Raw genomic sequence first — 55,497 nt, forward strand, 5'->3', positions numbered from 1 at the left:
GTACGAGGGCTTCCGGGCGGCACGCCGAGAGCACGCACCGAACGCCGCGCGGCCGCCCTCCGGGCGACGAGGCCACTTTCACAACAGGCCCTAGGTGTCCTGATCACGAGCATTGTCGACACCGGCCGGACCCGTCGCGCCCCCGCGGCGCACCGGACGGGCCAGCAGCGCGCCGAGGAAGCCCGCGACCAGCCCCCACAGGGCCGCGAGGCCGACCGCGGTCCACACCTCGGGCTTCAGCAGGAGTTCGCCGTTCAGGTCGCCGCCGAGGTCGCCGATGCCGAGGACCGACAGGCCGTAGTGGGCGGAGATCCGGCCGAGGAGGCAGATCATCAGGACGGTCAGCGCCAGGGCGACCGCCAGATGCAGGGCGTGCTGCCAGGCGCGCACACCCGCCGGGGAGCGTGCCGCCATCACGAACGCGGCGGTCAGCAGCAGGACCGCGTCCACGGCGACCAGCCACCACACCCGGCCGTCGTACTCGGCCAGCGTGCGCAGGTTCAGGGTGGCGGTGTCCGAGCCGCGCAGCACCTCGTCCAGGACGTGCGGCATCGGCAGCCCGAACGGCCCCTCCACCCGGCCCTTCCAGGTGGCGCCCAGACCGAGCGTCAGCGCCAGCCACGCCAGGTTGGGCAGGCCGAGCAGGATCACCGCGAGCGTCTCGACCGCGTGCCCGCGCGTGAGGGCCACGACGAGTCCGATGACGACCCCGAGGACCACGTAGGCCAGCAGCAGGACCACCATCGCGTACGCCGCCGGCCGGACCGTCGCCTGGAAGCGCAGCAGCCGGGCCGGCAGCGGTGCGCCGCGCGAGACGAGCAGGGCCAGCACCAGGACACCCGCCAGCCACAGCAGACCGAGGCACAGTGTCTGCGGGACGTCCGTCTCGAAGCCGACCTTCGGTGAGACGCCGAACAGATCGCCGAGGTCGGAGAGCGTGTCGTCGCCGACCGAGAGCGGGAAGGTCTGCCGGGCGCCGAAGGCCAGTGCGAGCAGCGCGAGCAGCCACAGCGCGGCGACCCGGGCGGCCCAGCCGGCCAGTTCCCCGACACGCGCGACGGCCCGGTGCCGCAGGGGCCGCAGGAAGCCCGCGGCGATCACCAGGGCCCCGACGAGCGTGACCGACAGCGGGATCACGGTGAGGCCCGCCTCGGTGCCCGCGAGCCCGCCGGCGTCCCCGGAGAGCTCGATGGTGCCGCCGACCGCGGTCACCACGGTCGCCGCCACGACCCGGGGGAAGGCCCCGTCGGGCAGGTCGGTGGCGCCCGCCGCCCACAGTCCCAGAGCGGCGGTCACGCCCATGGCGAGCAGCCCGGACAGGACCGTGAGGAGGGCCTGCACCCAGCCGTGCGGGGCAATGGCCTGGTCGGAGCGGGTTTTCGGGCTCACCCTGCCACGCTAAGCAGCCCCCGGCCGCCCCGCCCGCCGAGAGGGCCGTCCGCGTCGGCTTGCGAGCGGCACCCGACCGGAGCACACAATGGGAATGTCGTGGATAAAAGCGGCGTAAACGCATCAAAGCCGCGGAAGTCCCACGTCGGGAAGAAGGGCTCGTGAGCGTCGAACCTCCGTCCTCCGGCCGGCCCACCGGACCGCCCTCCGGTCCGCTGTCGGGACCCTCCCAGCCGCCCTCCGGGCCGCCGTCGCAGCCCCCGGGCAGCAGCGGGGGAGCCCCGCCCCCGCCGGAGCCGCACCGCCCCTGGTGGCGGTCCGTGCCGCGGGTCGCCGTGCTGGCCACCGTGGTCGTGGCCGCGGTCGTCCTGGCCCTCGTCCTCAGCCGCTCCGACGGCGGCGGTGGCGGTTCGGCCAAGGGCGGCGAGGTCTTTCTCCAGGCCGCGGGCAAGAGCGGCCCGGACCCCTTCACCCCGTCCTCGGCGACGGACAGCTCCGCCGCGCCCGCCTCCACCGCCCCGGCCGACGAGTCGGCCTCCGCCAACGCGGTGCGCGGCGTCGACGGCGGCGCCCCCGGCCTCTACGGCGGCACCCGCAACGTCGCCAGCTGCGACGTGGAGCGCCAGATCACGTCCCTGCGGTCGGACCCGCCGGTCAACCAGGCCTTCGCCTCCGTCGCCGGCGTCCAGCCCGACGCCGTCCCCGCCTACCTGCGCTCGCTCACCCCGGTCCAGCTGCGCATGGACACCCGCGTGACCAACCACGGCTACCGGGACGGACGGGCCACCAGCTACCAGGCCGTCCTCCAGGCAGGCACCGCCGTCCTCGTCGACAGCCGCGGTGTGCCCCGGGTGCGCTGCGCCTGCGGCAACCCGCTGACCCCGCCCGTGGCGCAGCAGAGCACACCGAGGCCGACCGGCGACTCCTGGTCCTCCTACCGGCCCACGAACGTCGTCGTGGTCGCCCCCTCGGTCACGGTCGTGAACATCTTCGTGATCTACGACCCCGACTCCGACGACTGGATCGCCCGCCACCGCGGCGACACGGGCGGCAAGGACAAGCCGACCAAGCCGCCGGTGAACCCGGCCTCCCCGTCCCCGAGTGAGATCACGCCGACGCCGCCCACGTCACCGTCCAGCGTGCCGCCCGCCCCGGTACCGTGTCTGACCACCGTCACCGGCAGCCCCAGCGGACCGGTCACGGGCTCGCCGGCCGGCTCGGCGACACCGTGCCCGCCCACGTCGAGCGCGCCGTCCTCGACGACGCCGAGCTCCGAACCTCCCACGTCCGACTCCGGGACGACCGAGGACGAGCAGTCCGAGCCCGAGAGCTCGGCACCACTGGCCCCACCGGATTCCGGCACGACGTCGGGGTCCGCGTCCACCGACAGTGCGCCGGGGTCCGTGGTGACGTCACCGGCCATGTGACCGACACGACCCGTTCGGGAGACTGTGAGACCCCTCTCGGGGTACGAGCACTGGTGTAGCAGGCGTCCGGCCAGTCCGGCTTCTTCCGAGAGAGAACGCATGATCGAGCACCTGGACGGGGCAGTGATGCCGACTGGTTTCGACGTGCCCGTGGACCCGCTGCGGCGGGCGGCCCACTACACCGGTGAACCGGGGTGCATCGCCGAGGCCCGTCGTTTCGCGGCGAACTTCCTGGACCAGCTCAGGAACGAGTGGTGCGCCGAGATCGACGGCCCGGCCGGCGAGGAGGTGCTCCTGGTGGTCAGCGAGCTGGTCACCAATGCCGACCGGCACAGCAACGGGCCGTACATACTCGATCTGGAGGGCACGGACGCGGTGGTCACCGTGTCCGTCTACGACAGCAGCGCGGCGCTGCCCCTGCGCTTTCCCAGGGACCCCGAGCGCATCGGGCGGCATGGTCTGGAGATCGTGCACGCGCTCGCGGACGAGGTCAGCGCGGAGCGGGTGCCGGTCGGCAAGCGCGTGAGCGCGGTGCTCAGGCTCGCCAAAGGGTGACCGTCCTCGACCAGCGCGGTCCTCGGGCTCGACAAAGGGTGACCGTCGGAGTCGGCTCCGACGGTCACCCTTTGTCTCACTCAGTCTCTGTGCCTCATGCGGCCTGTGTGTGTCAGGCGCAGCCCAGCTCGCCCAGCATCCCCGTGCGCAGCCGCGTGATGATCCGCTTGATCAGCCGGGACACGTGCATCTGGGAGCAGCCCAGCCGTTCACCGATCTCCGCCTGGGTCGCCTCCTCGACGAACCGCAGGTGGATGATCTCCCGGTCGCGCTCGCTCAGCTCGGCCATCAGCGGGGCCAGGGACTGGAAGTCCTCGACCAGCCGCAGTCCGTCCTCCTCCACGCCGATGAAGTCGGCCAGCACGGACTCGCCGTTCTCGGGCCCGTCGCCCGTGAGCGCGGCGTCGAGCGAGGAGGAGTTGTAGCCGTTGGCGGCGATCTGGGCCTCGACGACCTCCTTCTCGGAGATGTTCATCAAGGTGGCCAGTTCGGCCACGGTGGGCTCCCGGTCCAGTCGACTGGCCAGCTCCTCGCGGGCCTTGGCCAGCTCCACCCGCAGCTCCTGGAGCCTGCGCGGCACGTGCACCGCCCAGGTGGTGTCACGGAAGAAGCGCTTGATCTCGCCGACGATGTACGGCAGCGCGAAGGACGTGAACTCCACCTCCCGCGAGAGGTCGAACCGGTCGATGGCCTTGATCAGGCCGATCATGCCGGTCTGGACGATGTCCTCCATGTCGTCGCCGCGGCCGCGGAACCGGCCGGCGGCGAACCGCACGAGCGACATGTTCATCTCAATGAGGGTGTTGCGCGCGTACTGGTACTCGTGCGTGCCCTCTTCGAGCTCGGTGAGACGCCTGAAGAACTGGCGGGACAGCTCCCGCGCGTCGCGCGGAGCGACGCTCCGCGGGTCCACGATTCCCGGCAGTGTCGCGTCACCCGTGCTGCTGGTCCCGGCGGTTGTCTCCACGACCTGTGCCTCCGACCGGATCACGGCGGTGTCCATTACCTCTCCCACGCAAGTCACGGCTTGACGCCCTGCCTTTTCAGCCTCGGTTGTTCCCGGAAACTGCTCTTAGCGCTCTCCGGGTACCCCGATCGGGACGACGTATGCGTACGTCATCCTCCGGCCGGCGTGTCACCCGCGGGTCCTGTCCTGTCGCGTACCCACCGGACGGCGGCGTATGCCCTTGGCGCGCAAGGGTTGTGCGGGGGAGGGAGGGGAGGTCGCGGGGCATGCGGCAGGCCCTCGGCGGTATGACCGAGGTCACATTTTCAGAGGGCGCGGGTGGCGGTGACCACCTCGTGGAGGTAACGCTTGGTGACCGTGCCGTCGTACTGCGTGTCGAGCAGCTCGCGGAGACAGGCGAGCAACCCGTGCCGGAGATCCTCCCCGAGGGCGCGGTGGTTCGAGTAGGTGAGCAGGACGTCGAGGTACTCCGCGGTCGTGTACGTGACGTCCTGGACGTACCGGTGCGCCTGGACGTTCTCCAGGCGCGGGCAGCGGGCGAGCTCCTCGGTCTGGGCGGGGATCTCGTCCGCCCGCCTGAGCAGGAGCCCGGGCGGCGTCTGCGGGTCCCAGCGCCGGTAGCACTCCTGGGCCCGGTGGAAGAACTCCGTGGTACCGCCCGCGACGTGGTGGGTGACCACGATCGCCAGCCGGCCCCCGGGTGTCAGCGCCTGAACGGCCCTGTCCACGCGCGTGGCGGGATCGAGCCAGTGCCAGGCGGTCGCGCACACCACGAGGTCGAACGGGTCAGGCGGCAGAGGCCACTTGTCGAAATCGGCCACCTCGACGTCGACGCGCGGGAACCCGCCGAGCCGGCGCCGCGCCACCGCTGCCATGGCGGGCCCCAGCTCCACGGCCGTGATGTGACAGCCGAACCCGGCCAGCGCGACGGTGAGTTGGCCGGTCCCCGGCGCCACCTCCAGCACCCGGCGCCCCGGCCCGAGGTCCGCCGACCGCCCCAACTCCTCGACCAGCGCCTGCGGATACCGCGGCCGCGCCCGGTCGTACAGCTCGGAGTCCTCGTCGAACGTCTCCCTCAAGGCCACGGTCCGTGCCTTTCGCCTCGGCGATTCCACCCAGGGCAGAATGCTGATCCCTTCCCTCGGCGTCCAACGCTTTTAGGCTGGGAAGGTGAGTGACGAAGCGACGAAACAAGCCCGCGTGATCCCCCTGCGCCCCGGGACCGCCCGCCCTGCCGCCGCGCCTGCTCCCAAGGAGCCGCTGCTGCGCGACCTGGTCGGCGACGTCCTGCGCCAGGAACGCCTCGACCAGGAGCGCACGCTGAAGGACGTGGCCGACGCGGCGCGAATCTCCATGCCGTACCTCTCGGAGGTGGAGCGGGGCCGCAAGGAGGCCTCCTCGGAGGTCCTCGCGGCCGCCGCCCACGCCCTCGGACTGGGCCTCGGCGACCTGCTGGAACGGGCCCAGGGCGAACTCCTGCGGATCACCAGCCGCCGGCCCGTCGCCGGCCGCAGGCCGTCGACCTCGTCGTACGACGGACTCTGCCTGGCCGCCTGAGCCGAGGCCGGCGCCTCAGACCGTCACCAGGCGCCGGCTGAGCACCTCGTCGGCGAGCCCGTAGGCGACGGCCTCCTCGGCGGTGAACACCTTGTCGCGGTCCATGTCCGCGCGCAGCGTCGCGGGGTCGTGGTGGGTGTGCCGGGCCAGCACCTCCTCGACCTGCGCGCGGATCCGGACCATCTCCTTGGCCTGGAGGGTGAGGTCGGAGATCGTGCCCTGGCTGCCGCCGCTGGCCGGCTGCCCGAGCAGCACGCGCGCGTGCTCCAGGACGATCCGCCGCCCGGGGTCTCCGCCGGCCAGCAGCACCGCCGCCGTGGAGGCCGCCTGGCCGACGCAGATCGTCGAGATGGGCGCCTGGACGTAGGTCATGGTGTCGTAGATCGCCATCAGCGAGGTGAACGAGCCGCCCGGGGAGTTGATGTAGATCGCGATCTCGTGCTCCGGCGCCGAGGACTCCAGATGGAGCAGTTGCGCGATGACGACATTGGCGACGCCGTCGTCGATCTCGGTGCCGAGGAAGATGATCCGCTCCGACAGCAGCCGGCTGAACACGTCGGAGGAGCGCTCGCCGTGCGCGGTCCGCTCGACGACGTACGGAATCGTGTAGTTCCCCATGTCACAGCCCCATCCGTCGCTTGGAGGCGGCCGGGCGGACGTCCGCGAGGGACTCCAGGACCCGGTCCACCATGCCGTACTCCCTGGCCTCCTCCGCCGTGAACCAGCGGTCGCGGTCGCCGTCGCGGGAGATGGCCTCCTCGCTCTGCCCGGTGTGCTCGGCGATGAGCCGCTCCATGGTCCGCTTGGTGTGCTCCAGGTTCTCCGCCTGGATCTCGATGTCGGCGGTGGTGCCGCCGATGCCCGCGGACGGCTGGTGCATCATGATCCGCGCGTTCGGCAGCGCGTAGCGCTTGCCCGCCGTGCCGACGCTGAGCAGGAACTGGCCCATGCTGGCCGCGAAGCCCATGGCGAGCGTCGAGACGTCGTTGGGGATCAGCCGCATGGTGTCGTAGATGGCGAGGCCCGCGTGGACGGAGCCGCCGGGGCTGTTGATGTACAGGCTGATGTCGGTGCGCGGGTCCTCCGCGGACAGGATCAGCAACTGGGCGCAGACCCGGTTCGCGGAGACCTCGTCGACCTGCGTGCCCAGCAGCACGATGCGCTGCCCCAGGAGCTGGGTGGCCAGGTGGTCGTCGAAGCGGCTGGGCGCGGTGTCGCCCTCCTCGGCCCGCGGCGCGAGCGTGGACAGTGGAGTCATCGGTTCTCCTCGTGGTGGCGGGGATGCCGTCGACTCCACCCTTGCCCCCGGGTGGCGCCCGCCGGTGACTTCTCTGCCCGCGGCAGATTCGCCCAGGGCAGAGCGGCCGCCTCAGCCCTTCTCGCGCAGAAGGCGGAAGAACGCCTGTACGTCCTCCACCAGCAGCTCCGGCTCCTCCATCGCCGCGAAGTGGCCGCCGCGGTCCATCTCGGCCCAGCGCACGATGTTGTCGGTGCGCTCCGCCTTGTGGCGCAGCGGGATCTGCGGGTCGCCGGGGAAGGCGGCCACCGCGGTCGGGACGGTGGACGGCTCGTGCGGGGCGGCGATCCGGTCGCCGGTGGCGTGGGCCCGCTCGTAGTAGACCCGGGCGGACGAACCCGCCGTGCCGGTCAGCCAGTACACCATCACGTTGGTGAGCATCTGGTCCCGGTCGACGGCCTCCTCGGGCAGCTCCCCGCAGTCCGTCCACTCCTGGAACTTCTCGACGATCCAGGCGAGTTGACCGACCGGCGAGTCCGTGAGCGCGTACGCGAGGGTCTGCGGCCGGGTGGACTGCTGGTGGAAGTAGCCCGTGCCGTCCCGGAACCACGCGGCCCACCTGCGCCAGGAGTGCAGGGTCCGCTCCCGCTCCTTCGGACCGAGCGCCGCCAGCTCCTCCTCGGTCGGCTCGGTGGCCGCCTGCGCGCCGGGCAGCAGGTTGAGGTGGACGCCGATGACCCGGTCGGGGTGGACGCGGCCCAGCTCGCGGCTGATGGCCGCGCCCCAGTCGCCGCCCTGGGCGCCGAACCGCTCGTAGCCCAGGCGGGTCATCAGCTCGGCCCACGCGTCGGCGATCCGGCGCGCCTCCCAGCCGGTCTCCCGGGTGGGTCCGGAGAAGGCGAAGCCGGGGATGCTGGGCAGGACGAGGTGGAAGGCGTCGGCGGGGTCGCCGCCGTGTGCGGCCGGATCGGTCAACGGCCCCACGATGTCCAGGAACTCGACGATCGACCCGGGCCAGCCGTGGGTGACGACCAGCGGCGTCGCGTCGGGCTCGGGGGAGCGGATGTGCGCGAAGTGCACGTGGGCGCCGTCGATCTCGGTGGTGAACTGCGGCCACTCGTTCAGCCGGGCCTCCGCCGCCCGCCAGTCGTACTCGTGCCGCCAGTAGCGCACCAGCTCCCGCAGATACCCCGTCGGCACCCCGTACGCCCACCCCACCCCGGGCAGCTCGTCGGGCCAGCGCGTCCTGTCGAGGCGCTCGCCGAGATCGTCCAGGTCGGCCTGCGGGATGTCGATGCGGAACGGATGGATGCCGCTGTCTGCGGGCGAAGACGTCATGGGCGCGATGCTAGTTCGCAATGATGTAGGGGCCACCGGGATTTCCGGACGCGCGAGCGATGAGTTCCGGCGCGAGGATCGGTCGACACAGCTGACAGCGTTCCGCGCACCCAGGAGGTCCCCATGGCAACCGACGGTTTCACCACGTGTCTCTGGTTCGACGGCCAGGCCGAGGACGCCGCCCATTTCTACGTCTCGGTCTTCAAGAACTCCAGCATCGGCGAGGTGGCGCGCTACCCGGAGGGCGCGCGCCAGCCCGCGGGCAGTGTCATGACGGTCGAGTTCACCGCCAACGGCCAGAGGTTCCTCGGGCTCAACGGCGGACCCCAGTTCACGTTCACCGAAGCGGTCTCCTTCATGATCTTCTGCGAGGACCAGGAGGAGATCGACTACTACTGGGCCAAGCTCACCGAGGGCGGCGGCGAGCCGGGTCCCTGCGGCTGGCTCAAGGACCGCTTCGGCGTCTCCTGGCAGGTCGTCCCCCAGAGCCTCCAGAAGATGATCACCGACCCCGACCCGGCGAAGGCGGCACGGGTGACCGAGGCCTTCATGGCGATGAGCAAGTTCGACCTGGCCGCGCTGGAGAGGGCCTTCGCGGGCGAGTGAACGTCAGTCGGCGGCCCGGCCGATCACCCGGGTGATCTCGCGGGCGACCCGCAGGATGCCGGGGGAGCGGACCGGGCAGGGCTTCGGCGTGGCCGTCGTGGGCGCCAGGCAGAAGTGCAGGTAGTCCTTGTCCCGGTGCAGGGCGGTCCGGTCGCGGCCCGGCTGGGTGCAGTACGCGGTGTGCTCGCGCTCGTAGGCGGTGCACGGCAGGTACTGGACCCAGGAGTAGCGGGCCCCGGCCGCGCTCACCTCGGCCCCCGCGTCGGCGACCAGGTCACCGGAGGCGGCGGCCTGCTCGGCGTAGAGCGCGTTCACGCGCCGGACGCGGTCGGGGGTGATCGGGTCCGGGCCCTGCGCCACCCACACGATCCGCGGCCGCTCGCTCCCGCCGGCCCGGGTGATCTGCGCGGTCAGCCGGGCCATGTCGGCCTGGTACCGCTTGAAGTACGTGGTCGGCCGCTCGGCGTGGGTGATGCCGTCCATGCACCAGGTGTAGCCCCACGCGTTGCCCCAGAACTGGAGCACCACGAAGTCCGGCCGCAGCGAGCGCACCAGGGCCGCCGCCTTGTCCCGGTCCGGCACGAGCGACTTCGCGCCGGTGCCCTCCAGGTAGTCGCAGACCGTCGTCCCCGAGTACGGCCTGCTCGTGTACGCGGCGCGCAGGTCCCGGCGCAGCTCCTGCCCGACCACGTTCTGGGCCTCCATCGCCAGGGAGTCCCCGAGATACAGCACCGTCGGCGGCTCGGCCGGGGCGCTGGGGGCGGGGCTGCCGGCGGCGCGCTGGTGCGTCGTATCGGCCGACGCGGGGGGCGTGAGGGAGCGCGGTGGCTCCGCGGGGGCCGAGGCGGGGTCGGTGCACGCGCCGAGCAGCACCACGGCCAGCAGCATTCCCACGATCCACGGCTTGCGCATGCGGCAACTCCCGCCCCGGACACCGAAAACGGTTCCCCAGGCAAGCACAGCCGGGCTCGAGGCGGAAGACGTGTGCCGGTCACTGCTCCCCGAGGCGCTCCAGGCCCTCGGTCCGGCCCGAACGGTCCGAACCGCTCGGCGCGCGGGCCGACGCGAGGGTGGCTAGCGTGTGACAAGGGGACGAACCGCCGAATCGGAGAGGGCCGGGGTCATGGCCGTACAACCTGAGGGAACCCCCTGTTGGGCCGACGCGATGTTCAGCGACGTCGAGGGAGCCAAGAGCTTCTACGGCGAGGTGCTGGGCTGGACCTTCGGCGAGGCGTCGTCGGAGTACGGCAACTACATCCAGGCCTACGCGCACGGCAAGGCCGTCGCCGCGGTCGTGCCGCCCATGCCCGGCCAGGAGGGCCACTCGCAGTGGTGCGTGTACTTCGCGAGCCCGGACGCGGCGGCCACCGCGGGCAGGATCCGCGAGAACGGCGGCGAGGTGCTGATGGAGCCCATGGGGGTCGGCGACTTCGGCACCATGTGCCTGGGCCGCGACCCGAGCGGTGCCGTCTTCGGCGTCTGGCAGGCCGGGACCCACGAGGGGTTCGAGGCGATCGGCGAGCCGGGCGCGTACGCCTGGGCGGAGGTCTTCACCCGCGAGCCGGAGAAGACCGACGCCTTCCTCACGGCCGTCTTCCCGTACCGCGTGAAGCAGATGCAGGACGAGGCGATCGACTTCCGGATCTTCGACGTCGGCGAGAACACCGTCCTCGGCCGGATGCGGATGACCGACGAGTTCCCGCCCGAGATCCCCTCGTACGTCAACGTCTACTTCGCCGTGGCCGACTGCGACGCAGCCGTCGCCAGGGCCACCGGGCTCGGCGGCGTCCTGCGCTTCGGGCCGATGGACAGCCCCTTCGGCCGGTTCGCGGCGCTCAGCGACCCGCAGGGCGCGAGCTTCTCGGTGATCGACCTGAGCACCACCGAGGGCGAGATGCCGCAGATCACGGAGGTCTGAGGACCGGTGGCCGGGCGGTCGGCCGGTCCGTGGCATGATCGGGCTCATGCGTGAACGTGTGGTGGCCGCGTGCGACGGCGCTTCGAAGGGAAACCCCGGACCGGCCGGCTGGGCCTGGGTCGTCGCCGACGAGAGCGAGACCCCGGACCGCTGGGAGGCGGGCCCGCTCGGCAAGGCCACCAACAACGTCGCCGAACTCACGGCGCTGGAACGCCTGTTGTCGGCCATCGACCCCGACGTGCCGCTGGAGATCCGGATGGACTCCCAGTACGCGATGAAGGCCGTCACCACGTGGCTGCCCGGCTGGAAGCGCAACGGCTGGAAGACCGCCGCGGGCAAGCCGGTCGCCAACCAGGACCTGGTGGTGCGCATCGACGAGCTGCTCGACGGCCGCGAGGTCGAGTTCCGCTACGTCCCCGCCCACCAGGTCGACGGCGACCGCCTGAACGACTTCGCGGACCGCGCCGCCAGCCAGGCCGCCATCGTCCAGGAGCCCGCGGGCAGCGGTCTCGGCTCGCCCGAGCCGCCGCCCTCGCCCGACACGCCGAAGAGCGCGCGCCCCGCCAAGGCCAAGTCGCCCCGGCGAAGCGGCGGTTCGGCGTCCGCCTCGCGCACGATCAAGGCCAAGTTCCCCGGCCGCTGCCTGTGCGGCCGCACCTACGCGGCCGGCGCGGACATCGCGAAGAACGCCCAGGGCTGGGGCCACCCGGAGTGCCGTACGGCGGACGCCTGATCAGTCGGTGTCGAAGGTGTAGTGCGCCCGGTGGTCCAACAGGTCCGCCGGGCGTACGTCGTTCCACGGCTTCATCGTCTCGTTCAGGTCGACGACGTCCCGCGTCCCGGCGGCCGGCAGATACGGCGAGTCCGGGTGCCGGCGCTGCCACTCGGCCCACAGCTTGTCGATGTAGGCGTGGTGCAGCCAGAACACCGGGTCGTTGGGGGAGACCCCGGTGGCCATCTGGCCGCCCACCCACACATGGACGCGGTTGTGCAGGTTGACCCCGCGCCAGCCCTCCAGATGGTTGCGGAAGCCGTCCGCGGCGCTGTTCCAGGGCGCCATGTCGTACGTCGGCATCGCCAGCACGGAGTCGACCTCGGCCCGGGTCGGCAGCTCCCGTACGGACGTGCCCAGCGAGCGGCGCAGGAACGTACGGCCGTCCACCCGCACCGATATGGGCCAGTTGCCGGCCGACGCGGCGAACGGGCCGTCCATCACCTGGCCGTCCCGGCTGCGGCCGGTGCCGCCCAGGAAGTCCGGCGCCCACAGCGAGGCGCGCGGCGAGCGGTCCACGGACCAGTCCCAGTACGGCAGCGCCACCGAGGCGTCCACGGACTGCAGCGCCTGCTCGAACTCCAGGAGATATCTGCGGTGCCAGGGCAGGAACGACGGGGAACGATGGCCCGTACGCTCGCTGTTGTCGGTGTCCGACATGATGAAGGCGTTGTGCGTGGTGACGAAGGCGTCGTAGCGGCCGCTGCGCTTGAGCTCCAGGACGGCGGCGACGAACCGCCGCTTCTCGTCGGAGGTCAGGCTCGCCTGGTTCTTGCGGACGGTCATGTGCGGTGCTCCAAAGTGCTTGCGGGACGGTTCAGTTGGCCGGGAACGGGACGAGCCGCGCGCCTCGCAGCTCGTCGACCGCGGCCCGTGCGGCGGCCCGCGGGGTGGGGACCGGGTCGTAGTGGCTGACGACGCTGATCCAGCTGCCGTCGGCGTTGCGCATCACGTGCAGCTCGACCCCGTCGATGAACACGGCGTATCCGGCGCCGTGATGGTGGCCGCCCGAGGCGGACGGCCGGCCCTGTATCCGGCGGCCCTTGTAGACCTCGTCGAAGGCCTCCGGGGTCGCGGGGGTCCCGGGGGCGGGGTGGTCGTGGGCGGCCGCGTGGGGGGCGACGGCGACCGTGGTGGCGAGCGCGGCCGCTGCGGCGAGCGCGTGACGGCGAGTCAGTTCGGACACGGGAGTCCTTTCGGTCAGGGATGACGCTGAGGGATGACCCCGTATGCCTATCCGCCCTGGTGAGGGCGGGAGAAGTCCCCTCGTGCCGGTTGGCTGCGATCCGGACAATTACCAACATGTCGTGCAAGGTTGAACCAAGATGATCTTGCTCCGCCGAGGCCTCTCGCGTGCCGGAACGGGAAGTTCCTTCCACTGGGGGGCGTGTTTCGGGTGGACCCTGGCGGGCGGGCGGTGCATGAGTGGCCTGGCTCACCCGGAGAAACTGGCGCGATCCCCTGCTACTCTGCGTCGTCAACTGACCGCTATGAGTGATCCCAGGGGTGCGCGTGAAGGTCGCCTGCGTCGGTGGCGGGCCCGCCGGCCTGTATCTGTCGATCCTGCTGAAACGGCAGGACCCGTCCCACGACATCACCGTCCACGAACGCGATCCGGAGGGCTCGACCTACGGCTGGGGCGTGACCTACTGGCGCGGACTGCTCGACAAGCTCCACGAGCACGACCCCGAGTCCGCGCGCGCCGTCGAGGAGCACTCGGTCCGCTGGAGCGACGGCGTCGCCCACGTCCGGGACCTGACGACCCGTCATCGCGGTGACGAGGGCCACGGCATCGGTCGCCACCGGCTCCTGGAACTCCTCGCCGCCCGCGCCCGCGCGCTCGGCGTACGCCTGGAGTACGAGCACGGCATCACGCCCGAGAACATGCCCGACGCCGACCTCGTCGTGGCAGCCGACGGCGTCCACAGTGCCCTGCGCACCGCGCACGCCGACCACTTCGGCACCGAGGTCAGGGCCGGGCGCAACCACTACGTCTGGCTCGGCACCACCAAGGTCTTCGACGCCTTCACCTTCGCGTTCGTCGAGACCGACCACGGCTGGATCTGGGCCTACGGCTACGGCTTCGGCCCCGACCGCAGCACCTGCGTCATCGAGTGCGCCCCCGAGACCTGGTCCGGCCTCGGCCTCGACCGCGCGGACGAGGCCGAGGGGCTGAACCTGCTGGAGAAGCTCTTCGCCGACATCCTGGACGGCCACTCCCTCATCGGCCGCGCCCCGGCCGACGGCAGCGCCCAGTGGCGGAACTTCCGCACCCTCACCAACCGCACCTGGTCCCACGGCAACCTCGTCCTGATCGGCGACGCCGCCCACACCACGCACTACTCCATCGGCGCCGGCACCACCCTCGCCCTGGAGGACGCCATCGCCCTGGCCGGAGCCCTGGGCGAGCACACCGACCTTCCGGTGGCCCTCGCCCACTACGAACGGCAGCGCAAGGCGGAGCTGCTGTCCGTGCAGAGCGCCGCCCGCTACAGCGCCCAGTGGTACGAGAACCTCCCGCGCTACATCGGCCTGCCCCCGCACCAGATGTTCGCCCTGCTCGGCCAGCGTCACTCGCCGCTGCTGCCCCACGTCCCGCCGCGGCTGTACTACCGGATCGACAAGGCAGCCGAACAGCTCGAAGCGCTGCGCCGGTTCAAGCGCTGGCTGGGTCCGAAGGTGGCGCGCAGCGTCCACGCGCGGACGGTGGGCGGGCGGAAATAGCGGTGTCCCCTCCGGGGTGAGCGGCAGTTCACCGGCCGGCTCGGCGTCCTGCACGACCCGGCCCGCGGCGACCGCCTCCGGGCGAGCACGGTCGAGGACATCGTCGACGGGGCCGCGCCGGTGGTGCGGCCCCAGCCGACGTCCTAGCCGAACAGCCGGTCCAGGAAGGCGTTGCCGAACACGCGGTGCGGGTCGAGGCGGTCCAGGACGCCGGACGCCTGCCCCCAGGCGCCCTCTCCGAGGGAGGCGGGTACGGCCGTGCCCAGCACCTCCTCGTCGTCCCACACGGCGTCCCTCGTGTAGGCCCAGCCCTTGGACCACTCCACGCGGGTGAGCGCGTGGGTGCCGTCGTGCGCGTCGAGCAGGAACCGCTCCAGTTCGCGCAGGAACGCCTCCGCGTGCGGGGTGCCGGGCAGGGTCAGTACGTCCAGCCAGACGGCGGTGTCCCACTCGGGATACCTGGCGTCGGGTCGCAGGGCAGACAGCAACGGGGCGCGGGCACCGGCGAGTTCGGCGTCGGCCGGGTCGTCGAGGCCCGTCACGCGGATCTCGACCGAGCCGTTGACCGGGAAGCGGCCCAGGGCGGCGTAGGCGGTGAGCCGTTCGCGGTAGAAGGCGGTGAACTCGGCCACGACCCGCTGCACCTGGTCCCGCGAGGTGAGCACCGCGTACCCGTTGGCGTGCACGCGCAAGGTGGTGGGCCTGATGTAGAGCAGGGTGTTCTTGGACGGCCCCCAGATGTCGGCCGACAGCGTCGCCACCAGCCCGAGCGCGGCCGCGTCCGCCTGCGCGTTGCCCAGCACCGGTGCCAGGTACCAGGCCGCGTCCGACACCATCCGCCCGGCGAGGTCCGCCACCAGGGTCGGGACGTTGTCGGAGAACGGGTAGTTGTACGGCGAGGTCACGCGACGCGAGGTGAGCGGCTTCGTCGGCGCCACGCTCCACACCTTCAGCCACGGGAACTCGGTGAAGGCGAACCAGATCGCCTCCACGCGCCCGGACTCCTCCAGATACCGCGCGAGCGTCCGTCCGCCGCTGCCGGGCGCGGCGAAGAGCTCGCCCGCCGGGATGTCCGTACGGCTGACGCACCGCAGGTTCGCGTTCGCGCCGACCCGCAGCACCACCTCGGTGACCAGGGTGCGCCCCAGATGGGTCAGCAGCGCGGCGGCATCGGCCTCGTCGCGCTCGTAGGTGCGCAGGACATAGGCCGCGCTGTCCTCGTCCCACACGACCGCCGTCAGGGACAGCACCCGGTTGCTCAGCGAGCCGTACGTCTGCCCCGGCGCGCGCACCTCGCCCTCGGCCGGTACGGCGGTGCCGTGCGCGTCGATCGCCAGGGCGCCGCCCAGCGTGAGGTCGCCGGGGGCGGGTGCGGCCGTGAGCCCGAGGCCGTGCTCCTCCAGGAACGTCAGCAGCGCCTCGGTCGAGGCACCGGCGCCCGCGCGTACGGCGTGCGGGCCCTGGAGAGCCAGGCCGGTCAGATGGGCGGTCGTGTCGACCAGCAGCACGGGCGCGTCCGGGGACGTGTCCTCGGTGATCGTCAGCGGGGACCAGCCGTGCCCGTGGCCCCGCGCGCGCACCCGCCAGCCGCTGCGCCAGGCCCAGTTGACGACGGCGACCGTCTGGTCCCCGTCGATCGGCGCACAGGCCCACAGACCCACGGCGGTGATCTCGCCCACCCAGTTCCGGTACGCCGAGCGGTACAGCTCCACGCCGCCCGGGAAGCCGGGCAGTTCCCGCGCGGCGGCGGCCGGGTCGGCCGGTACGAGGGTCAGCGCGGCCGCGCCGAGGAGGAAGCTTCTGCGGGTCCAGTCGTGGGTCACCAGGTCACGCTAGGACCGGCTTGACAGAGAGCGCTTGTACGTCGATATGAATCACCCGCCCGAGTGAACCCGGCACAGGTGCGCGGCCGGAGGAGGACGTTCCGCGCATGTCCGTGATGGATGACAGACTGACGCCATGGACGAGCGAACTTTCGGCAGGCTGGGTCAGCAGGCATCCGTCGTCGGTCTCGGCACCTGGCAACTGGGGGCCGACTGGGGAGACGTGGACGACAAGGAAGCCCTTTCGGTACTGGAGGCCGCCGCCGAGTCGGGCGTGACCTTCTTCGACACCGCGGACGTGTACGGCGACGGCCGCAGCGAGCAGACCATCGCCTCGTTCCTGCGCGGCCGCCCCGACCTGCACGTGCTGGTCGCCACCAAGATGGGCCGCAGGGTCGAGCAGATCCCGGAGAACTACGTCCTCGACAACTTCCGCGCCTGGAACGACCGTTCCCGCCGCAACCTCGGCGTCGACCGCCTGGACCTGGTCCAGCTGCACTGCCCGCCCACGCCGGTCTACTCGACCGACGAGGTCTACGACGCGCTGGACACCCTCGTCGCGGAGGAGCGCATCGCCGCCTACGGCGTCAGCGTGGAGACCTGCGAGGAAGCCCTCACCGCGATCGCCCGGCCGGGCGTGGCCAGCGTCCAGATCATCTTCAACGCCTTCCGTATGAAGCCGTTGCAGCAGGTGCTCCCCGCCGCCCGGGAGGCGGGCGTCGGCATCATCGCCCGGGTGCCCCTGGCCTCCGGCCTGCTGTCCGGCAAGTACACCAAGGACACCGTCTTCCCCGAGAACGACCACCGCGCCTACAACCGGCACGGCGAGTCCTTCGACGTCGGCGAGACCTTCTCCGGCGTGGACTACGCGACCGGCGTGGAGGCCGCCGCCGAGTTCTCCGCCCTCGCCCCCGAGGGGTACACCCCGGCCCAGCTGGCGCTGCGCTGGATCATCCAGCAGCCGGGTGTGACCACCGTGATCCCCGGTGCCCGCACCCCCGAGCAGGCCCGCGCCAACGCGGCCGCCGCCACGCTGCCCGAGCTGTCCGAGGAGACGCTCGGGGCGATCCGGGACCTCTACGAGCGGCGGATCAAGGACCAGGTGGAGAGCCGCTGGTAGCCCGTCGGGACGGGAGCCGGACTGTTTGAATGATCAGTCGTCGGGTAACCCGTCCCGCATGGTGGAGGCAGCGGAGAGACGCACGGGCCGGGACGAGACCGAGGACGAGCGCGCCGACCGGATGTGGGTCGAGCTCATGCAGGAGATCAGGGTCGCGCAGATGGGCGTGCAGATCCTGTTCGGCTTCCTGCTGACAGTGGTGTTCACACCGAAGTATGCGGAGCTGGGGGACACCGAGCAGGCCATCTACATCGTGACGGTCGTCCTCGGCGCCATCGCCACCGGTGCCCTCATCGGGCCCGTGTCCCTGCACCGCCTGGTGTCCGGGCGGCGCATCAAGCCGCGCGCGGTGCAGTGGGCGGCCCGGCTCACCTTCGTCGGCCTGATACTGCTGCTCGCCACGTCGGGTTCCTCGCTGCTGCTGATCCTGCGGGTCGCCACCCACGACGCCTATGTGCCGTGGCTGGTCACCGCGGTCGTCGGGTGGTACGTGGTGTGCTGGTTCCTGCTGCCGCTGTGGATCCGGCGCCGCTACACGACGGAGTGAGGTCCACGGCGGCCAGTTGCCGGTCGTGCGTCCCGCCCCACACCAGCACGGAGACGGTGGCGCCGATCAGCGCGCAGAACATGTCCCACTGGGTGTCCCACACATCGCCCTGGGTGGCGAGGAACGCGTCCGCCGCCTGACCGCCGACCACCGCGGCCAGCCACTCCAGCATCTCGAAGACCGCGCTGAAGGCCAGGCAGGCGCACACGGTCAGCGGCGCCAGCCAGCGGCTGCCGCGCAGCGGTGAGGTGCGGCTGAGCAGCTCCCGCACCAGCACGGCCGGCACGAACCCCTGCATGAGGTGGCCGAACCGGTCGTACGGATTGCGCTCCAGGCCCAGCTCGTCGCGCAGCCAGTTCCCGAGGGGCACCTCCGCGTAGGTGTAGTGGCCGCCGACCAGCAGCACGAGCGCGTGCGCGGCCAGCAGACAGCACAGCAGGTCCGTCAGCGGGAAGCGCCGCCAGGTCAGCACGATCAGCGGCAGGCCGACCAGCACCCACACCGTCTCCAGGAACCAGGTGGTGCGTTCCCGCGGGCCCCACGCGGAGAGGACCAGTGCCACGACCATGACCCCGGCGAGCAGGGTGGGCAGAGGGCGGCGAACTGCTGTCATGGTCGGGCTCCTTGTCGTCGGAGCCCCATCGTGGCGGCGGCGCGGGGGAGCGGCATGAGTACGGCTACTCAGCTCGCCCCTGGGGGAGGACCTCCGCTCAGCCGCGTGAGAAGACCTCCGAGATCAGGTCGTCCACCCGGGTCTCCTCCTGCCCCGGCGGCACGACGTCGTGGGTCCGGCGCAGGAACGAGCCGAGCGCCGGGGCCCACGCGAACACCACGGCGTGATGCCGGCCGCCGTCGGGACGGGCCTCGCCGAGGAACTCCATGCGCAGCTCCTCCCACAGGCCGCACGACATGGGACGCAGCCGCACGTCACCGATCCCGACCGGGCGCAGGAGCCCCTCGGCGAGCATGTCCCGGTCCAGCCGCCATCGGGCGAGGATCCGGCCGTCGTGGCTGAACACGACCGTGACGGCGAACGGATCGGCGGGGTCGTACCCCAGGTGGGCGAGCACGGGGAAGCGGTCCGTGTCGCCCGCCTGGAGCTGTACGACGATGGTCTTGTGCACGATGGGGTTCACGCGAGGGCCTCCGGGAAAAATGACGTGTGCCCTCAAGTACCCCGTAGGGGCACATGATGCTCACTCCGGAGAGTGATTCCCCCGTGCTCCGCGCAGTGCCGTGATGCAGGCACCGATGGCGTGCTGCAACTCCTCCAGCTGCTGGACCATGTCGTCCTCGTAGAAATCCTGCGCGTCGTCGAAGGTGAGCTCCTCGAACACCTTCGTCGCCTTCTGCAGGCTGCTGTAGAACTTCGTCCGGCGCTCCTGGACGCGCAGTTCGGGGTCGGCCTCCACGGCCTCGACCACGAGGGTCCTCAGGGTGCCGTAGGCCTCGGTGGCCCACTCGCCGGTGTCCTCGTCCTCGTCCAGCTCGTCGAGGAGCGACAGATGCCGCTCCGCCTCCTGGCGCAGATCGGCGGGTGCCTCGACGGTCTGCCCGGCGGGTGTCTTGATCTGGCCCGACTCGGCGATCTGACGGACGTACTCGATCCGGTCGGCGGACCTGCTCTCGGTGGCGACGGCCTTCTTCAGGTCGTCGGTGCGCACCACGTCACGGGCCAGCTCGGCCTGCAGCTCCGGGTCCTCGCGGACCCGGTCCAGGAGCGCCTGGCGGGCGGCGCGGGCGGTGGAGGGGTCGGCGAGGATCGCGGCCCGCAGCGCGGTGGGGTTCTCGGCCACCTCCAGCGCCTTCGTCGGCCGGATGCCCTCCGCCTCGGCGGCCTCGGTGATGGCGGTGCCGCGCTCGGAGGTGGCGCTGTTGCGGGAGACGTAGTAGGTCAGCCACACGTCGGCGTCCGGCAGCTCCACCTCCTGGCCCGGCGCGAGCGTCTCGAAGTGCGGGACGAGGCCGTCGTCGGCCGCCCGGTCCCACGCCTTGTAGTACCGCATGACACGGTCGGCGGAGCAGCCGGCGAGCTCGGCGAACTCCTTCGCGGACACCTTCGGCGTCTCGTCCGCGCCCTGGCCGCCGGGCCGGACGCTGCGCGCCACCATCAGGGCGAAGGCCCATCCGCCGGTGCGCGCGTAGGCGCCGAACTCCCGCGCGTCCCGCGCCACGAGGTCGGACAGTGGCGCGGGGGACGACGTCTCGGACGGGGCGGTCGCTAGGGTCACGGGTGACTCTCCTGGGTGGGGGCCGGTCGCACCGCACAGGTGCAGGGACGCAGCCTATATCCACCCATTGGAGATGCTTTGGCGGCCCTGGCGTGTCCAGGGCCCGCCCACCCTAGGAGTCCAGGGCGTCGTGGAGCGCGGGCAGCAGTGTCTTCTCCGCCCAGTCCAGATACGCAGGCTGCGAGTCGCCGCCGATCTGCACCAGCGCGATCTCCGTGAACCCGGCCTCCGCATACGGTCGTACGGCCTCGACGAAGTCCTCCGGGTCGTCGCCGCACGGGATCGACGCGGCGACGTCGTCGGGCGTGACGAACTGGGTGGCCGACTCGAAGGAGTCGGGGTGCGGCAGCTCCGCGTTGACCTTCCAGCCGTTGCCGAACCAGCGGAACTGCGCGTGGGCGCGCTTGACCGCCGCTTCCCGGTCCGGGTCGTAGCAGACGGGCAGCTGGCCGACGCGGGGCTTGCCGGCGCCGCCGTGCCGGTCGAAGGCGTCGAGGAGCCCCTGCTTCGGCTCCGTCGCGATCACCAGGTCGGCGAGCCGGCCGGCGAGCGCGCAGGACTGCTCACCGGAGACGGCGATGCCCAGCGGCGGCGGCTCGTCGGGCAGGTCCCACAGCCGGGCCGACTCCACGTCGAAGTGCTTCCCGCGGTGGTTCACATGGCCGCCCGCGAAGAGCGCCCGGATGATCTCGACGGCTTCCTCCAGCATCTCGTGCCGCACGTCCGCGGACGGCCAGCCGCCGCCCACCACATGCTCGTTGAGATTCTCCCCGGAGCCCAGTCCCAGCCGGAACCGGCCCTCGGAGAGCAGCTGCATCGTCGCCGCCTTCTGCGCCACCACCGCCGGGTGGTAGCGGAAGCTCGGACAGGTCACGTACGTCATGAGCGGGATCCGGGAGGTCGCCTGGGCGGCGGCTCCGAGCACACTCCACGCGTACGGCGAGTGCCCCTGTGAACGCAGCCACGGGAAGTAGTGGTCCGAGGTCACCGAGAAGTCGAAGCCGACCTCCTCGGCCCGCACCACATGGTCCACGAGGTCACGGGGACCGGCCTGCTCGGTCATCATCGTGTATCCGATTCGCACCATAAAGGGCGAGTCCCCGGCTTGAGGGACGGAAAACAGCTTCCGGGCGTCTGGATCATGGCGTGACCGCCGGGAGAGGATGCTCGCATGCGTGTTCGCCCCCTGCCCACGAGCGCCCCGTCCGCCGAAGGCGTCGACCCGGCTGGTGTCCAGGCCCTCCTCGACGGCCTGGAAACCGACCCCGACCTCGAGCCGCACAGTCTGATGGTGCTGCGCCACGGCAAGGTCGTGGCGGCGGGGTGGTGGGCGCCGTACACCGCCGACCGCCTTCACCTGCTGTACTCGCTCAGCAAGAGCTTCACGGCGACCGCCGCCGGTATCGCCGCAGCGGAAGGGCTGCTCCGCCTCGACGACACGGTGATCTCCTACTTCCCGGAGCTCGAGGCCGACATCACCGACCCGCGCAGCCGCGCCATGCTGGTGCGGCACGTGGCGTCCATGGCCAGCGGCCATGTGGCCGAGACGTACGACCGGGCGGTGGCGGCCGACCGCGAGGAGCCGGTGCGCGGCTTCCTGCTGCTGCCGCCGGAGCGTGACCCGGGAACGGTCTTCGCCTACAACCAGCCCGCCACCTACACCCTCGCCGCGATCGTGCAGCGGGTCACCGGCCAGTCGCTCACCGACTACCTGCGGCCGCGCCTCCTCGATCCCCTCGGCATCGGGGAGGTGGCCTGGCGGCGTGACCGGACCGGACGCCAGCTGGGCTTCAGCGGGCTGCACGCCACCACCGACGCGATCGCCCGGCTCGGGCAGCTCTATCTCCAGCGCGGCGAGTGGGAGGGCGAGCGCCTGCTGTCCGAGGCGTGGGTCGCCGAGGCGACGCGCCCGCACCTCGTCGCCGAGGACGGCACCTGGAGCGGCGACTGGGCACGGGGGTACGGCTTCCAGTTCTGGATGGCCCGGCACGGCTACCGCGGGGACGGGTTGTACGGGCAGTACTGCCTGGTCCTGCCCGAGCAGGACGCGGTGGTCGCGATCACCGGGGCCACGCACGAGATGCAGAAGGTGCTCGACCTGGTCTGGGACCGTCTGCTGCCGGCCTTCGGCGCCGACCCGCTGCCGGGCCGCACGCAGGAGGACGCCGCCCTGGCCGAGCGCCTGGACCGGCTCGCGCTGCCGCCGGCCGGGGGCAAGATCGCCCCGCTGGAGCAGGACCTCGCCTTCACCCCGTACGGCGGCCGGTGCGAGGGACTGCCCAGGCTCACCGGGCTGGAGATCGCCGCGGACGGCCGCAGGGTGACGCTCGTCGAGGACGGACAGCGGCTTCAGCTGGGGTTCGGCGCGCCGGGCTGGACCGTGACCGAGGGGCCCGTGCCCGCCGCCGTGAGCGGGGGCTGGACCGGCGAGGACACCCTGGTGCTGGACGTGGCACTGCTGGAGACACCGCACCACGTCGATCTGACCTGTTCGCTCACCGACGGGACGTTCACCGCGCGGTGGCGCACGCAGCCGCTGCACAGCTCGCGTGTCGCGGCGATGCGGGCACCGCGCGCGTCAGTGTGACGGGATCCGGAAGGTGCGCAGGACCGTCTCCAGGGCCTGCTGGTTGGCGGGGTCCTCCCAGTCGCCGGCGGGGGTCGTCCAGCGCAGCGAGAAACCCCTGCCCGAGCCGATGAGGAAACCACGGCCCAGGGTGTGCAGGCGGGTGCCGTCGACGGTCGCGAGCCACTCCAGGTCGGCGGCCTCGCGGCCCTGGTACGTCGTCGCGCGGATCTCCCCGATGCGTTCGTACCCTCCGCCCTCCCTCTTCAGTGCCGGTTCGACGTCGTCCCGCCACACGGCGACCGGGTCGTCGCCCACCCGTGTGCTGTAGGTGACCGCGAGCGTGCGCGGGTCGCCCTTCGCGCCCAGGACGACCCGGTACGCCAGATCGTCCTGCGCGGTGGTGCTCAGGGCTTTCCAGCCCTCGGGGAGGCTCACGGAAAAGCCCTGCGGTGAGGTGTAGTGCTGGAACCGCGGCTGCTCGCGCGTCGGGGAGGCGCTCGTCGGCTCGGAGGTCGGGCTCGGTGTCGGCGTCGGCGTAGGGGTGGGTGTCGGAGCGGGCGTGGGGGCCTGGCCGGGCGGTGCGGCGGGGGCGGAGGCCGTGGCGGACGGTCTGGGGGTGCTCGTGTCGGTCGCCGAGTCGTCCGAACCGCCCGGCAGTTCACGGGCCACGACGACGACCACCACCGCCGCCGTGACGGCGGCCAGCGCGGTGCCCGCGACCAGGGCGCGCCTGCTCCGGCCGGGCCCGCCGACGGACAGGCCGCGCGGCCGCGGCCCGCGGTCCGAGGCGAGGGGCGCGCCGGGGTCCTCGGCGACGACACGGGTGAGCGCCTCACGGACCACCTGACGGTTCAGCCGCTCCCGGGAGTTCTTCCGCAGCAGTCCCAGCACGGTCGGGGTGAGCGGCCCGGCGCGCACGGGGCTGCGCAGCGGCAGCCGGTCCACGCCCTTGAGCGTGGTCTCCGGGCTGTCCCGGTCCCGGAACGGCGGGCGGCCCTCGACCATCGTGTAGAGCATCGCGCCCAGCGCCCACAGGTCCGCCGCCGGTCCGATGCGCTCGTCGCGGGCCTGTTCGGGGGAGGCGTACGACGGGGCGCTGACCCGGGGCGCGAGGGTCGCGCCGGTCAGGCCGAAGCCGGTGACGACGACAGGGCCCTTGTCCCGCACGAACACCTGGCCGGGACTGAGCTCGCCGTGCGTGATGCCCTCGCCGTGCCCGGCCTCCAGCACGTCGAGCAGTTCCAGGCCGATCCGGGCGGCCCGCACATGGTCGAACGCGCCCTCCCTCTCCAAAACCTCACCCAGCGAGACGCCCTCGATCCAGTCGGTGACGGCCCACAGGGTGCCGTACTCCTCGACGGCGTCCACGACCGTGGCGACGCGGCCGGGGCAGAGCCGTCCCATGGTCTGCGACATCCGGACGACCCGGGCGATCGCGCGCCGTGAGCTCTCCCCGTCCGGGTCCGGGGGCAGCCCGATCTGGGTGAGCAGACACGGGCGCCCGGCCTCGACGTCCTCCCCGTACCAGCAGACACGGTTCGTCTCGCGATGGAGGACCTCCAGCAGCCGGTACCTCCCGGCCACCAACTCGTGTGTGGAGACGTGCGCCTTGACCATGGCCATCCCTCGCCGAACCCTGGCTCTCACCTTTCCCAGAGGTACGGCAGACGTGACGGGGTGCGTTCAGCGGAAAGCGGAGTGCTTTTCCTGACGGGCTGTCATGGACAAGGAGTTGACGCACGATCAGAGCAGTTCGAAGCGTTCTGCCCAGTTTGTGACATCCCCGGTCGTCGCGTTGCCCCCGCACACCACCAGCCCCAGGCGGGCACCGCTGCCCACCCGTTCCAGCACCCGGCGGGCGGCGGGCAGCAGACAGCCCGCGGCGGGCTCGGCCCACACCTTGGCGTGGTCGGCGAGTTGCAGCGAACCCCGCACCGCCTCCCGGTCGCTCACCACGAGCACCTCGTCGACCAGGGCGGCCACATGGTCGTACGTCAGCCGGGACACGGACGGGGCGCTCAGCGTGGACACGATCGAGGACAGCGCGACCGGCACCGGGCGGCCCGCGGCGAGCGCCTCGGACATGGCCTCGGCGCCCTCGGTCTCCACGCCCCAGATCCGCACTCCGGGACGCCGGGCGCGCAGTGCCGCCGCGACACCGGCGATCAGGCCACCGCCCCCGACGCTGACGAGGACGTCGGTGAGGTCGCCGGCGTCCTCGGCGAACTCCAGGCCCACGGTCCCCTGCCCGGCGATCACCAGCGGGTCGTCGAAGGGGTGGACCAGCGTCAGCCCCTCGTCCCGCAACCGGGTCACCAGCGAGAACGCGCCGGCCATGTCGTCGGTCACCCGCACGGACGCCCCCGCGTCCTCCGCGATCCGCAGGGCGTGCGCCGGCGCCGAACGCGGCATGACCACCGTGGCCTTCACGTCGAGCGCGGCGGCCATCACCGCGAGGGCGATGCCGTGGTTGCCGCCGCTCACCGCGACGACCCCGGCGGCCCGCTCGGCCTCGGTCAGCGAGAGCAGCTTCGCCGTCGCGCCGCGCGCCTTGAACGAGCCGGTGCGCTGAAGCAGCTCCAGCTTGACGGTGACCGGCGCCCCGAGCAGGGCGGACAGACCAGGACTCGGAACGGTCGGGGTACGGATCACATGTGCGGCGATCCGCTCGGCCGCGGCTTCGATGTCGGAGATCCCGATCAAGACAGTCCACCCTCCCGGCACGGACGGTCCGTACCGCTTCGCACCCTCGCGCGTCGGGCGGGCGCCGGTCAACACGGATTCGGCGGCCGCCCGGACGACCGTCCGGCAGGGGTCAGTGCTGCTGCGGCTTCTGCGGAGTGCTCTCGCTCGGCCGTACGACGACGTACCCCTCGCCCTGGAGCATCAGCTGCACCGCCTCGCCCGAACCGCCGCGCAGCATCGACCCGATGGACTGCGAACGGTGCAGCGAGGTGTGCAGGCCCGCGGTCCAGCCGACGACCGCGTCCGTGTCGACGTACACCGGGTACTGCTGCGAGACGGGGATCACCAGCGGGTTGCCCTCGCAGACCAGCCCCAGCATCCCGCTGCCGGTGAAGACGCTGTTGAACAGGCCGCCGCCGGAGATGCCCGCGCCCTTCACCGTCGCGATCCGGTACGACAACGTGGCGTCGAAGCACAGCACGTTGCGGCCGTTGACCGTGAACTCGTCGCCGGGGTCCACCTGCACCACGAAACAGTTCTGCGCCTCGTGCGCGAACCAGGCCTCGCCCTGGCCGCGCACGCTCATCAGCGGCAGCCCCTCACCGGTGACCGCGCGCTTGAGCATGCCGCCCACGCCCTGGCCCTTGCGTTCGAACTGGAGGTTGCCGCGATAGGCGATCATCGCGCCCTGCCGGGCGAACATCTCCCCGTTCACCGTGTACTTGACGCACTTCGCGTTCTCGACCGACATACCCGGCGCCGCGGCCGGCTGGACCATGTGCTCACTGGAAAAGAGGTCACCCTTCATGCGGGCATGGTGTCCCGGAGGCGCGTGTTCCGCCATGGGGCCCCGCGGTGTGTCGCTCCGGTGATGTTCTCGCCGGCTGCCAGGTCAGTCCAGCGCGACCCCGGGGGCGAGGTCCTCGTAGCGCTCGACCCGTGCGGAGCCGCGTACTGCCGTGCCGCGCCTGCCGCAGAACGCCGACTCCAGGGTGCCCGCCAGCGTGTTGAGCACCGTCCCGTTGTTGGAGGCGTTGGCGAGCGCGCTGAGGCTGCGCCTGCCGTCCTTGGAGGTGAACGCGTAGGTGTAGTAGCCCTGGACGGCGCCGGTGTGCCCGTACACCGACACCCCGCACGACAGGGTCCGGCGGCGCAGACCGAGGCCGTACGCCGTGGTGCTGTTGACCTTCCACCAGCGCTGCATCTGCGTCAGGCTCGCGGCCGAGGTCAGCTCGCCGCCCAGCAGCGCCGACAGGAAGGTGTTGAGGTCGCCGGTGGTGGACAGCAGGGCGCCCGCGCTCTGGGCCCAGGACGTCGTCTGCCGGGTGGCGTCGATCAGGGCCGCGCCCGCGGTGTCGGGGGTCAGGTAGCCACGGGCGTGGCGGCCGGGGATGGTCGTGGCGGGATGGACGTACAGCGTGTCGCGCAGGCCGAGCGGCTCGATGATGCGGCTCTGGTACGCCGTCCCCACGGAGTGGCCGGTGAGCTTCTCGATGAGCATGCCGGCGACGACGAAGTTGGTGTTGGAGTACACGTAGGCGGCGCCGGGCTGGTTGGTGCGGGCGTGGCGCAGGGAGCGGGCCACCAGCTGGCGGTAGGTGAAGACCTTGGTGCGGACGGCCTCGAAGCCCTGGACCGATCTGGCGAACATGTCGTTGGAGTAGTCGTACAGCCCGCTGCGGTGGCTCAGGACGTGGCGGACGGTGATGCGGTCGTCGGGCAGCAGTCCGGGCAGGTAGCGGTTGACCGGCGCGTCGAGCTTCAGCTTCTTCTCGTCGACCAGCTGGAGCAGGACCACGGCGGTGAAGGTCTTGGTGACGCTGCCGATGCGGAACCGGTCGCGGGTGCTGATGGCCCGTCGGGTCCCGCGGTCGGCGACGCCGGTGACCAGGCGGTGCACGGTCCCGCGGTCGTCGATACGGGCCATCGCGCCGGGCGCGCCCTGTCGCACGGCGGTGCGCAGCACGCCGCGCAGCCCCACGAGGTCGGGCTCGGGCAGGGCCGCCGCCACGGTCGGGGCCGTGTCCGGCCCGGCGGTCGTGGCGTGGGCCGGGACCGCGAGCAGGGACAGCAGGACCGCCCCCGAGACCGTGGCCCTGCGCAGCGTTGCTGTTGTCATCCGAGTGTTCTCCCGTTTCTCCTCGATGCGAGATCGATCACACATGCGCCGGGCAACCTCCTCGCATCCCGTCACATCTCCACAGTCGACGCACAGTTGGTGACTCATCGCTCACTGAGCGCTGCGGATTCGCAAAGTATCGCCATGAAGTGCTGGAAAAGCGACGATTCAGGCTTTACATGTACATGACTCATCCGTAAGGGTGTGGTCCCGGGGCCCGACCAGCCCCCATGGCGCCCAACCGCGCCATGCACCAGGGCGGTTGGTGATCCCGGCCGCCTTTGCGCGAAGGAACCCTCAACAGTGCGTAGACCCCATATACGCAACCTGGCCGTCGCCGTCGCCGTGGCAACCGCCGCCACGGGGCTCGCGGGCACGGCCGTCGCCGGCCCGTCCACGGGGACGCCGGGCAAGGCCCCGGCCGTCACCGCCGCGTCCGTCGTGGACGCCGCCCGCACCGCCGCGTTCGCCCACACCGAGGCGACCGGCGTCGTCCCGGGCGACGAACTCCAGGCCCAGGACGTCCTGATCGACCCCGAAGGCGCCCGGCATGTCCGGTTCCTCCGGACCCATCGCGGCATGCCGGTCCTCGGCGGCGACCTCGTCGTCCACCTCACCCGGCAGCTGGCCTACACGGGAGTCACCCGCGCGGCCGACCACACCGTCCGGCCCCAGGCGTCGAAGGCCAGGCTGACGGCACAGCAGGCCGAAGCGCGCGCCGCCGCCGCGGCCAAGGGCGAGGCGGGTCCCGCCGAGCTCGTCGTCGACGCCCGCGGCGGTGCCTCGGCCCTCGCCTACCAGGTGCGGGTCACCGACAGCGCCACCGCCGAGACCGGCTCCCGCACGGTCGTCGTCGACGCCCTCACCGGCACGGTGCGCAGCAACACGCCGGACAGCGACGAGTTCCTCTCGCCGCACCTCATCGACACCCTGCGCGCACGCGGCGAGAAGCTGGACCCGGCCACCGGCACCGCCCCGGGCGCCGACGCCCTCGCGGCGACCGCCTCGGGCACCGGCAACTCCCTCTTCGCCGGCAAGGTCACGCTCACGACCACCAAGACGGGCAGCCGCGCCTACCTCCTGAAGGACCCCAACCGCTGGGGCACCGAGACCCGGGACGCCAAGAACCGGGAGCTGGAGGACTTCGCCCGCGGCAAGAAGTTCACCAGCACCACCAACAAGTGGGGCAACGGCACGACCTCCAGCCGCGCCAGCGCCGCCGTCGACGCCCAGTACGGCATCACCAAGACCCTGGACTTCTACAAGAAGACCTTCGGGCGCAAGGGCATCGCCAACAACTCCAAGGGCGCCAAGGCGATGGTCCACTTCGGCAACAAGGTCGCCAACGCCTTCTGGGACCCGGCCTGCGGCTGCATGCTGTACGGCGACGGCGACGGCGACATGTTCAAGAAGCCGCTCGTCGTCCTCGACGTCACCGGCCACGAGCTGACCCACGGCGTCGTGGACGCGACCGCCCGCCTGGAGCCCACCCGCGTGGACGTGGACGGCAACCAGTACGGCGAGGCCGGCTCCCTCAACGAGTCGCTGGCGGACATCTTCGGCTCGAACGTCGAGTTCAGCGCCAACAACCCGAAGAACCCGCCGAACTACCTGCTCGGCGAGAAGCTCGGCCTGGACCAGAAGTTCCTGCGCCGCCTCGACAAGCCCTCCCTCGACGTGCTCGAAGGCGCCATCGACTACTGGTCGCCGGCCGTCTACGACGCCGAGGTGCACGCCGGCTCCGGCGTGTCCTCGCACGCGTACTACCTGCTCGCCGAGGGCAGCGGCCGCAAGAAGATCGGCAACGTCACCTACGACTCGCCGACCATCGACGGCCTGCCCGCCAAGGGCATCGGACGCACCAAGGCCACGGCGATCTACTACCGCGCCCTGACCCGCTACATGGTCTCCTCCACCGACTTCCACGACGCCCGCGTGGCGACCCTGAAGGCGGCGAAGGACCTCTACGGCGCGACCAGCGCCGAGTACAAGGCGGTCAACCGCTCCTGGGCCGCCGTCAACGTCACCGCGGCCAACACGCCCGCGACCAGGCACTGACGGCACACGGCACTCTCGCGCCCACTGCCTCTCCACCTCGCCGGACACACCGAACTCGGCGTCGCAGGAGGGGCAGTGGGCCCTGCCCACCTCCACGCCGACGACAAGGGGACGCAGGCCACGGCCGACGCCGTCCGGCCCCCGGGCACCTCGGCTCCCCCTGCGCGTCCAGAGCCCCCGCTGTCGACCCGCGCGGCCTCGACCGCGCGGGCCGCTGATCACTCCGGGGCGATCAGGCCCTCGCGATAGGCGACGGCCACCGCCTCGGTCCGGCTCGCCGCCCCCAGCTTGGCCAGGATGTTGGAGACGTGCACGCTCGCCGTCTTGCCGCTGATGAACAACTCCTCGCCGATCTGCCGGTTGCTGCGCCCGAGGGCGAGGAGCCGCAGCACGTCCTGCTCGCGGGCGGTCAGCGGGGAGGAGCCGGGCGCGGTCGCCTGGGCGGCCGAGAGACGGGCCCGGCGGACCAGCTGGTCCGTCTGCTCCAGCAGGAGCGTCGCCCCCAGCCGTACGGCCGTCTCCCGGGCGGCGGTCGCTTCGGCCGCCGCCTCCGCGCGCCGGTCGGCCGCCACCAGGGCCTCGGCGAGCCGCAACCGGCAGCGGGCGTACTCGTAGGCGTCACCGAAGCTGAACGCGGCGACCGCCTTCTCCCAGGCCGCCACGTCCGGCCCGGACACTGCCCGCGCCCACTCCGCCTCGGCGCGCGCCAGCCACGCCTGTCCCTCCGGCCCCTGCGGTGTGCCGTCCTCCCCGCGCCGCGCCGTGTGCCGGGCCGACTCCACCAGCTCGTCGGCGATGGCCGTCCACCGTCCCGCGCCGGCCTCGTCGCCGGTCAGGCGCAGCCCGCAGGCCGTGTCGGCGACCGCCGACAGCGCGCGGGCGGCGAGCCGGACCGTGACGTCGGGACGTGTACCCGCGTCGTCGGTGAGGGCCTTGACCGTCGACCGCAGTTGTTCCACCGCGGCCTCGGCGTCACCGCGCAGCGCCGCCGCCTCGGTCAGCGAGATGCCCGCGACGAGCGTGCCCATCCAGTCGAAAGGCCCCTTGAGCAGGGCACGGGCCCGGTCGGCGGCCGTGAGATCACCGCGCGCGAGGGCGACGTAGAGCGCGGGCCCGGCCGCGTACCCGCTGAGCGCCGGCATCTCGGTGTCGCCGGACGCCGCGCGCAGGCACTCGTCCCAGCGGCCCAGGGTGTAGAGCACCACGAGCTGGAGGTGGCGCATCGCCTGGGGGTAGGCCGACGACAAGAGCCCGGCACGGCGCGCCCGGTCCAGGCCCTCGGCGAGCCAGGGGAGCGACTCCTCCAGATCGCCGGACTCGTAGCAGCCGATGGCGAGGTTGAACAGCGCGCGCATCTCCACAGGCGCGTTGCCCACCGCGCGGGCCAACTCCCTGGCCTCGGTGATCCGTTCCCGGCCCGCCGGGGTGCGGCGGCCGCCGCTCTCCAGGGCGGCGAGGGAGATGATCAGGTCCGCCCGGGCGTCCTTCGCGTCGAGTTGCTCGGCGACGCGCAGGGCCTCGCGGGCGATGCGGAGCGCGATCTCGTTCTCGCCGACGTGCCGGGCGGCGCTGACATGGGTGGCCGCCGCCCACACCCAGGTCCGTGACGGCGGATCGGCCGGGATGAGGGCGAGCGCCTCGCTGCTGTACTGGAACGCCGCGGTCAGGTTGTCGACGTCGATCAGGTTCCCGGCGAGGGTGTAGCGGACCCGTGCGGCGAGTTCGGAGTCGGCGTCCTGGTCGATGCCGGCCAGCGCGGAACGGGTGAGGGAGACCGCGCGGTGCGCCTCACCGGCGTGCGCGGCCGCGGCGGAGGCCCGCAGCGTGAGCGTGACCCGGTCCGCGGAGGGACGTGCGGCCGGCTCGACCGCCGACCACAGGTCGAGGGCCGCTTCCAGATGCCGTAGCTCTTCCGCCGGCGCCCCGATCCGCTGGGCGTGATCGGCCGCCTCCAGCGAGGCGGTGAGCGCCTCGGCGAGTCCATGGCTCTCGCGGTAGTGGTGCGCCCGTTCCGCCGCCGACTCGGGCCGGCGGCCCCGCCCGGTCAGCAGCCGGGCGAACGTGCCGTGCAGGCGGGCCCGTTCACCGGGCAGCAGATCGGCGTAGACGGCCTCGCGGGCGAGCGCGTGCCGGAAGGAGTACGTGTCGCCGTCGCCGGGGACCAGGAGCTGGCGTCCGACGGCCTCGCGCAGCGCCGACTCCAGCTCGTCCTCGGGCAGCCCCACGGCGTCCCGCAGCAGGTCGTGCTCGACCCGGCGCCCGGCCACGGCGGCGGTCCGCAGCACCTGCTGGGCGGTGTCCGACAGCTGCTCGAACCGGATCAGCAGCACGTCCGCCAGCGCGCTGGGCACTCCGCCGGCCTCGGTGTCCGTGGCCGCGACCAGCTCCTCGGCGTAGAAGGCGTTGCCCTCGGCCCGTTCGACGATCCGCCGGACCGTGGCGGCCGACAGGGGCCGCTCCTGGAGCGCCTGCACGAGCCGTGTCACCTCGGCGTCGGCCAGCGGGCGCAGCTCCAGCCGCTCGACGGCGGGCAGCCGCACCAGTTCGGCCAGCAACGGGCGCAGCGGGTGACGCCGGTGCAGATCGTCCGCCCGGTAGGAGGCGAACAGGGCCAGCCGATGGGTGGGCGCCCCGCCCGCCGACCGTTGCAGAACGCCCCGGCTGAGCAGGAACCGCAGCAGGTCCCGGGAGGACTGGTCGGCCCAGTGCAGATCCTCCAGGACCAGCAACAGCGGGGCGACGTCCGTGAGATCGGCCAGTAGCGCCGCCATCCCCTCGAACAGCTGCAACCGTCCGCCGTCGCCGCCGCCGCCCAACAGCCGCTCGGCGACCGGATGTCCGCCGAGGACCGGGGCGAACCGCTCGTCGGCGGCGAGCAGGCCGAGGATCTCCGTGAACGGCAGATACGGCAGACCCACGTCACCGAGGTCGACACAGTGCCCGGTGAGCACGGTCATCCCCTCCCGGGCGGCGCGCCCGGCGGCCTCGTCCAGCATCCGGGTCTTGCCGACGCCGGCGTCCCCGGCGATCAGGACGGCACGCGCCTCACCGCCCCGGGCGCGTTCGAGGACATCGGCGAGACGGGCGAGTTCGTCGGCCCGCCCGATCAGCGGGGAGGCGAAGGAGGTCGGAGACACAGCCCCATCCTGTCATCCGATCGCCCTGGTCACCGAGGCATTAAGCGCGCAGCGTCTTCGCCCAGTCGGCCGGGACCCGCCCCCGCGGGCCGGGCGCCGGCTGGTCCGCGGGATGGCTGTCGGGTGCCGCCAGGGCGGGCCCGGACTCGAACATCTCCTGCGTCGCGAAGTTCCAGTACCACGCCTCGCCGGGCTCGAAGCTCTGCACCAGCGGATGCCCCGTCGTGCGGAAGTGCTCGGTGGCGTGCTTCGCGGGCGAGGAGTCGCAGCACCCCACGTGCCCGCACTGCGCACACCGCCGCAGGTGGAACCACCAGCCGCCGGCGGCGTCGCACTCGACACACCCGTCGCCGCTCGGCGGCGCGCTGGGGTCGATCCCGCTGATGTCGGTCATTGTGGCTCCTCGGTCGTGTCACTCTCGGCGGCGGTGAGCGGAAGCAGCACCTGGAACCGCGTGTCGCCCGGCTCGGACTCGACCTGGAGCGTGCCGTGGTGCTTGTTCACCACGATCCGCCAGGAGATGTCGAGGCCGAGCCCGGTGCCCTCGCCCACCGGCTTGGTGGTGAAGAAGGGGTCGAAGATCCGGTCGCGGATCTCCCTCGGCACCCCGGGCCCGGTGTCCCGGAACTCCACCAGCAGCCGCTCGTGTTCGAGCGCCGTCCGCACCGTCAACGTGCCTTCGCCGCCCGCGCTGTTGATCGCCGCGACCGCGTTGTCGATCAGGTTGGTCCACACCTGGTTGAGCTCCGCCGGGTACGCCGGGATCTTCGGCAGGGTGCGGTCGTACTCCTTGACGACCTGGATGCGCCGGCCGATCTTGCCCGACAGCATCAGCAGGGTGCTGTCCAGGAGTTCGTGGACGTCGGCGTGCTGGAAGGGCGCCCGGTCGAGCTGCGAGTACTGCTTGGCGGCGTCGACGAGGTGGGAGATGCGGTTGGTGGAGTCGTTGATCTCGTCCATCAACAGCTCGGTCTCGACGGTGTAGTTGAGCCAGCCGATCGCGCTCGGCAGGATCTCCTCGGTCACGGCCGCCGCGACCTGGTCCAGCCAGTCGACGTCCAACCCGGCCTGGACGAAGGTGGGCGCGATCCGCCAGCCGTCCTGGATGTCGTGGTCGTCGAGCCAGTCGCTGAGCGCGTCCTCGCGGTCGGACGCCTCCAGCGGGCTCAACGTCGGCGCCTTGGCGACGCGTTCGGCGGTGCGTTCCTGGATGTCGATGAGGTTCGCCATCACCTCGGGGGCGTAGTTGCCCTGCGCGATGACGGCGAGCTTGTGCCGCATCTTGCCGACCCGCTCGCGCAGCGTCGCCGTGGCCCGCACGGCGGCCGCCGCCGGGTTGTTGAGCTCGTGCGTGAGCCCGGCCGACAAGGAGCCGAGCGCGAGGAGCCGTTCACGCTGTCCGATGGCCCGCTGGGTGTTCTTCGAACCGAAGAAGAGCCCCTCCAGCAGGTGCACGGCCATCGGGAACCACTCCTGCATGAAGGCCGCGAACGTCTCCGCGGGCAGGACGAAGAACCGCGAGGGTTCCGTCACCCGCATGGAGCCGTTGTAGGTCTGCTGCACCCGGTCGCCGAGGTAGGCCTGCATGGATCCCGCGTAGACCCCGCGCTGCGAGGTGCGGTTGATCTCCACGTCGTCGCCGCCGACCCGGCGGGAGAGCACGACGGTGCCCTCGATCATCACGTAGAAGCAGGTGGCGGGCTCGCCCTCGGTGTACACCGGACCGGGTTCGAACCTCTCCACCCGTCCCGCGCCGCACAGTTGCCCGAGCTGCTCCGGCGACAGCTTCTCGAACAGGAACAGCGATCCGATCTCCGCGGGGCTGCACGGCATGAGCTGCCCGCTCATGACTGCTCCAGGTACCGGTGGACGAGCATCACGGCCATGGCTCCCTCTCCTACGGCGGAGGCGACCCGTTTCGCGGACTCGGCGCGCGCGTCGCCCGCCACGAAGACGCCCGGGACGTTGGTCTCCAGGTGGTACGGCGGCCGGTCCAGCTCCCAGTCCGCCGGGGGCCGTCCGTCGGCGGTGAGGTCGGGGCCGGCCAGGATGAACCCGTGCTCGTCGCGCAGCACGGTCCCGTCCAGCCAGTCGGTGAGCGGGGCCGCGCCGATGAACACGAACACCCACTGCGCGTCGACGAGTTCGGTCTCGCCGGTGTCGACATCGCGCAGGGTGAGCTGCTCCAGGTGGTCCGAGCCGTGGGCGGCCTCGACGACGGTCCGGGCGCGGACCGAGATGTTCGGCGACTCGTTGATCTGCTGGATCAGGTAGTGCGACATCGACGCGGCGAGGTCCGGCCCGCGCACCAGCAGGGTCACCGACTTGGCGCCCCGGGACAGGTACATCGCCGCCTGCCCGGCGGAGTTGGCGCCACCGACGATGTAGATGTCCTGCCCCTGGCAGGAGGCCGCCTCGGTCAGCGCCGAGCCGTAGTACACCCCGCATCCGGTCAGGTCGGTGCAGCCCGGCGCGTCCAGCTGGCGGTAGGAGACGCCGGTCGCGAGGATCACGCTGTGCGCGGCGACCGCGGAGCCGTCGGAGAACCGTACGACCCGGGCGGCGCCGTTGACCTCCAGGCCCGTCACCTCGCGCGTGGTGAGGATCTCGGCGCCGAACTTCGCGGCCTGTCGCCGGGCCCGGTCGGTGAGCTGGCCGCCGGAGACGCCGTCGGGGAAGCCCAGGTAGTTCTCGATCCGGGAGCTCTGCCCGGCCTGACCGCCGGTCGCGGACCGCTCCACGAGCACGGTCCGCAGCCCCTCCGAGGCCCCGTACACGGCGGCACCGAGCCCGGCCGGGCCGCCGCCGATGACGACCAGGTCGTAGAAGTCGGCCGTGGGCGTGGTCGCCAGCCCCACCCGCGCGGCCAGTTCCGGCGCCTCGGGCGCGACCAGCGGCGTGCCGTCCGGGGTGATCACCAGCGGCAGCCGCTCCCCCTCCTGTCCGGCGGCCGAGAGCAGCCGCCGGCCCTCGGGCTCGTCGGCCGAGTACCAGCGGTAGGGCACCTGGTTGCGGGCCAGGAACTCGCGCACCTCCGAGGAGCGCGCGGACCAGCGGTGGCCGACCACCTTGGTGCTGGGCACCGGCCGGAAGTCACTGCACCGCCAGGCCTGAAGGAGGTCGTCCAGGACGGGGTAGAGCTTCTCCTCGGGCGGGTCCCAGGGCTTGAGCAGGTAGTGGTCGAGGTCGACGACGTTGATCGCGTCGATCGCCGCGTTGGTGTCCGCGTACGCCGTCAGCAGCACCCTGCGGGCGCCGGGGTAGATGTCGAGGGCCTGCTCCAGGAACTCGATGCCGTTCATCTGCGGCATGCGGTAGTCGGCCAGGATCACCGCCACCAGGTCGCCGCGGAGCTTCAGCTCGCGCAGCGCCTCCAGCGCGGACTCGCCGGACTCCGCGCGCACGATCCGGTACGACTCGCCGTAGCGTCGTCGCAGGTCCCGGGCGACGGCGCGGGAGACTCCCGGGTCGTCGTCCACGGTCAGGATGACGGTCCGCGCTGTCTCGGCGGCCTGTGCCATGCGTCTCCCACCCCGGCAGTTCGGCTGTGCGGTGCCGCTTTCAGGCCACCGCGTCGGCTTCGGCCCATCGTATGTTCGATGCCGCCGCCGCGCTCAGGTACGCGGTCGGCGTTCGCTCAGGACGCAGAACTCGTTGCCCTCGGGGTCCACCAGCGTCACCCAGGGGAAGTCGCCGGGCGCGCCGTCCGGGTGCCGGGCGCCGAGGGCCAGCAGGCGGGCCACCTCGGCCGCCTGGTCGTCAGGGCGGAAGTCGAGGTGCAGCCGGTTCTTGACCGTCTTGGCCTCGGGGACGGGCACGAAGATCAGGCCGGGCAGCCGGTCCCGCTCCGGCTGGATCTCGAACTCCTCGGCACTGGCGTTGACCACGACCCAGCCCAGCGCCTCGGCCCACCAGCGCCCGAGGGCCGCGGGGTCGGCCGAGTCGACGACCGTCTGCTCCCATTCCAGACTCATGGCGCCAGCGTAGTGAAGACTTGCCCCGATGGACGTGACCACGACACAGGGAGAGACCTCTATGACGCGCCCGATCACCGCGGGGTTCGACGGGTCCGAGGAGAGCGTCGCCGCGCTGGACTGGGCGGCCCGTGAGGCGGTCCGCCGCGACCTGGCGCTGCGGGTGGTGCAGGCCTGGCGGTTCGAGCCGTACGAGGCCGTCGATTCGGCCGACCGGGACACCCAGGCCGGCTGGGTGCGGGAGGCGCTGGCCGAGACGGCCGCGGTCGTCACCGGGCGCTACCCGGGGCTCACCGTGACCACGGACGCGCTGGAGGGCGGCAGCGTCGAGACGCTCCTCGACGCGGCGGCGGACGCCGAGACGCTGGTGCTGGGCTCGCGCGGGCACGGTCCCGTCGTCGGGTTCCTGCTCGGCTCCGTCGGACAGCAGGTGATCGCCGAGACCACGCGGCCCGTCGTGCTCGTCCGCGCGGCGGACCAGCCCTCCGCGGAGGCCGCCGGCCGCGAGGTGGTCGTCGGTCAGCAGGGGGATCCGGAGGACAGCGAGGCCGTCCTGCGCTTCGCGTTCGAGACCGCCGCCGCGCGCGGCGCGACCGTGCGTGCCGTACGGGCCTGGACGCTGCCTCCGGTGTTCGCCTACAGCCCCGGTTCGCTGAAGCTCCTCGACGAGGCCGGCGGCCTGGAGCCGCGGGAGCAGAAGGCGCTCGCCGCGGCACTGGAGCCGGTGCGGCGGAGCTTCCCGGACGTCCCGGTGGTCGAGCACGTCGAGATGGGCAGCGCGGGACAGGTGCTGCTGTCGGTGGCCCCGCGGGCCCAGCTGATGGTCGTCGGCCGGCGCGCCCGCCGCACCGCCGTGGGCGCCCGGATCGGCTCCGTCGCCTACGGCGTGCTGCACCACGCGGACTGCCCGGTGGCGGTGGTGCCGCCCGCCTGAGTCACTCCTGGACGGGGGTGGGCTGGAGCGTCTCCCGCGCCTTGGGCAGGACGTTCTCGATGTAGTCGACGACCGCCGTGTCCAGGCCGATGTCGTGCTGCGCCCGCTCCGACAGGTACCAGCGGTGTTCGAGCAGCTCGTGGTAGATCTCGGCCGGGTCCATCGAGCCGCGCAGTTCGAGCGGCACCGCGCGCACGGTGGGCCGGAAGACGTCGCGGACCCAGCGGTGCGCGAGGACCTCGGGGCGGGCGCCGAGGGGGTCACCCGGGGCGTAGTCGTCCTGGGTGGCCATCCAGCTCTCCAGGTCGTTCAGCAGCCGGCGGGCCTGGTTCTCCTCGGTGTCCAGGCCCGTCAGGCGCAGCAGTTGGCGCTGGTGGTGGCCGGCGTCCACCACCTTGGGCACGAAGGTGACGGTGTCGCCGTTGCTCGCGTGCTCGATCTGCATCTCGGCCACGTCGAAGCCGAGCTCGTTGAGGCGGCGGATGCGGCGCTCGATGTAGTGGTACTTGCCCGCCGGGTAGACGGAGGTGCGGGTCAGCTCCTCCCACAGGCCGCCGTAGCGGGCGCAGATCTCCATGCCGAACTCGATCGGGTCGACGGAGGGGTGCAGCGCGCCGGAGGCCTCCAGGTCGAGGAGTTCGCCGCTGATGTTCACGCGGGCCAGGTCGAGGTCGTACGCGCGCTGCCCGTTGCTCAGCTGCGGATGCAGATCTCCGGTCTCGGCGTCGACGAGGTAGGCGGCGTAGGCGCCCGCGTCGCGCCGGAACAGGGTGTTGGACAGCGAGCAGTCGCCCCACGCGAACCCGGCCAGGTGCAGCCGGACCAGCAGTACGGCCAGGGCGTCCATGAGCCGGTGCATGGTGGCCGGGCGCATGGTGGTCTCGAACATCGAGCGGTACGGCATCGAGCCGCCCAGGTGCCGGGTGACCAGGACGGACTCCAGCGGGTTGCCGTCCGGGTCGACGCGGCCGGTCACCACCGCGAGGGGGTCGACGGAGGGGATGCCGAGGCGGTCCAGGTCGCGCAGCATGTCGTACTCGCGCAGGGCGGGCCGCTCGGCGAGCTCCTTCACGGCGATCACCTCGTCGCCGGCGCGGGCGTAGCGCACGACGTGGCGGGATATGCCGCGCGGCAGCGGGACCAGGACCTCCTCCGGCCACTCCTCCAGGGGCACGTCCCACGGCAGTTCCAGCAGGAGCGCGGGGTGCTCCGGGTTCGTCGCGCTGATCTGCAGTGCCATGGGCCGTTCGTCCTCGTCTCGCGGGTGCCCTCGCGGCTGCCCTCGCGAGTGCTCTTGCGGGTGATCGTCACCTCACCTTAGAGGGCGCGCTCCCTGGCCTGAAGTGCCGCTTCACGGACCGGACCGCGGTGGGCGGGGCCGTGGCCCGGGAGCAGCAGATCGCCCTCCAGGGCGGCGAGCACGTCCACCGAGGCGACGGCACGCGCGCGCTCGTGGTGGAACATGTCGGGCAGCAGCTGGGGTCCCTTGAGCCGCGAGGTGGGGTGGCCGCTGACCAGGGCGTCGCCGGAGATCAGCACGCCGGTGCGGGGCAGGTGGAAGGCGGCATGCCCGTCGGTGTGGCCGGGGGTGTGCACGGGGACCGGCCGCCCGGGCAGGTCGAGCGCGCCCTCGGCGGAGGGGAACGGCGCCGGAGCGGTGACCGGGACCTGCGCCGTGCCGCCGGAGCGGATGGCGTGCAGCGCCCAGGGCAGGACGCCGGGCCTCCAGCCGTTGCGCAGGACCTCGCCGACGGTCACCTGGTGCAGGAACTCGCGGCGGGCGTGCGCGACTTCGGCCTCGTGGAGGTAGACGGGCGTGCCGTACGTGGCGCGCAGGTACTCGGCCGAACCCAGGTGGTCGTTGTGGGCGTGCGTGATGAGCACCGCCGCGACCGCCTCCGGTGCACTGCCCACCTGCGCGAGGGAGGCGAGCACCTGTTCGCGGTCGCCGGGGTAGCCGGTGTCCACCAGGGTGACGGCGTCCCCCTCGGCGAGAATCACCCAGTTGGTGTTGCTGCCGTGCACCAGGTAGGTGCCGTCGGCGACGTGCCGCACGTCCGTCTGCATGATCGTCCCGTGTGATGAGGTGCCTGCCCGACAGCCACAGCAAAGCAGACCGACAGGGCGGCGGAGGCGCCGGGTCCGGCCAAGTCCCGTACGGCGTCGCGCGGTACGTCCTCGCGCACCGCCGACAGGGGGCCGCCTCCGGCACCGTCCACCGGAGGCGGCCCCCGCGCGTGACCGAGGCGGTCGCCTCTTTCGCCTCAGTGCACGCCGCGCGGGCGGAACTGGATGCTGATGCGCGGTCCCGCGGCGCGCGTGGTCTTCGGTACGGAGTGCTCCCAGGTCCGCTGGCAGGAGCCGCCCATCACGATCAGGTCGCCGTGGCCCAGCGGCCTGCGGACGGTGTCCCCGCCGTGGACCGGGCGCAGCAGAAGGTCGCGGGGCGCGCCGACGGAGAGGATCGCCACCATCGTGTCCTCGTGGGCACCCCGGCCGATGCGGTCGCCGTGCCAGGCCACACTGTCCCGGCCGTCGCGGTAGTAGCAGAGTCCGGCGGTGGCGAACGGCTCGCCCAGTTCCTCGGCGTAGTGCGCGCTGAGCGCGGTGCGCGCCTCGGCGAGGACCGGGTGCGGCAGGGCGTCGTCCGCGCGGTAGAAGGCGAGCAGGCGCGGTACGTCGACCACGTGGTCGTACATCGTGCGCCGTTCGGCCCGCCAGGGGACCTCGGCCGCGAGCTGTTCGAACAGGGCGTCCGAGCCGTGGAGCCAGCCGGGCAGGACGTCGATCCAGGCACCGCGACCGAGCTCGGTCCGGCGGATCCCGTCGAGGGGGCCGAGCCGCAGGTCGTCGGTCTGGTCGAAGAGCGAGGCCTGGAGGTGCGTGGGCATGACTCCAGCGTACTCCTTATTCGAAAACCTGTTCCTATCTCGAAAACCGGCTCTTCCGATACATCGCCGTATCGGATACATTCGCGTATCGAATCGAGGGCAGGGGCATGGCAGTGGAGAGTGCGACCAGGCACGGCACCAAGCGCGTGACCAAGCGCCGGGTCCGCACACGCGCCAACCTCCTGGACGCCGCGTTCGCCGTCTTCGCCGCCAAGGGCTTCGGGCGCGTCTCCATCGAGGAGGTCTGCGAGGCCGCCGGCTACAGCCGCGGCGCCTTCTACTCCAACTTCGACAGCCTCGACGAGCTGTTCTTCGCCCTTTACCAGCAGCGGGCCGAGCTGATCGCCGACCAGGTCGCCGGCGCGCTGGCCCTCGACGGGCCCGACCTCGACGTGCCGGCCGCCGTCGACCGGGTCACCGAGGTGCTGCTCCTGGACCGCGACTGGCTGCTGGTGAAGACCGACTTCCTGGTGCACGCCGCCCGGGAGCCCGCCGTCGCCGAGACCCTCCTGGAGCACCGGGCGCGCCTGCGCGCGGCCGTCGCCGAACGGCTGGCCCGCGCACGGGGCCACGCCCAACTGCCCGCCGTGCTCGGCGACCTCGACGGCGCCGCCCACGCCGTGGTCGCCGCCTACGACGGAGTCACCACCCAGCTGCTGCTCGACCGGGACGTCGAACACGCCCGGGCCTGGCTGGGGCAACTGCTCACCGCGCTGCTGACCGACGGCAGCGGGACAACCGTATGAGGAAGGGACGGTCGCCATGGATGCCGACGTCATCGTCGTCGGAGCGGGGCTCGCGGGCCTGGTCGCCGCGCACGAACTGACCAGCCGGGGACGGCGGGTCGCGCTGGTCGACCAGGAGAACGCCGCCAACCTCGGCGGCCAGGCGTTCTGGTCCTTCGGCGGACTCTTCCTCGTCGACTCGCCCGAACAGCGGCGCCTCGGCATCAAGGACTCCTTCGACCTGGCCTGGAACGACTGGCAGGGCAGCGCCGGGTTCGACCGCGAGGACGACGAGGACTCCTGGGCGGTGCGCTGGGCGCGCGCCTACGTGGAGTTCGCGGCGGGGGAGAAGCGGTCCTGGCTGGAGGGCCACGGCATCAAGTTCCTGCCCACCGTCGGCTGGGCCGAGCGCGGCGACCTGCGGGCACACGGGCACGGCAACTCCGTACCCCGCTTCCACATCGCCTGGGGTACCGGCACGGGGGTCGTCGAACCCTTCGTCGACCGTGCCAAGCAGGCGGCCCGCGACGGGCTGCTCACCTTCTACCACCGCCACCAGGTCGACGAGCTGGTCATCGAGGACGGCCAGGCGCGGGGTGTGCGCGGCACCGTCCTCGCCGAGGACAACTCCGCCCGGGGCGTGCGGTCCAACCGCGACCGCGTCGGCGACTTCGAACTCACCGCGCAGGCCGTCGTCGTCACCACCGGCGGCATCGGCGCCAACCACGACATCGTCCGCCGCTACTGGCCCGAGCGCCTGGGCACCCCGCCCGGCGAGATGGTCACCGGCGTCCCCGCATACGTCGACGGCCGGATGCTCGACATCAGCGCCCGGGCCGGAGTACGGCTCGTCAACCGCGACCGGATGTGGCACTACACCGAGGGCATCCAGAACTGGGACCCGATCTGGCCCGGCCACGGCATCCGCATCCTGCCCGGGCCGTCCTCGATGTGGTTCGACGCCCTCGGCCGCCGGCTGCCCGACCCGTGCCTGCCCGGCTACGACACCCTCGGCACCCTCAAGCACCTGCGCACCACCGAGGACATCGCCGGCCACGACCACTCCTGGTTCATCCTCACCCAGAAGATCATCGAGAAGGAGTTCGCGCTGTCGGGCTCCGAGCAGAACCCCGACATCACCGCCAAGGACCGCGTCGGCTTCCTCAGGACGCGCGTGCTCGGCAAGGGCGCCCCGGGGCCGGTGGACGCGTTCCTGCGCAACGGCGCGGACTTCGTGACCGCCACCGGTCTGGAGGAGCTCGTCGAGAAGATGAACGCGCTCACCGACAAGCCCCTCCTCGACGCGGCCCTGGTCCGCCGTCAGATCGAGGCCCGCGACCTCCAGCTCGCCAACCCCTACAGCAAGGACGCCCAGATCCAGGGCATCCGCAACGCCCGCCGCTACATCGGCGACAAGCTCGGCCGGGTCGCCACCCCGCACCCGCTCCTGGACCCGGCGGCCGGACCGCTGATCGGCGTCAAGCTGCACGTCCTGACCCGCAAGACCCTCGGCGGCATCCAGACCGACCTGGACTCCCGCGCCCTGGGCACCGACGGCGAACCGATCGGCGGCCTGTACGCGGCCGGCGAGGTGGCCGGCTTCGGCGGCGGCGGCGTCCACGGCTACAACGCCCTGGAGGGCACCTTCCTTGGCGGCTGCCTCTTCTCGGGCCGAGCGGCGGGCCGCGCCGCGGCGAAGCAAACGGGCTGAGACGCCCTGGGCGGCGGCCCAGCCCGGGGCACCTCCCACCTCCGGGCAGCAACCCAACCTCGGGGGCCGCCCGGACCCCGGGGTCCGGGCAACAGCCCAACCCGGAGCGCCGTCCCGAGCCCGGGGGTCAGCCCCGCCCCAGGCGTTGGCTCAGCAGGTTGGCTGAGTCGCCGCGGGCGCCGTCCCGGCCTCGGGCGTCGGCCCGGCAGACTGGCCGAGACTCTGCGGGCGTTGGCCCGCCCCGGGGGTGGGCTCGGCAGACCGGCTGAGTCACCCCGGGCGTCAGCCCGGCCTCCGGGCGCCGTCCCGACCTCGGGCGTCAGCCCAGCAGGCGGGCAGCAGCCCAGCCCCTGGGCAGGAGCCCAACCCCGGGCGTCGGCCCGGCAGACCGGCCGAGACTCCCGGGGTGTGGCCCGCCCCCGGGCGTCAGCCCGGCAGACCGGCTGAGTCACCCCGGGCGTCAGCCCGACCCCTCGCGCCGCAGACCCCGGGCGTCAGCCCAGCAGGCGGGCAGCAGCCCAGCCCCTGGGCAGCAGCCCGACCCCGGGCGTCGGCCCGGCAGACCGGCCGAGACTCCCGGGGTGTGGCCCGTCCCCGGGGGTCAGCCCGGCAGACCGGCTGAGGCACCCCGGCCGCCAGCCCGACCCCTCGCGCCGCCCCGACCCCGGGCGTCAGCCCAGCAGGCGGGCGAGTACCGCCGCGTGGCTCTCCTCGAGGGACTTCGTGGACGTCAGCAGCGTGACGGTTCCCGTCCGCACCGTCTTCCGGAGTCGGTCCAGGAGTTCGGCGGCCTCGGGTTCGGCCAGCTCTGCCTCGTAGCGGCGGGCGAACTCCTCGTAGGAGCCCTCGCCCGCGTGGTACCAGCGGCGCAGCTCGGTCGAGGGGGTCATGGCCTTGGGCCACTCGTCGACCCGTGCCGCGTCCTTCGACAGACCGCGCGGCCACAGCCGGTCGACCAGGACGCGGACGCCGTCCTCCGGCTCGGGCGCTTCGTAGACGCGGCGCACGCGAACGCTCACGGCGGTGCCTTTCTGACGGGGGAGGGGACGCCGGGAGCGTACTGCGGGGCGGGTGACTTCTTGACCGGATCCAGGGCGAGTTCCGACGGAGATCACCCTTACTGTGAGGTCGACTCCCACCCCCCACCGCAGGAGCCCATGTGTCACCGACCGTCCGACGCACCGTCGTCCTCGGCACCGTCCCCGTCGCCCTGGCCGCGCTGCTGGGCGCCGCCGCACCCCCGCCGTCGGGCTCGCCGGGGGCCGGGGACCCGTACTTCCCGCTCGCCGGGAACGGCGGGTACCGCGTCGCGCACTACGACCTGACCCTCCGCTACGACCCGGGCAGCCGCCACCTCGACGGCAAGGCCGTGCTCTACGCCCGCGCCACCCAGAAGCTCGGCCGCTTCGACCTCGACCTGCACGGCCTGAAGGTCACCGGCCTCACCGTCGACCGGCACCGCGCCGACTTCCGCCGCGACGGACAGGAACTCGTCGTCACCCCGCGGAGCACCCTGCACCAGGGGCAGTGGTTCCGCGTCACCGTCACCTACCGGGGCAGGCCCGCGCCGGTCACCGACCCCGACGGTTCGCTCGACGGCTGGATCCCCACCGACGACGGCGCGTTCGTCGCCGGGGAGCCGCAGGGCGCGATGACCTGGTTCCCGGCCGACAACCACCCCACGGACAAGGCGTCCTACGACTTCACGATCACCGTCCCCATGGGCCACACCGCCGTCGCCAACGGGGTCTACCGCGGGCAGACGACCGCCCACGGACAGACCACCTTCCGCTGGCGCCAGTCCGAACCGATGGCCGCCTACCTGGCCACGGCGACGGTCGGGAAGTTCAAGGTCGAGCGGTACACCACGGCCGACGGCATCCAGGTCTACAACGCCGTCGACCCGCGCGAGGCGACCGCCGCCGCGCCCGTCCTGAAGAAGCTGCCGTCGGTCCTCGCCTGGGAGAGCAAGCTCTTCGGGCCCTACCCCTTCAAGGCCGCCGGCTCGATCGTCGACCGGGCCCCGGACGTCGGCTACGCCCTGGAGACACAGACGCGGCCGGTGTACGACCGGGCCCCCGACCTGAGCACCCTCGTCCACGAGAGCGCCCACCAGTGGTTCGGCGACTCCGTCAGCCTGACCTCCTGGAAGGACATCTGGCTCAACGAGGGTTTCGCGACCTACGCCGAGTGGCTCTACGCCGAACAGCACGGCGGCGACAGCGCGCAGAAGACCTTCGACGAGCTGTACGCCCGCCCCGCGAGCGACGGCCTGTGGGAGTTCCCGCCCGGCGACCCGGGCAGCGGCGCGAACATCTTCGGCACGCCCGTCTACGCGCGCGGTGCGATGGCCCTGCACCAGCTCCGCAAGGCCGTCGGGGACCGGGTGTTCTTCCGGACTTTGCGGGCCTGGGCCGGCGAGCACCGCGCCGGACACGGGACGACCGCCCAGTTCGTACGGCTCGCGGAGCGGCAGTCCGGCAAGGACCTGGACGGCCTGTTCCGCACCTGGGTGTACGGGCGGGGCAAGCCGAACTCCGCCTAGAACCTGACGAATTCCAAACAACTGTCGGCAAGGGTCGACGCATGAGCCCACGTACTTCCCCGGTGGCGCTGCTGGCCGCCTCCCTCGTGCTCACCGGGTGCGGGGGAGGCGCGGCGGTGAGCGGCGAGCGGCCGCCGCCGAGCCCGGCCACCACGACGATCCAGCCCGCCCCGACGGTCTCCCCGCTGGAGACCGCCCCGCGGCAACTGCCCGGCCTGGGGCCGAAGACGTGGGCGAAGGTGCCGGACGACACCCGTCAGGCCGTCGTCGTCACCGGACGCGGCAAGAACTCCCCGCGGTCCTCCGTGGTCCTGTACGAGCGTACCGACGCGGGCTGGGTGGCCGGGCCCACCTGGCCCGCCCACAACGCGCTGCGCGGCTGGACCGACCACCACCGCGCCGGCGACCTGCGCTCACCCATCGGCGTCTACGGCCTCACCGACGCCGGCGGACTGCTCCGCGACCCCGGCACCCGGCTGCCGTACGACCGGGGCAGCGGCTTCACGGCGACCGGCACCGGCTTCGAGGGCGAGCCCCTCGCGGGCTCCTTCGACTACGTCGTCGCGATCAACTACAACCGCGTACCCGGCACTTCGCCGCTCGACTGGACCCGACCGCTCGGCGCGGGCCGCGGCGGCGGGATATGGCTGCACGTCGACCACGGCGGGCCCACCCAGGGCTGCGTGAGCCTCGCCGAGACGCACATGAAGGAGCTCCTCCTGGCGCTGGACCCGGACCGCCGGCCGGTCGTCGTCATGGGCGACGCCGACTCCCTGGCCCGCTGAGCGGCTTAGGATCCGCCAGGTGTGCGCACATGTGCTGGTCGCCGAGGACGACGAGATGCAGGCCGAACTCATACGGCGCTCCCTGCTGGCGGAGGGCCACACCGCCACCGTGGTCCACGACGGCGGGGCCGCCCTCGACGCGGTGCGCCGGCTCAGGCCGGACCTGGTCGTGCTGGACCTGATGCTGCCCGTGATCGACGGTCTCGGCGTGTGCCGGGAGCTGCGGCGGGCGGACGACGTCCCGGTGCTGATGCTCACCGCCCGCTCCACCGAGGACGACGTGCTGCTCGGCCTGGACGTGGGCGCCGACGACTACATGACCAAGCCCTACAGCCCGCGTGAGCTGATGGCGCGGATCCGCACCGTGCTGCGGCGCAGCGGACGCGGACCCGTGCGGGCCGCCGGGCTGCACGTCGATCCCGTCCGGCACGAAGTGCGGTGCGAGGGGGCGGAGGTGGAGTGCACGCCCGCCGAGTTCGCGATCCTCCTCGCCATGACCGCCGAGCCCGAACGGGTCTTCTCCCGGCGGCAGTTGCTGGAGTGCACCCGCGGCATCGACCGGGCGTCCACCGAACGGGCCGTGGACGTCCACATCATGAACCTGCGCCGGAAGATCGAGGCGGATCCGCGCAGGCCGGCCCGGCTGCTGACCGTGTTCGGCGTCGGCTACAAGCTGAGCGGCGGTCGCGGATGAGTACCGGCATACCCCTGCGCAAGCGCCTGCTGGTCCGGTTGCTCTTCGCCTCCGCGCTGATCGCGGTCTGCTCGGTGGCGGCGACGGCCTGGCTCGCGGTGGCGACCACCACCCAGGCGCTGCGGGAGGAGCAGGGGCAGGTGCTCGCCGAGGACACGGAGGTCCTGGCGCGGCTCAGCGGGTACGCCGCGACCCACCCCGACTGGAAGGGCGTCGAGGGGCTCGTGCGGTCCCTGTCGGAGAAGATCGGCCGCAGGGTCGCCCTGACCACCACCGGCCGCCGGACCATCGTGGACTCCGCGCCGCCGGGCACCTCCCTGCCGCCGCGTGCCGCGGCCACCGTGGACCCCCTGCGCACCGACACGTACACCGAGCGCGGAGCACAGCGCAGCGGCATCGATCCGCGGGTGGTGGGGCCGTACCGGCTGACCGCCGGGGAGCGGGCACGGTGGGGCAAGCTGGCCATGGTGCGCCGGGCGTGTTTCGCCCGCAACGGCATCGAGACGCGCATCCTCGAGACGCCGAGCGGCCGTCCGGTCCTCAGCGGGGACGACGACACGCCCCTCGAGTGCGCCGACGGCAAGCTCAACACCCCGACCCCCGGGGAGAGAAAGGCCCTCGCGGACCTGATGGAACGGGCGCGTGGCTGCCTCGGCCGCGACGACCTGAAGTCCGCCGTGCCCGTGTTCGTGTCCCTCGACGGCACCGACCGGGGCCCGCTCGAATACCAGCTGGGGAAGACCGACGTGGTGCCCGGCTCCGCGGCTGCCCGCACCATCCAGGAGTGCGTCGACAGCAGCCGCCGCGCCCAGCTCGACCCCTATGTCGCGCCGACCGCCGAGCTGTTCCTGGGCGGTGGGGACCGGGCCGCCGTGCGCTTCGACATGTCCCCGGGCAACAAGGCCAAGGTCGTCGGCGCCGCCGGGCTGGTGCTCGCCGTCACCGTCGCCGTGACCGCGGTGGTCGCCACCCGGCTGGTCAGGCCGCTGCGCGCGCTGACGGCAGCGGCTCAGCAGCCGCCGGAGCTGCATGTGCGCGTGCCGGTGACGACACGGGACGAGACCGGCATCCTCGCCGCGGCCTTCAACGACCTGACCGAGCGCCGGGAACGTCTGGAGGCCCAGCGCAAGGCCATGGTCAGCGACATCGCCCATGAACTGCGCAGCCCGCTCACCAATATCCGGGGCTGGCTGGAGGTCACCAAGGACGGCGTCGTCGATCCGGACCCCGCTCTGCTCGGCTCCCTGCACGAGGAGGCGCTCGTGCTCCAGCGCGTCATCGACGACCTCCAGGATCTCGCCGCCGCCGACGCGGGCACGCTGCGGATGCACCGCGAACCCGTCCGCGTCGACGAACTGATCGGCCAGGTCGCCGCGGCCTACCGGGTGGCGGCCGACACGGCGGGCGTCGCCCTGCGCGACCGGGCGGAGGGCGAGCCGTGGCTGGACGCCGACCCGGTGCGGTTGCGGCAGGCGCTCGGCAATCTCGTCTCCAACGCGCTGCGGCACACGCCCGAGGGTGGCGCCGTCACGCTGTCCGGCCGGTGCGACGGCGACGAGGTCGTCCTCGACGTCGCCGACACCGGCAGCGGGATCGAGGCCAGCGATCTGCCCCATGTGTTCGACCGGTTCTGGCGGGCCGAGAAGTCCCGCAGCCGTCGTACCGGCGGCAGCGGTCTCGGTCTGCCGATCGTCCGCCACCTGGTGGCCGCGCACGGCGGCACGGTCCAGGTGGCGAGCGAACCGGGGGCGGGGAGTGTCTTCACCCTGAGGCTGCCGGGACTAGCCGGAGGCACGCCCGGCCCTGGCCCGGCGCCGCTGGAGTGAACGTCGTTCGGTCTCGCTCGTGCCGCCCCACACTCCGATGGCCTGCCCGGTGTCCAGGGCCCACTCCAGGCACTGCGTCCGGACCGGGCATTGGTGGCAGACCGCCTTCGCCTGTTCCACCTGCACCAGTGCAGGGCCGGTGTTGCCGATCGGGAAGAAGAGGTCGGGGTCCTCCTGGCGGCACGCGGCATGGTCTCGCCAGTTCTCCATGGTTGTCACCTGCGCTCCAAGTCGTCCGTGCCCTCACGAATGGCTTACTCGCTGACGGGTCACCTGTCGATGCGTATGTGAAACAACGGAGTTCTGGGAAAACCGGTCTCTCACTGCTCGCGCAGACCCCACGGAGAGCCGTACGCGGTCAGCAGATCGAGGAAGGGGCCGGCGGGGAAGGCCTCCGGGCCGAGCACGCCCGAGCCGGACCAGGCGCCCGTGGCCAGGAGTTCGAGGGCGACGACCGGGTTGATCGCCGTCTGCCAGACCACGGCCTGGCAGCCGTACTCGGCCATGGACCACTGGTTGTCCACCACGTGGTAGAGGTACACCTCGCGCGGCGCCCCGTCCTTGCGGCCCTTCACCCAGGTGCCCGCGCAGGTCTTGCCGCGCATCCGCTCGCCCAGCGCCGCCGGGTCGGGGAGGCAGGCGGCGACGACGTCCCGGGGCGAGACCCGCACCGGACCGTCGGTGCTCGGGACGGTGACCGTCTCCGTGCGGTCCAGGCCGAGGAGGTGCAGCGTCCTGAGGGTCTGGATGAACTCCTCGCCCAGGCCGTACTTGAAGGTGACCCGCTGGGCGTCGATCCAGCGAGGGACGAGCAGCACCTCCTCGTGCTCGACGTTCACGCACTCCACGGGGCCGATGCCCTCGGGGAAGTCGAAGACCTCGGGTTCGCTGAACGGCTCGGTGGTGAACCAGCCGCGCTCGGCCTCGTAGACGACCGGCGGGTTCAGGCACTCCTCGATGGTGGTCCAGATGTTGAAGGAGGGGGCGAAGTCATAGCCGTCGACGGTGAGGTCGGCGCCGTCGCGGATGCCGATCTCCTCGATCTCGTCGAAGAGTTCGTCGGCCGCGTACCGGGCGAAGACGTCCGACAGACCCGGCTCCACGCCCATGCCGACGAGCGCCAGCACGCCGGCCTTCTCCCAGTCGGCGGACGCCTCGAACTGGGCGTCGCCGAGCTTGACCCCGCACTCGTCGTAGGGGCGCTCCGGGTGCGGCCGGGACAGGGACATCGCCATGTCGACATAGGTGGCCCCGGCGCTGCCCGCGGCCCGGAACAGCGGCATCACGAAGCGCGGGTCGGTCGCGTTGAGCAGGACGTCGCACGCGTGCCGCTCCAGCAGTGCGGCCACGGCGGTCTCCTCGCTCGCGTCGACGCGTTCGGCCAGGAAACGGCCGTCCTTCCCGCCCAGGGCCGCGACGGCGGCCTCGGCGCGGGCGAGGTCGTAGTCCGCCACCACCATCGCCTCGAAGAACGGCCGCCGGGCCGCGATCCGGGTGATGGCGGTGCCCACTCCGCCGGCTCCCACGAGCAGTACACGCATGACAAGCACTCCGTCGGTCGAAGGTCGAAGACATCGATGGGGCCCCTGCCGGAGATACAACGCCGCCCGCTCGGTTAAGGTCAATGGCGTTGGCATAAGGAGGCGAGCCATGCCGAAGGCCGTGGTACCCGAGGAGAAGCGGCGCCGTCGTCGCCCCACCAGGAGCGGCACCGTGCTGTCCGAGGCGCTGATCGTGGAGACCGCGCTGCGGATGCTGCGGGAGCACGGCAGCACCGGGCTCACCGCGCGCAGGCTCGGCCTCGCCCTGGACGCCGACCCGAGCACGCTCTACCGCTACTTCCGCGGCATGGACGACCTGACCCTCGCCATCGGCGACGCGCTCATCGGGCAGGCGTTGCGCGGCTGGGAGCCGACGGGGCAGTGGCGGACGGACCTGCGCGCCGTCGGGCTGCGCGTCCACGCGGCCTACGTCGCCCATCCGCAGGCCGCCCTGCTGACCGCGAACCGGGTCACCGGACGCCCGAGCGAACTCGCCGCCGACGAGGCGGTCCTGGACGTGCTGCGCACCGCGGGCTTCCCGCTGGCGGACACCGTGCGCATCTATCACGCCTTCATCGACCAGACCCTGGCCTTCGCCGCCCTCGACGCCGCCTCCCTGGCCCTGCCGAGCGCCGCGCTCCACGCCGACGAGGACAAGTGGCGCTCGACCTACGCCCGCCTGCCCCGCGCCACGCACCCGCGGATCGCGGAGGCGGCACCGCTGCTGGCGGGACGGATGGTGCACAGCGCCTACCCGACAGCGCTGGAGATGCTGCTGGACAGCGCCGAGACCCAGCTCGCCGCGCTGCTCGGCGAAGCGTCGTGAGCGCTCGCCCCGCAGGGCTGGTCGCTAGGCGAGGGTCTTTGCCGCCGCGGTCGCGACCGCCTCGGCCACGGCCGCCAGCGCGGGGGAGTCCAGCTTCCACTGCTGCCAGTACAGGGGCGCGTCCATGGGGCGCTCGGGCGCGAGGTGGACCAAGGTGCCCGCCTCCAGCAGGGGCGCGGCCTGCACCTCCGGGACCATGCCCCAGCCGAGGCCGAGGGCGACGGTCGCGACGAAGCCTTCCGAGGTGGGTACGTAGTGACGGGCCGCACTCGCACCGCCCTGGCTCCCGCGCAGGCTCCGTGCGAAGCGGTCCTGGTAGGAGTCGCGCCGGTCGAAGGCCACCGTGGGGGCCGACTCCAGCGCGTCCCGCAGGGGGCCGTCACCGAGGTACCGGTCGACGAACCCCGGGCTCGCCACGGCGTAGTACCGCATCCGCCCCAGCAGCCGCACCGAGCAGCCCGACACGGCGTCCGGCGAGGAGGTCACCGCCGCCATCACCAGGCCCTCCCGCAGCAGCGTCGCCGTGTGCTCCTCGTCCTCGCGGTGCAGCTCGAAGGTGAGCCGGAGCCCTTCCGGGACCCGGGTGAGGGCCGGGAGGAACCAGGTCGCCAGCGAGTCGGCGTTGACCGCGACGGACACGCGTGTCGCCTCCCCGGCGGCGCTCATCCCGAGCTCGGCCCGCGCGTCCCGCTCCAGGCGCGCCAGCTGCCGCGCGAACCGCACGACCACCTCGCCGGACTCGGTCGGCCGCACCGGCTTGGTGCGCACCAGCAGCACCCGGCCGGTGCGCTGTTCCAGCGCCTTGACCCGCTGGCTCACCGCCGACGGCGTCAGATGCAGGGCCGCGGCGGCGGCGTCGAAGGTGCCCTCGTCGACCACGGCCAGCAGGGTCCGGACCTGGTCGAGGGGAAGCTCTGACATCACGCGGGCTAATGATACGTAAGAATCTTTAGCTGTACTCCAGATGTGGCGTTCCCTAACGTCGAGGCCATGACCGCATCGCTCACCGCCGCCGTCGCCGGATTCGGCACCGGCCTCTCGCTCATCGTCGCCATCGGTGCCCAGAACGCCTTCGTGCTGCGGCAGGGGGTCCGCCGCGACTCCGTCCTCGCCGTCGTCGGCATCTGCGCCCTGTCGGACGCGGCCCTCATCGCGCTGGGCGTCGGCGGGCTCGGCGCGATGGTGGTGGCATGGCCCGGGGCGCTGAGCGCGGTCGGCTGGATCGGTGGCGCCTTCCTGCTCTGCTACGGCGCCCTCGCCGCCCGTCGGGTGGTCCGGCCTGGCGCGGGCGCGCTGCGGGCGGACGGCGAGGCGGCGGGCTCCCGCAGGCGGGCGGTCCTGACCTGCCTGGCGCTCACCTGGCTCAACCCGCACGTCTACCTCGACACCGTCTTCCTGCTGGGCTCCGTCGCCGCCGACCGGGGAGACCTGCGCTGGACCTTCGGGCTGGGCGCCGCGTGCGCCAGCCTGTGCTGGTTCGCGGCCCTGGGCTTCGGAGCCCGGCTGCTCGGCCGGTTCCTGACCAGGCCCACCGCCTGGCGCGTCCTGGACGCACTGGTCGCCGTCACGATGATCGCGATGGGCGGCATGCTGATCGCGGGCGCCTGAAAATCGCCCGCACCGGCAGCCGGGATCACCGGCCCGGCGTGCTCGGGCGCGGCTGCCGGCAGCCGGCGTCCGGGTCGTCCCGGTGATGCCGGGTCCGGCCACCGCGGCTGATCCGTTACCGGGCGCGCCGATGCATGGAGTACTGCTCCAGCAACTTGCCCCGGGTCGTCTCCAGCCGGTGCGCCAGGATCTCGGCGACGCTGCGCACCAGGATCAGGCCGAGCTGGGGATCCTCCTCGCACAGGGCGAGCACCGCCGCCGCGTCGAACTCGTAGGCGCGTACCGGGCTGAAGGCCACCGCGCCGAAGTCCCACTGGTGCGGCGGGAAGAGCCATGACCAGCCGAGCAGGTCCCCGGCGCCGAGTCCGGCCACGGTCACCCGTTGCTGGGAGGTCACCTGCTGGTCCAGGGAGACCGCGCCGGAGCGGATGACCCAGAAGCGGTCGGCCGTACCCCCTGCCTCGAAGATCCGGGTGTCCTCGGGGAAGGAGACCTCCCGGGCCAGGGCCGTCAGACGCTGCCGCTGGGGCGGGGGCAGCGCGGTCAGCAGTTTGATCGCTTTGGTCATGACGCGGGGCTCCTCGCCGACGACTCGGTTCCGGTGCTTTCCCTACGCCCATTTCAGCCGCTGCGGGCGGCCGGGGCACCTCGGCGGACGACATGAGCCTCGCCGTCGGCGCGCAGGCATGAAAAAGCCCTGGCTGGACGGGGGAGGCCAGCCAGGGCCGTACAGAGGTGGCGCACAGGGGACGCTAGGGTCGACCCCATGACCACGTATGGATGAACCGTAAACCATCCCGGCCGCTTTTGCGTATACGAAAGCCGGTCACGTGACCTGTTTCACTTCCGCTCCGCCTTCAGTACCCGGATCGTCTCCAGTTCGGGGTCGCTCGGGTCCGGCAGGTTCATCCCCGCGGCCCGGCTCGTGGACAGGTAGTCCAGCACCGGCTGGTTCAGCCGTTCGCCGGGCAGCACGGCGGGGATCCCGGGCGGGTACGGCGTGATCATCTCCGCCGCGATCCGCCCGGCGGCCTCCCGCACCGGCACGTTCTCGGTGGGACCGAAGAACGCGTCCCGCGGCAACCGGGCCTGGGTGAGCCGCAGTTCGGACGGCGGCGGCACCTCCACCCGCGGAGCCGGCCGCAGGTCGGGGGCGGCCTTGGCCAAACCCCGCAGCGCGTCCAGCAGTTCGGCCGCCGTCTGCTCGTCGTCGCCATGGGTGATCTGGGCGCCGATCCGGCGATGGTCGTTCAGGTGCGCGTCGACCGCGCGCTGCGACCGCAGCCAGTCCGCGGCCTGGAACCCGGAGATGCCAAGGCCGTCCAGGTCGATGACGACGGGCAGCGGGTCGAAGTCGTCGGCGCCCCCGGGGCCGCAGAAGTCGTCCCGGCCCTCGACGTGCAGACCGTCGATCTCCTCCACCGCGGACCGGACATCGGCCGCGCTGCGCCCATGAGGTCCTTGCCCCGCAGGGCCATCTGCCGCCGCCAGCCGTCGAGTCCGGCGTAGAGCAGCACCGACGGGCTGGTGGTGCCCAGCAGGTCCGACCGCAGTTTCAGCACCTCCGGCGGCACCAGGTCGCCCTGGAGGTGGAAGACCGAGCCCTGTTCCAGGCCGCTGCCCATCTTGTGGATGCTGGTCACACAGATGTCGGCGCCCGCGTCCATCGCCCAGGACGGCAGATCGGGATGGAAGGGCAGGTGGGCGCCCCACGCCTCGTCCACGATCAGCGGGCGGCCACGCCGGTGGCACACCTCGGCCACGGACCGGAGGTCGGCGCAACTGCCGTACGGCGTCGGGCTGGTGATCAGCGCGCCCTTCGCGTCGGGATGCTCGGCGAAGGCCCGCTCGAACTCCGCGGCGGACGGCGGATGCGCCAGATGGCGCTCCGCGTCCCAGCGGGGCTCGACCCACACCGGTTCGATGCCCGAGAGGATCAGGCCCGAGACCACCGACTTGTGCGCGTCCCGTCCGATGAGCAGCTTCTCGTGAGGTCCCGCCACCGACAGCATCGCCGCCTTGACCGACAGGGAACTGCCGCAGGTGGTGAAGAAGGTGTGCTCCGCGTGCACGGCGTCGGCCATCAGCTCCTCGGCCCGCTCCAGCACCCGGCCCCGGGTCAGCCGGTCGTCGAGTCCGCCCGACGCCAGGACGTCACCGAGGGACACCGCGTCGCCGAGCACCTCGCGCACCGCGGGATCGGCTCCCCGGGCCTGTTTGTGCCCGGGGAGCGGTGAACGACAGCCGTCCCTGTCGGTGGTAGTCCTGCAAGGCCTCGAGTGCGGGGGCCTTCGTGTGATCCACCGTCATGGCGCCCCCGGCTCCCCATGGCCGGGTTGTCCGTTGGAGCGCTCGGCCCCCTCGGGCTGCCTGCCCGGAGTGAGGATCTCGTCCAGCACCCTGAGCACCGCCTCGTAGGCGAGTGTCCGCACGGCCGCGTCGCGCGAGCCCGCCGGGTCGCTCGACCGCAGGGCCTCGCTCCGGGACTGCCAGGCGCGTTCCTCCTCCAGGGCGCAGGCCCGGGCGCGATGCATGCGGCGCAACAGTTCATCTGAGTCAACGACATCTGCCATGGCCCTCGAGTACCCAGCAAGTGACGTCGGACGACCCCGCGCACAAGGTTTGACAGGCTTCGGAAAGGTGAGCCGGAAGGGGAGA

The 55,497-nt window shown here is 72.3% G+C and carries 52 protein-coding genes and 1 pseudogene; 20 read left to right on the forward strand and 33 right to left on the reverse strand.

The genetic code is table 11. The annotated features are described in order from the left end of the window. Positions 1-90: 90 nt before the first annotated feature. Positions 91-1,389 (reverse strand): streptophobe family protein, encoded by a 1,299-nt coding sequence (locus ACH41F_RS39840; protein ID WP_398839707.1) that lies wholly within the window; start codon positions 1,387-1,389, stop codon positions 91-93. 161 nt (positions 1,390-1,550) lie between these two features. Between ACH41F_RS39840 and ACH41F_RS39845 the strand changes: the two genes are divergently transcribed. Together ACH41F_RS39845 and ACH41F_RS39850 are read left to right on the forward strand one after the other, a co-directional pair. Beyond that, entirely contained in the window at positions 1,551-2,816 is a 1,266-nt protein-coding gene (locus ACH41F_RS39845) for a DUF6777 domain-containing protein (RefSeq protein WP_391231815.1), read from the forward strand. A 99-nt stretch (positions 2,817-2,915) separates the two neighbouring features. Continuing rightward, entirely contained in the window at positions 2,916-3,371 is a 456-nt protein-coding gene (locus ACH41F_RS39850; RefSeq protein WP_391231817.1) for an ATP-binding protein, read from the forward strand. A gap of 112 nt (positions 3,372-3,483) precedes the next feature. On the opposite strand, the gene ACH41F_RS39855 is transcribed toward ACH41F_RS39850, so the two are convergent. Next, on the reverse strand, positions 3,484-4,374 hold the full coding sequence (locus ACH41F_RS39855) for a SigB/SigF/SigG family RNA polymerase sigma factor (protein ID WP_391231818.1): 891 nt from the start codon (positions 4,372-4,374) through the stop codon (positions 3,484-3,486). Positions 4,375-4,643: 269 nt separating this feature from the next. Further along, positions 4,644-5,417, reverse strand: a complete 774-nt coding sequence (locus ACH41F_RS39860; RefSeq protein ID WP_391231820.1) for a methyltransferase domain-containing protein — start codon at positions 5,415-5,417, stop codon at positions 4,644-4,646. Between the two features lie 91 nt (positions 5,418-5,508). Between ACH41F_RS39860 and ACH41F_RS39865 the strand changes: the two genes are divergently transcribed. Next, on the forward strand, positions 5,509-5,895 hold the full coding sequence (locus ACH41F_RS39865) for a helix-turn-helix domain-containing protein (protein WP_398839708.1): 387 nt from the start codon (positions 5,509-5,511) through the stop codon (positions 5,893-5,895). A gap of 15 nt (positions 5,896-5,910) precedes the next feature. On the opposite strand, the gene ACH41F_RS39870 is transcribed toward ACH41F_RS39865, so the two are convergent. The 3 genes from ACH41F_RS39870 to ACH41F_RS39880 all read right to left on the reverse strand — a co-directional run bounded on the left by ACH41F_RS39870 (position 5,911) and on the right by ACH41F_RS39880 (position 8,470). Further along, positions 5,911-6,513, reverse strand: coding sequence for an ATP-dependent Clp protease proteolytic subunit (locus tag ACH41F_RS39870; protein ID WP_391231823.1), 603 nt, complete (start codon positions 6,511-6,513; stop codon positions 5,911-5,913). A gap of 1 nt (position 6,514) precedes the next feature. Beyond that, positions 6,515-7,153: an ATP-dependent Clp protease proteolytic subunit gene (locus tag ACH41F_RS39875; RefSeq protein ID WP_398839709.1), complete on the reverse strand. Its 639-nt coding sequence runs from the start codon at positions 7,151-7,153 to the stop codon at positions 6,515-6,517. A gap of 111 nt (positions 7,154-7,264) precedes the next feature. Continuing rightward, positions 7,265-8,470: an epoxide hydrolase family protein gene (locus tag ACH41F_RS39880; RefSeq protein WP_398839710.1), complete on the reverse strand. Its 1,206-nt coding sequence runs from the start codon at positions 8,468-8,470 to the stop codon at positions 7,265-7,267. A gap of 123 nt (positions 8,471-8,593) precedes the next feature. On the opposite strand from ACH41F_RS39880, the gene ACH41F_RS39885 reads away from it, so the two are divergent. After that, complete coding sequence (locus ACH41F_RS39885; RefSeq protein ID WP_398839711.1) at positions 8,594-9,076, forward strand: VOC family protein; 483 nt, start codon at positions 8,594-8,596, stop codon at positions 9,074-9,076. A 3-nt stretch (positions 9,077-9,079) separates the two neighbouring features. Here the strand turns inward: ACH41F_RS39885 and ACH41F_RS39890 are convergent, their stop codons facing one another. After that, the gene (locus tag ACH41F_RS39890) at positions 9,080-9,988 is read right to left on the reverse strand and encodes an SGNH/GDSL hydrolase family protein (protein WP_398839712.1); all 909 of its coding nucleotides are present in this window, start codon (positions 9,986-9,988) and stop codon (positions 9,080-9,082) included. Positions 9,989-10,199: 211 nt separating this feature from the next. Between ACH41F_RS39890 and ACH41F_RS39895 the strand changes: the two genes are divergently transcribed. Both ACH41F_RS39895 and ACH41F_RS39900 read left to right on the forward strand, forming a co-directional pair. Continuing rightward, positions 10,200-10,994, forward strand: a complete 795-nt coding sequence (locus ACH41F_RS39895) for a VOC family protein (RefSeq protein WP_398839713.1) — start codon at positions 10,200-10,202, stop codon at positions 10,992-10,994. Between the two features lie 34 nt (positions 10,995-11,028). Next, positions 11,029-11,727: an RNase H family protein gene (locus ACH41F_RS39900; protein WP_391231831.1), complete on the forward strand. Its 699-nt coding sequence runs from the start codon at positions 11,029-11,031 to the stop codon at positions 11,725-11,727. Here the strand turns inward: ACH41F_RS39900 and ACH41F_RS39905 are convergent, their stop codons facing one another. Both ACH41F_RS39905 and ACH41F_RS39910 read right to left on the reverse strand, forming a co-directional pair. Next, positions 11,728-12,552 carry a tyrosinase family protein gene (locus tag ACH41F_RS39905; RefSeq protein ID WP_391231832.1) on the reverse strand — a complete coding sequence of 275 codons (825 nt, stop codon included), beginning with the start codon at positions 12,550-12,552 and terminating at the stop codon, positions 11,728-11,730. Between the two features lie 31 nt (positions 12,553-12,583). Then, positions 12,584-12,952, reverse strand: a complete 369-nt coding sequence (locus ACH41F_RS39910) for a tyrosinase family oxidase copper chaperone (RefSeq protein WP_391231833.1) — start codon at positions 12,950-12,952, stop codon at positions 12,584-12,586. A gap of 326 nt (positions 12,953-13,278) precedes the next feature. Between ACH41F_RS39910 and ACH41F_RS39915 the strand changes: the two genes are divergently transcribed. Further along, positions 13,279-14,490 carry an FAD-dependent monooxygenase gene (locus tag ACH41F_RS39915; protein WP_391231835.1) on the forward strand — a complete coding sequence of 404 codons (1,212 nt, stop codon included), beginning with the start codon at positions 13,279-13,281 and terminating at the stop codon, positions 14,488-14,490. Positions 14,491-14,633: 143 nt separating this feature from the next. Here ACH41F_RS39915 and ACH41F_RS39920 read toward each other — a convergent pair whose 3' ends face one another. Then, on the reverse strand, positions 14,634-16,313 hold the full coding sequence (locus ACH41F_RS39920) for a cholesterol oxidase substrate-binding domain-containing protein (protein ID WP_398839714.1): 1,680 nt from the start codon (positions 16,311-16,313) through the stop codon (positions 14,634-14,636). Between the two features lie 136 nt (positions 16,314-16,449). Between ACH41F_RS39920 and ACH41F_RS39925 the strand changes: the two genes are divergently transcribed. Beyond that, entirely contained in the window at positions 16,450-17,433 is a 984-nt protein-coding gene (locus tag ACH41F_RS39925) for an aldo/keto reductase (RefSeq protein ID WP_398839715.1), read from the forward strand. A 58-nt stretch (positions 17,434-17,491) separates the two neighbouring features. Continuing rightward, the gene (locus tag ACH41F_RS39930) at positions 17,492-17,980 is read left to right on the forward strand and encodes a DUF6328 family protein (RefSeq protein WP_391231839.1); all 489 of its coding nucleotides are present in this window, start codon (positions 17,492-17,494) and stop codon (positions 17,978-17,980) included. On the opposite strand, the gene ACH41F_RS39935 is transcribed toward ACH41F_RS39930, so the two are convergent. From ACH41F_RS39935 to ACH41F_RS39950, 4 genes are all read right to left on the reverse strand, one after another. Next, positions 17,901-18,593 (reverse strand): DUF2238 domain-containing protein, encoded by a 693-nt coding sequence (locus ACH41F_RS39935; RefSeq protein ID WP_391231840.1) that lies wholly within the window; start codon positions 18,591-18,593, stop codon positions 17,901-17,903. The two genes, ACH41F_RS39930 and ACH41F_RS39935, sit on opposite strands and share 80 nt — an antisense overlap. A gap of 97 nt (positions 18,594-18,690) precedes the next feature. Further along, a complete protein-coding gene (locus tag ACH41F_RS39940; protein ID WP_391231841.1) occupies positions 18,691-19,116 on the reverse strand; it encodes an SsgA family sporulation/cell division regulator in 426 nt (141 codons plus the stop codon). Between the two features lie 60 nt (positions 19,117-19,176). Next, entirely contained in the window at positions 19,177-20,211 is a 1,035-nt protein-coding gene (locus ACH41F_RS39945) for a hypothetical protein (RefSeq protein WP_398839716.1), read from the reverse strand. A 112-nt stretch (positions 20,212-20,323) separates the two neighbouring features. Then, positions 20,324-21,298, reverse strand: a complete 975-nt coding sequence (locus tag ACH41F_RS39950) for a TIGR03557 family F420-dependent LLM class oxidoreductase (RefSeq protein WP_391231844.1) — start codon at positions 21,296-21,298, stop codon at positions 20,324-20,326. A gap of 84 nt (positions 21,299-21,382) precedes the next feature. Here ACH41F_RS39950 and ACH41F_RS39955 point away from each other — a divergent pair, with 84 nt between their 5' ends. Next, complete coding sequence (locus tag ACH41F_RS39955) at positions 21,383-22,798, forward strand: serine hydrolase domain-containing protein (RefSeq protein WP_398839717.1); 1,416 nt, start codon at positions 21,383-21,385, stop codon at positions 22,796-22,798. Here the strand turns inward: ACH41F_RS39955 and ACH41F_RS39960 are convergent. The 4 genes from ACH41F_RS39960 to ACH41F_RS39975 all read right to left on the reverse strand — a co-directional run bounded on the left by ACH41F_RS39960 (position 22,790) and on the right by ACH41F_RS39975 (position 27,584). Next, a complete protein-coding gene (locus ACH41F_RS39960) occupies positions 22,790-24,403 on the reverse strand; it encodes a serine/threonine protein kinase (RefSeq protein WP_398839718.1) in 1,614 nt (537 codons plus the stop codon). The two genes, ACH41F_RS39955 and ACH41F_RS39960, sit on opposite strands and share 9 nt — an antisense overlap. Positions 24,404-24,523: 120 nt before the next feature. Continuing rightward, the gene (locus ACH41F_RS39965) at positions 24,524-25,483 is read right to left on the reverse strand and encodes a pyridoxal-phosphate dependent enzyme (protein ID WP_391231849.1); all 960 of its coding nucleotides are present in this window, start codon (positions 25,481-25,483) and stop codon (positions 24,524-24,526) included. A gap of 112 nt (positions 25,484-25,595) precedes the next feature. Further along, positions 25,596-26,273 (reverse strand): AIM24 family protein, encoded by a 678-nt coding sequence (locus ACH41F_RS39970; protein WP_391231851.1) that lies wholly within the window; start codon positions 26,271-26,273, stop codon positions 25,596-25,598. 84 nt (positions 26,274-26,357) lie between these two features. Further along, positions 26,358-27,584 carry a serine hydrolase domain-containing protein gene (locus ACH41F_RS39975; protein ID WP_398839719.1) on the reverse strand — a complete coding sequence of 409 codons (1,227 nt, stop codon included), beginning with the start codon at positions 27,582-27,584 and terminating at the stop codon, positions 26,358-26,360. Between the two features lie 303 nt (positions 27,585-27,887). Between ACH41F_RS39975 and ACH41F_RS39980 the strand changes: the two genes are divergently transcribed. Continuing rightward, positions 27,888-29,642 carry a M4 family metallopeptidase gene (locus ACH41F_RS39980; protein ID WP_391231853.1) on the forward strand — a complete coding sequence of 585 codons (1,755 nt, stop codon included), beginning with the start codon at positions 27,888-27,890 and terminating at the stop codon, positions 29,640-29,642. Between the two features lie 218 nt (positions 29,643-29,860). Here ACH41F_RS39980 and ACH41F_RS39985 read toward each other — a convergent pair whose 3' ends face one another. The 5 genes from ACH41F_RS39985 to ACH41F_RS40005 form a co-directional block, all read right to left on the reverse strand. Then, positions 29,861-32,779, reverse strand: coding sequence for an AAA family ATPase (locus tag ACH41F_RS39985; RefSeq protein WP_391231855.1), 2,919 nt, complete (start codon positions 32,777-32,779; stop codon positions 29,861-29,863). A gap of 40 nt (positions 32,780-32,819) precedes the next feature. Further along, the gene (locus ACH41F_RS39990; protein WP_398839720.1) at positions 32,820-33,173 is read right to left on the reverse strand and encodes a UBP-type zinc finger domain-containing protein; all 354 of its coding nucleotides are present in this window, start codon (positions 33,171-33,173) and stop codon (positions 32,820-32,822) included. Then, a complete protein-coding gene (locus ACH41F_RS39995) occupies positions 33,170-34,627 on the reverse strand; it encodes an ATP-binding protein (protein ID WP_391231857.1) in 1,458 nt (485 codons plus the stop codon). Before ACH41F_RS39995 ends, ACH41F_RS39990 begins: the two co-directional genes overlap by 4 nt. Beyond that, positions 34,624-36,300, reverse strand: coding sequence for an FAD-dependent oxidoreductase (locus ACH41F_RS40000; RefSeq protein WP_398839721.1), 1,677 nt, complete (start codon positions 36,298-36,300; stop codon positions 34,624-34,626). The genes ACH41F_RS39995 and ACH41F_RS40000 overlap by 4 nt, the downstream gene beginning before the upstream one ends. Positions 36,301-36,393: 93 nt before the next feature. After that, entirely contained in the window at positions 36,394-36,753 is a 360-nt protein-coding gene (locus tag ACH41F_RS40005; protein WP_391231859.1) for a VOC family protein, read from the reverse strand. 61 nt (positions 36,754-36,814) lie between these two features. Between ACH41F_RS40005 and ACH41F_RS40010 the strand changes: the two genes are divergently transcribed. Further along, positions 36,815-37,687 (forward strand): universal stress protein, encoded by an 873-nt coding sequence (locus ACH41F_RS40010; protein WP_398839722.1) that lies wholly within the window; start codon positions 36,815-36,817, stop codon positions 37,685-37,687. Position 37,688: 1 nt separating this feature from the next. Here ACH41F_RS40010 and ACH41F_RS40015 read toward each other — a convergent pair whose 3' ends face one another. From ACH41F_RS40015 to ACH41F_RS40025, 3 genes are all read right to left on the reverse strand, one after another. Then, entirely contained in the window at positions 37,689-38,927 is a 1,239-nt protein-coding gene (locus ACH41F_RS40015) for a DUF4032 domain-containing protein (RefSeq protein WP_391231861.1), read from the reverse strand. A 77-nt stretch (positions 38,928-39,004) separates the two neighbouring features. Then, on the reverse strand, positions 39,005-39,754 hold the full coding sequence (locus tag ACH41F_RS40020) for an MBL fold metallo-hydrolase (protein ID WP_398839723.1): 750 nt from the start codon (positions 39,752-39,754) through the stop codon (positions 39,005-39,007). Positions 39,755-39,951: 197 nt separating this feature from the next. After that, on the reverse strand, positions 39,952-40,578 hold the full coding sequence (locus ACH41F_RS40025) for an alpha-ketoglutarate-dependent dioxygenase AlkB (RefSeq protein ID WP_391231863.1): 627 nt from the start codon (positions 40,576-40,578) through the stop codon (positions 39,952-39,954). A 107-nt stretch (positions 40,579-40,685) separates the two neighbouring features. Here ACH41F_RS40025 and ACH41F_RS40030 point away from each other — a divergent pair, with 107 nt between their 5' ends. Both ACH41F_RS40030 and ACH41F_RS40035 read left to right on the forward strand, forming a co-directional pair. Next, on the forward strand, positions 40,686-41,324 hold the full coding sequence (locus ACH41F_RS40030; RefSeq protein WP_398839724.1) for a TetR/AcrR family transcriptional regulator: 639 nt from the start codon (positions 40,686-40,688) through the stop codon (positions 41,322-41,324). 16 nt (positions 41,325-41,340) lie between these two features. Further along, positions 41,341-43,014: an FAD-binding dehydrogenase gene (locus tag ACH41F_RS40035; protein ID WP_398839725.1), complete on the forward strand. Its 1,674-nt coding sequence runs from the start codon at positions 41,341-41,343 to the stop codon at positions 43,012-43,014. Positions 43,015-43,685: 671 nt separating this feature from the next. Here the strand turns inward: ACH41F_RS40035 and ACH41F_RS40040 are convergent. Continuing rightward, positions 43,686-44,033 carry a DUF488 domain-containing protein gene (locus ACH41F_RS40040; protein WP_398839726.1) on the reverse strand — a complete coding sequence of 116 codons (348 nt, stop codon included), beginning with the start codon at positions 44,031-44,033 and terminating at the stop codon, positions 43,686-43,688. A 140-nt stretch (positions 44,034-44,173) separates the two neighbouring features. Here ACH41F_RS40040 and ACH41F_RS40045 point away from each other — a divergent pair, with 140 nt between their 5' ends. The 4 genes from ACH41F_RS40045 to ACH41F_RS40060 are packed head-to-tail and all read left to right on the forward strand — an operon-like array spanning position 44,174 to position 48,864. Continuing rightward, positions 44,174-45,559, forward strand: a complete 1,386-nt coding sequence (locus ACH41F_RS40045) for a M1 family aminopeptidase (RefSeq protein ID WP_391231870.1) — start codon at positions 44,174-44,176, stop codon at positions 45,557-45,559. 41 nt (positions 45,560-45,600) lie between these two features. Then, on the forward strand, positions 45,601-46,344 hold the full coding sequence (locus ACH41F_RS40050; protein WP_391231872.1) for a hypothetical protein: 744 nt from the start codon (positions 45,601-45,603) through the stop codon (positions 46,342-46,344). Positions 46,345-46,363: 19 nt separating this feature from the next. Further along, the gene (locus tag ACH41F_RS40055; RefSeq protein ID WP_391231874.1) at positions 46,364-47,038 is read left to right on the forward strand and encodes a response regulator; all 675 of its coding nucleotides are present in this window, start codon (positions 46,364-46,366) and stop codon (positions 47,036-47,038) included. Beyond that, positions 47,035-48,864 (forward strand): ATP-binding protein, encoded by a 1,830-nt coding sequence (locus tag ACH41F_RS40060; RefSeq protein WP_391231875.1) that lies wholly within the window; start codon positions 47,035-47,037, stop codon positions 48,862-48,864. The genes ACH41F_RS40055 and ACH41F_RS40060 overlap by 4 nt, the downstream gene beginning before the upstream one ends. On the opposite strand, the gene ACH41F_RS40065 is transcribed toward ACH41F_RS40060, so the two are convergent. Together ACH41F_RS40065 and ACH41F_RS40070 are read right to left on the reverse strand one after the other, a co-directional pair. Beyond that, positions 48,820-49,074 carry a WhiB family transcriptional regulator gene (locus ACH41F_RS40065; protein ID WP_391231877.1) on the reverse strand — a complete coding sequence of 85 codons (255 nt, stop codon included), beginning with the start codon at positions 49,072-49,074 and terminating at the stop codon, positions 48,820-48,822. The two genes, ACH41F_RS40060 and ACH41F_RS40065, sit on opposite strands and share 45 nt — an antisense overlap. A 110-nt stretch (positions 49,075-49,184) precedes the next feature. After that, the gene (locus ACH41F_RS40070) at positions 49,185-50,405 is read right to left on the reverse strand and encodes a saccharopine dehydrogenase C-terminal domain-containing protein (protein ID WP_391231879.1); all 1,221 of its coding nucleotides are present in this window, start codon (positions 50,403-50,405) and stop codon (positions 49,185-49,187) included. Between the two features lie 109 nt (positions 50,406-50,514). Between ACH41F_RS40070 and ACH41F_RS40075 the strand changes: the two genes are divergently transcribed. Continuing rightward, complete coding sequence (locus ACH41F_RS40075; protein ID WP_391231880.1) at positions 50,515-51,231, forward strand: TetR/AcrR family transcriptional regulator C-terminal domain-containing protein; 717 nt, start codon at positions 50,515-50,517, stop codon at positions 51,229-51,231. A gap of 24 nt (positions 51,232-51,255) precedes the next feature. Here ACH41F_RS40075 and ACH41F_RS40080 read toward each other — a convergent pair whose 3' ends face one another. Continuing rightward, on the reverse strand, positions 51,256-52,152 hold the full coding sequence (locus ACH41F_RS40080) for a LysR family transcriptional regulator ArgP (RefSeq protein ID WP_398839727.1): 897 nt from the start codon (positions 52,150-52,152) through the stop codon (positions 51,256-51,258). Positions 52,153-52,221: 69 nt separating this feature from the next. On the opposite strand from ACH41F_RS40080, the gene ACH41F_RS40085 reads away from it, so the two are divergent. Then, positions 52,222-52,839 carry a LysE family transporter gene (locus tag ACH41F_RS40085; protein WP_391231882.1) on the forward strand — a complete coding sequence of 206 codons (618 nt, stop codon included), beginning with the start codon at positions 52,222-52,224 and terminating at the stop codon, positions 52,837-52,839. A 115-nt stretch (positions 52,840-52,954) separates the two neighbouring features. Here ACH41F_RS40085 and ACH41F_RS40090 read toward each other — a convergent pair whose 3' ends face one another. The 3 genes and pseudogenes from ACH41F_RS40090 to ACH41F_RS40100 form a co-directional block, all read right to left on the reverse strand. Then, the gene (locus ACH41F_RS40090) at positions 52,955-53,407 is read right to left on the reverse strand and encodes a cyclic nucleotide-binding domain-containing protein (RefSeq protein WP_391231883.1); all 453 of its coding nucleotides are present in this window, start codon (positions 53,405-53,407) and stop codon (positions 52,955-52,957) included. A gap of 272 nt (positions 53,408-53,679) precedes the next feature. Next, positions 53,680-55,149 (reverse strand): annotated as a pseudogene (locus ACH41F_RS40095) (aminotransferase class I/II-fold pyridoxal phosphate-dependent enzyme). Next, positions 55,146-55,412 carry a hypothetical protein gene (locus tag ACH41F_RS40100; RefSeq protein WP_398839728.1) on the reverse strand — a complete coding sequence of 89 codons (267 nt, stop codon included), beginning with the start codon at positions 55,410-55,412 and terminating at the stop codon, positions 55,146-55,148. The pseudogene ACH41F_RS40095 and the gene ACH41F_RS40100 overlap by 4 nt, the downstream one beginning before the upstream one ends. Between the last annotated feature and the right edge of the window lie 85 nt (positions 55,413-55,497).

This window comes from Streptomyces sp. NPDC020489 (assembly GCF_044386545.1).
GTDB lineage: Bacteria > Actinomycetota > Actinomycetes > Streptomycetales > Streptomycetaceae > Streptomyces.

What these genes read in the sequence shown, in the direction of transcription:
- ACH41F_RS39850 (WP_391231817.1), top strand. Translation starts at nt 2,916, where the DNA reads ATGATCGAGCACCTGGACGGGGCAGTGATGCCGACTGGTTTCGACGTG.
- ACH41F_RS39855 (WP_391231818.1), bottom strand. Translation starts at nt 4,374, where the DNA reads ATGGACACCGCCGTGATCCGGTCGGAGGCACAGGTCGTGGAGACAACC.
- ACH41F_RS39870 (WP_391231823.1), bottom strand. Translation starts at nt 6,513, where the DNA reads ATGGGGAACTACACGATTCCGTACGTCGTCGAGCGGACCGCGCACGGC.
- ACH41F_RS39875 (WP_398839709.1), bottom strand. Translation starts at nt 7,153, where the DNA reads ATGACTCCACTGTCCACGCTCGCGCCGCGGGCCGAGGAGGGCGACACC.
- ACH41F_RS39880 (WP_398839710.1), bottom strand. Translation starts at nt 8,470, where the DNA reads ATGACGTCTTCGCCCGCAGACAGCGGCATCCATCCGTTCCGCATCGAC.
- ACH41F_RS39885 (WP_398839711.1), top strand. Translation starts at nt 8,594, where the DNA reads ATGGCAACCGACGGTTTCACCACGTGTCTCTGGTTCGACGGCCAGGCC.
- ACH41F_RS39890 (WP_398839712.1), bottom strand. Translation starts at nt 9,988, where the DNA reads ATGCGCAAGCCGTGGATCGTGGGAATGCTGCTGGCCGTGGTGCTGCTC.
- ACH41F_RS39895 (WP_398839713.1), top strand. Translation starts at nt 10,200, where the DNA reads ATGGCCGTACAACCTGAGGGAACCCCCTGTTGGGCCGACGCGATGTTC.
- ACH41F_RS39900 (WP_391231831.1), top strand. Translation starts at nt 11,029, where the DNA reads ATGATCGGGCTCATGCGTGAACGTGTGGTGGCCGCGTGCGACGGCGCT.
- ACH41F_RS39905 (WP_391231832.1), bottom strand. Translation starts at nt 12,552, where the DNA reads ATGACCGTCCGCAAGAACCAGGCGAGCCTGACCTCCGACGAGAAGCGG.
- ACH41F_RS39925 (WP_398839715.1), top strand. Translation starts at nt 16,450, where the DNA reads ATGGACGAGCGAACTTTCGGCAGGCTGGGTCAGCAGGCATCCGTCGTC.
- ACH41F_RS39930 (WP_391231839.1), top strand. Translation starts at nt 17,492, where the DNA reads ATGGTGGAGGCAGCGGAGAGACGCACGGGCCGGGACGAGACCGAGGAC.
- ACH41F_RS39935 (WP_391231840.1), bottom strand. Translation starts at nt 18,593, where the DNA reads ATGACAGCAGTTCGCCGCCCTCTGCCCACCCTGCTCGCCGGGGTCATG.
- ACH41F_RS39950 (WP_391231844.1), bottom strand. Translation starts at nt 21,298, where the DNA reads ATGGTGCGAATCGGATACACGATGATGACCGAGCAGGCCGGTCCCCGT.
- ACH41F_RS39955 (WP_398839717.1), top strand. Translation starts at nt 21,383, where the DNA reads ATGCGTGTTCGCCCCCTGCCCACGAGCGCCCCGTCCGCCGAAGGCGTC.
- ACH41F_RS39960 (WP_398839718.1), bottom strand. Translation starts at nt 24,403, where the DNA reads ATGGCCATGGTCAAGGCGCACGTCTCCACACACGAGTTGGTGGCCGGG.
- ACH41F_RS39970 (WP_391231851.1), bottom strand. Translation starts at nt 26,273, where the DNA reads ATGAAGGGTGACCTCTTTTCCAGTGAGCACATGGTCCAGCCGGCCGCG.
- ACH41F_RS39975 (WP_398839719.1), bottom strand. Translation starts at nt 27,584, where the DNA reads ATGACAACAGCAACGCTGCGCAGGGCCACGGTCTCGGGGGCGGTCCTG.
- ACH41F_RS39990 (WP_398839720.1), bottom strand. Translation starts at nt 33,173, where the DNA reads ATGACCGACATCAGCGGGATCGACCCCAGCGCGCCGCCGAGCGGCGAC.
- ACH41F_RS39995 (WP_391231857.1), bottom strand. Translation starts at nt 34,627, where the DNA reads ATGAGCGGGCAGCTCATGCCGTGCAGCCCCGCGGAGATCGGATCGCTG.
- ACH41F_RS40000 (WP_398839721.1), bottom strand. Translation starts at nt 36,300, where the DNA reads ATGGCACAGGCCGCCGAGACAGCGCGGACCGTCATCCTGACCGTGGAC.
- ACH41F_RS40005 (WP_391231859.1), bottom strand. Translation starts at nt 36,753, where the DNA reads ATGAGTCTGGAATGGGAGCAGACGGTCGTCGACTCGGCCGACCCCGCG.
- ACH41F_RS40010 (WP_398839722.1), top strand. Translation starts at nt 36,815, where the DNA reads ATGACGCGCCCGATCACCGCGGGGTTCGACGGGTCCGAGGAGAGCGTC.
- ACH41F_RS40015 (WP_391231861.1), bottom strand. Translation starts at nt 38,927, where the DNA reads ATGGCACTGCAGATCAGCGCGACGAACCCGGAGCACCCCGCGCTCCTG.
- ACH41F_RS40020 (WP_398839723.1), bottom strand. Translation starts at nt 39,754, where the DNA reads ATGCAGACGGACGTGCGGCACGTCGCCGACGGCACCTACCTGGTGCAC.
- ACH41F_RS40025 (WP_391231863.1), bottom strand. Translation starts at nt 40,578, where the DNA reads ATGCCCACGCACCTCCAGGCCTCGCTCTTCGACCAGACCGACGACCTG.
- ACH41F_RS40030 (WP_398839724.1), top strand. Translation starts at nt 40,686, where the DNA reads ATGGCAGTGGAGAGTGCGACCAGGCACGGCACCAAGCGCGTGACCAAG.
- ACH41F_RS40035 (WP_398839725.1), top strand. Translation starts at nt 41,341, where the DNA reads ATGGATGCCGACGTCATCGTCGTCGGAGCGGGGCTCGCGGGCCTGGTC.
- ACH41F_RS40050 (WP_391231872.1), top strand. Translation starts at nt 45,601, where the DNA reads ATGAGCCCACGTACTTCCCCGGTGGCGCTGCTGGCCGCCTCCCTCGTG.
- ACH41F_RS40060 (WP_391231875.1), top strand. Translation starts at nt 47,035, where the DNA reads ATGAGTACCGGCATACCCCTGCGCAAGCGCCTGCTGGTCCGGTTGCTC.
- ACH41F_RS40065 (WP_391231877.1), bottom strand. Translation starts at nt 49,074, where the DNA reads ATGGAGAACTGGCGAGACCATGCCGCGTGCCGCCAGGAGGACCCCGAC.
- ACH41F_RS40070 (WP_391231879.1), bottom strand. Translation starts at nt 50,405, where the DNA reads ATGCGTGTACTGCTCGTGGGAGCCGGCGGAGTGGGCACCGCCATCACC.
- ACH41F_RS40075 (WP_391231880.1), top strand. Translation starts at nt 50,515, where the DNA reads ATGCCGAAGGCCGTGGTACCCGAGGAGAAGCGGCGCCGTCGTCGCCCC.
- ACH41F_RS40080 (WP_398839727.1), bottom strand. Translation starts at nt 52,152, where the DNA reads ATGTCAGAGCTTCCCCTCGACCAGGTCCGGACCCTGCTGGCCGTGGTC.
- ACH41F_RS40085 (WP_391231882.1), top strand. Translation starts at nt 52,222, where the DNA reads ATGACCGCATCGCTCACCGCCGCCGTCGCCGGATTCGGCACCGGCCTC.
- ACH41F_RS40090 (WP_391231883.1), bottom strand. Translation starts at nt 53,407, where the DNA reads ATGACCAAAGCGATCAAACTGCTGACCGCGCTGCCCCCGCCCCAGCGG.
- ACH41F_RS40100 (WP_398839728.1), bottom strand. Translation starts at nt 55,412, where the DNA reads ATGGCAGATGTCGTTGACTCAGATGAACTGTTGCGCCGCATGCATCGC.